Here is a 57,671-nt window from a genome sequence, read left to right on the forward strand (position 1 = left end):
AATGGAGTCATAAACTCGATAAACCTGGGTTTATTCTTGCTGTCCATAGGAGCGGAATTAGGTAGTTTAAGTTTTAGTGCATCTACTTGTACTCCATTTTTCCAAAAACGATAACAAACATGAGGTCCAGTTGCAAGTCCTGTACTTCCTACTTTTCCAATAATTTGTCCTTGGGTTACATGCTGTCCGCAACGGACTAAAATTCGAGACATATGCAAATATTGGGTAGCGTAAGTTTTGTCGTGTTTTACTTTTACATAATTTCCGTTTCCTATGGAATATCCAGCTTTTTCGACCACGCCACTTGCAGTTGTCATAATTGGCGTTCCGGTTGGTGCAGCATAATCGGTTCCGCTATGTGCTTTCCAACGTAATTGCACTGGGTGAAATCTGCTTTTTGAAAATTTTGATGTTATGTTTATAGATTTTAATGGTGCTTTCAGAAAGAAATTCTTCAATGCTTTTCCTTCATCATCATAATAATCTGTTTTTTTGTCTGACACATTTTGTTTGAAAGGGAATGCATATATTTTCTTGCCTTTGTATTCAAAAAAAGCCGCTTCTAAAGAATCGATGCCGTCATAAATAGAGTCATTTATAAACCTTTCGGTAAATGTTACGGCAAATTTGTCTCCTTTTTTAGATTTAAAAAAATCGATAGACCATTTGTAAATTCCTATTAATTGGCTTGATAAGGCGGAAGAAGCTCCTTCGTTATGCAATGTTTCAGATAACGAGCCGTTTAGTTCGCCAGCAATGGTTCTTCTTTTGAAAGTTACTGGTTTTGTCTTTTTGTTTGCCAATACTATCGAGTCGCGAAAATCGACAATATAATAGCTTAATTGATCTGGCTGGTAGATAAAATAGTTTAATTTTTTAGTTTTGTCTTTGGAAAGCAACATAGTGTAGGGCTTGCCAATTCTTACAATTCTTACATCAAAAGTGTCTTTAACTTTAGCAACAATATCATATACTTGTTTGCCATTTAAATTTTGTTTTTCGATAATACTCCCAAAAGTGTCTCCAGATTTTATGGTGTCATTTATAACTAAAAAATCATTGAGTCGAAACCCAAAGTCATAGCGAATTGGTTCTGCCTTTTTTGTTGGCAAAACGGAGTTTTCATTGTCTTTTTTACATGAAATAATTAGTAGCGCAATGACTAATAGCGTTATAATTTTTTTCAAATGGAATGGATTTTTAAAGGTTTTCGCCCCAATTAGCTAATTCTTCTTGTGACCAAAGTTCGGGAAAAAATATCCTTCTTTGGTATTTTGGGTGCATATATTTTTTCCAATCACTTCCGCCAGTTGCTTCGCCATCACCTTTTCCGTTGTCTATGTATTTTCTAGCAGCGTTTAGGTGACCCATAACCCATGTAATATTTACAGTGTAGTCATAATGGCGCATAGCAGCAATTAGTTCAGTGTTTTGCTGATCGGTTTCTGGAATTTCTTTAAATTTTCGCCAAAGATTGATGGTGTTATATTCTTCCATGCAATCTAGGAACTCTTTTTTGTATTTTTTTTCGAATTCCTTCAAAAAATATGATTTTTCGCCAGTTTTGTAATCTTTCCCGGCTGCTTGCCAATATAAATGTTCAAAAGCATGCTCAAACGGCGTGTTTCTGTCTATAGTTGCTCTAAATCGGTGGTCGATTAGGTTTATCAAATCGGTTGAACAAAATTCGATCATGCGGTATTGTGCACTCTGAAAACCACTTGCCGGCGTTAATGTATGACGAAATTTCATGTATTGTTCCACTTCCATTCCGTCTCCCATAATGTCAAAAGAAGTAGTCAGCATATCAAAATAACGACTAATTCTCATTAACCTTTCGGTAAAAAAGGCAGTTGTTGGTTTCTCAGTATGTGACAATTGATTTATTTCCCACAAAATCATTTTAAACAATAACTCATTTACCTGATGATACATAATAAATACGTTTTCATCAGGCAAAGTAGTTCTTTGTACTTGAAGGTTTAAAAGAGCATCGGTTTGAATATAATCCCAATATGTAATTGGTTTAGCCCAAAGCAAGCCTTCTAGATGTGCTTCAGTTTTCTGGTTTATTGCTTTGTATTTTTCGTCAATTTCTTGAACTACGTTTTCAAATTTATTTGTCATATTAATTAATTACCATAAATGGATTTTTTAATCCTTTAAAAGCTTCTAAATCCGCTTTTAGCGATCCTACAGCTAAGCTTGCTTTAATTCGTAAAGGTATTTTATTTTCGTCGTCCGAAATCCAAACAGTCAAACTTTCTTCTTCTTTAAAAACTCTTCCAGATTGTACAAGCGGTCTAAAAACCATTGTTTTTACTTTGCCAAAGTTTGTTTTTATTGTTTCTCGTCCCACAAATTTTAATTTAAATTTAGTGACTTCATCATCAAAAAACATATCAATCATAATAGATTCCCCAACGTTGAGTTTGTTTATATTTGGGTGGTTTCTTAAATAATAAAATGCTGAAACAATGTCTTGTACATTTTCACTTACGTTAAATGATTTTTCGGTATTATTTTTATAATCCTTAACTAAAACAGTGTTTTTGTCTTGATTAAAAAAACCTTCTTGGTTTTTTGTATAACCACCTTCGTCAATTTTTCGAAGAAACTGGTAAGGTTTACTTGTTGTTTTGTCTATAAAACTTTGGTAATGGTCTTCTACTTTAAAGAATGTTTTTGCCATTCCAGAAGTATAACCATGACCAACAGTATAAAAGACTTTTTTGCTATTTATTGTGGCTTCTTTTACTTCAAGCGTGGCGTATCCTGCGGTTATCAGGCCGTAGTGAATTCTAAAATTAAACCATTCTCCAACATCGAAAGCGCTTTGGTTTTGTGCAAAGGTGTTTAGCGAAATAATTAACGATAATAGTAGTAATTTCCTTTTCATTTTTAAGTCGATTTATATTCGTTTTAATAAAGAATACAAAATTCATTCCAAATGTACTAAAAAACAAAAAACCCAGTCAAATAAATGACTGAGTTTTTATGCTTTAACCAACCAAAAAACTATAAATTATGAAAATTTATCAATTTTCGGGGAACCACCCCCTCAATTGCGAGTGCAAAAGTAGTGTGTGAATTCATTTTTGTCTAGTAAAAAATCAACTTTAACATATTTTTATTAATTTTATTAACACTACATCGATATTCAATGATAATAATGCAATAAAAAACCATTTTTGTTATAAAGTTCCTCTTTTGGCTTGTTCTCTTTCTATAGATTCAAACAAGGCTTTGAAGTTTCCAGCTCCAAAACCTTTAGCTCCCATTCTTTGAATTACTTCGAAGAAAAGAGTGGGTCTGTCTTCGATTGGTTTCGTGAAAATTTGCAATAAATACCCTTCTTCATCCGCATCTATCATGATTCCTAATTTTTGAAGTTCATGAATGTCTTCTTTAAATTTAGACATATGATCTTTTAATCTTTCTGGAATTCCATCATAATAAGCTTGTGGTGGCGTACTTAAAAATTCAATTCCACGAGAACGCATATCGGCAACAGTTGTAAGTATATCATCTGTAGCTACAGCGATATGTTGCACGCCTTCGCCTTCATAGAAATCTAGATATTCTTCAATTTGAGAACGTTTTTTCCCATTAGCTGGTTCGTTAATTGGAAATTTAATTCTTCCATTTCCGTTACTCATTACTTTAGACATTAAAGCAGAATATTCCGTAGTAATTTGTTTGTCATCAAAAGAAAGGAAATTCACAAATCCCATCACGTCTTCAAACCATTTTACAGCTTCATCCATTCTGTTCCATCCTGTATTTCCAACCATGTGGTCAATGAATTTTAATCCAACAGGTTCCGGATTATAGTCAGATTTCCATTCGCTATAACCAGGCATAAAAATTCCGTTATAATTTTTACGTTCTACAAATACAAAAACAGTTTCACCATATGCGCCATAAATACCTGCACGAACTACTTCGCCATTTTCATCTTTCTCCACAGTTGGTTCAAAGTAAGGTTTTGCTCCACGTTTTGTAGTTTCTTCAAAAGCAGAACGAGCGTCTTCTACCCACAGGGCGATTACTTTTACACCATCTCCGTGTTTTTTTACGTGTTCTCCAATTGGTGAATTGCTGTTTAAAGCCGTTGTTAATACTAGACGAATTTTATCTTGTTTTAATACATAAGATGCTCTGTCTTTTACCCCTGTTTCTAATCCGGCATAAGCTAATGATTGAAATCCGAAAGCTGTTTTGTAAAAGTGAGCTGCTTGTTTTGCGTTTCCTACATAAAATTCTACGTAATCTGTTCCTAAAAGAGGTAAGAAATCTTGTGCTCCTTCAAATATTTTTTCTAAGCCGTATTCGACTGATTTTAAATTTTCTGACATAATATTATATTTTTTGGTAATAAATTTACCTAATTTGTGTTTAATTAATTTTTACTCCACCCAAGATTTATAGTACTGACCATCGTCTAATCCCATGGCTTCTTCCGTTACCATTAAAGGACGGAAAGTATCCACCATAACCGCTAATTCTTGTGTTTCGGTATGTCCAATACTGCGTTCCATGGCGCCAGGCGCTGGCCCGTGAGGAATTCCTTTTGGATGCAATGTAATATGACCTTGTTCGATGTTATTTCTGCTCATAAAATCGCCGTCTACATAGTATAATACTTCGTCACTGTCTATGTTGCTATGATTATATGGAGCAGGAATTGCTTTTGGATGGTAATCGTAAAGTCTCGGACAGAAAGAACACACTACAAAAGTAGCTGTTTCAAACGTTTGGTGAACTGGTGGCGGTTGATGAACTCTTCCTGTTATGGGTTCGAAATTGTGAATGGAAAACGCATACGGAAAATTGTATCCGTCCCAACCAATAACATCAAAAGGATGCGTGGCATAAACTACTTCGTGCATCATACCTTCTTTTTTGATTTTGATTAAGAAATCACCTTTTTCGTCATAGGTTTCTATTTCAGAAGGTAATTTGAAATCGCGTTCGCAAAATGGTGAATGTTCTAAATGTTGACCAGATTCGTTTTTATATCTTTTTGGTGTATAAAATGGAGAATAGGATTCTACATAAAACAATCTATTATCTTCTGTATTGAAATCAATTTGATAAATCATTCCACGAGGAATAATAAGGTAATCACCATATTCGAAATCAATATTTCCCATCATTGTTCTTAGTTTCCCAGAACCTTTATGGATAAATATCATTTCATCAGCATCAGCGTTTTTGTAAAAATAAGAACGCAATGATTTTTTTGGTGCGGCTAATCCGATAATGCAATCACGATTAACCAACATATCTTTTCGGCTGTCAAGAAAATCGTCTTCTGGTTTTAGTTCGAAACCTTTTAGTAATAATGATTTTATATTTTTTCCAATAGCAATTTTTGGTTCTACGGAATAAGATTTTGTAATTTCTTTAACTTGAGTTGGTCTGTGAACATGATACAGTAATGAAGAATGTCCGTGAAATCCTTCAGTACCAAAAAGTTGTTCGTAGTACAATCCACCGTTTGGTTTTTCGAATTGTGTGTGTCGCTTTTGAGGGAAAGCTCCTAATTTGTGATATATTGGCATGGTTTATAAATTATAAATTATGAATTAGAAATGTGCATATAGCTACAAATCATTCTGGATTTCTCTTAATGAGAAATTTCAGAAAACCTAATAAACCTATCCATGTTGTTTTCATAGTAACAAATATCGGAAATATTTAAATTTCTTCTTAATTTATTTCAAACTATTTATAGAAGAGAAAAGGCATTAAAAAATGATGAATCAAGTTTTAATGCCTTTTGTATGATTTTTGTGTTCTTTATTTTTTGTCAGGATTGTTCAAAACACTATTTTTTTTGCTGTACCCAAAATAGATAATAAGTCCTATTAACAACCAACCAGCAAGTCTTAACCAGTTTGTCCAGCCTAAGCCGAAAATCATGGCCAAACATACTATAATCCCTAAGATTGGAACAAAAGGAACAAAAGGTGTTTTGAATTCACGTTTCATCTCTGGATTTGTTTTTCTTAATACTATTACAGAAATACAAACTAAAATAAAGGCAAACAAAGTACCAATACTTGTCATGTCTCCAACAATATCTCCTGGAATGAACGCTGCAAACGCACCAACAATTACTAAAATAGCAAGATTTGCTTTGTATGGTGTTTTGTATTTAGGATGTAAATCTCCAAATACTTTTGGCAACAATCCGTCTTTACCCATTGCGTAAAAAACTCTAGATTGACCTAGTAACATTACTAGTATTACCGAAGTAAATCCAAATAGAATTGCTACTGTTACAAACTGTGCTAACCAGCCATATCCAGGCATTGCAGATGTAATTGCATTTGCAACTGATGCTTCTTTTCCTCCAGTTCTAAAAAATTCTACAGATTCTAGACCAGTTAAAACGTGTGCAAAAAGAATATATAAAACTGTACAAATGGCTAATGACCCTAAAATCCCAATTGGCATGTCTCGTTTTGGATTTTTAGTTTCTTGGGCTGCTGTACTTACGGCATCAAATCCAATAAAAGCGAAAAATACAGTTCCTGCGGCTCCTAGAATTCCCATTATTCCGCCATAATGATGGCCAATACCTGAGTCGTCAGTAAATACTGATGCTTGTGGTATGTATGGAGTGTGATTTATTGGATTTATAAAACTCCAACCAAAAGCAATAATCATTATTACAATAGAAACCTTTACAATTACAATTATTCCGTTTACAAATGCAGATTCTTGAGTTCCTTTAATTAATAACAAACTGATTATTGCTACTATAAAGAATGCTGGAAGGTTTATAATACCGTGTTCTCCTGATGTGGAAATCTGAAAAGGAGAATGTGACAAGGAATAAGGAATTGGGCTGGTGTGAAGAACATTTATCAGTAAATTATTTAGATATTCACTCCAAGCAATTCCCACTGTTGCTGCTCCTACAGCGTATTCTAATATTAAATCCCATCCTATTATCCAAGCTAATAATTCTCCCATTGTGGCATAAGTATAGGTATATGCACTTCCTGAAATAGGAATAGATGATGATAATTCAGCATAACAAAGTCCTGCCAAAGCACAACCTATTGCAGCAACAATAAAAGCAATAGTTACTGATGGGCCTGCATTTTGAGCAGCAGCAGTAGCAGTTCTTACAAAAAGACCAGCGCCAATAATGGCACCAATACCAAGTGCAATAAGCGACCAAGCTGTTAATGTTCTTTTTAACCCTTTTTCAGATTCTGTAGCTTCCGCCATTAAAAGGGCTATTGATTTTTTCTTCCAAATAGACATAAAAATAAAATTTTGTGTTTTAGTTGTTCAAAAATAGACTTTTTTGAAAACAATTCAATAAAAAATAATCATTTCTGAGGGTTATTAAAAAAATATTTTTTTTAAAACCAGAAACCAACAGTGAACCAAGTGAAACTTTTACCTGTTTCTGGCGACCAACTTTGTTTTATCTCGACAGGACCTATAAGTGTTTCCATGCCATATCCTAAGGCATAACCAGAATATTTAGGACTAGAAATCCATTCTTTACTATCAAAAATGTTATTGCCAATATTAGCAAAATTTGAAGCTAAGTTAATATGATTTTTTTTGACAAATTCATAGTCAAATGACAAACTGGCTTTTACATAACTATTTCCAGAAAGGGATAAATAATTGTAACCATAAAAAGGTTTAAAATTATTTAATTGGTTAAAACCATAACCACCTAGAACATAATCGAAAATGCTATTGTTTTTAGTACCTATTATAAATCCTCCTTCGGTTTGAATTTTTACTGAAATTTTCTTAAAAAGAGTTTGTACTATTCCAGTATCTGCTTTTAGATTTGTAAAGCGAGTAAAATTATCATTAGTATAGTTTGATGCAGAAAGAAATGATTGAACATCACCCATGAAATACCAGCCTTTTTTTGGAAAATATTTATTATTAAAGGAATCGTATTTTAGAAATCCTATTGCTGAGACATAATTGTTTTTTTCTAAATGCGTTGTTGTGTTTGCAATAAAATCGGTTGTTAGATCTACATGTTTGTACTCTAATCCTAATCCAAATAGAAATTTTTGTGCAAATATTGTTTGTAAATAGGCCTGATTGGATAAGTCTAAATAATCTATATTTATACTATTCAAACTATTTATACCATTTAATGATGTTAATGCCAATGTTTGACCTCCATTAAAATCAATTTTGCTTGTTCTTTTAAACTGATTTAGTTTTGATTTGAATCCAAAACTCCAATGAAAACCATTGTCTATATAATAATCTAAATTGTAACGAATGTTATCACCTAGAATAAAATCGAAAGAGGCTACATCATTTTTTAAAAATAAATTTTTCTGAGTGACATTTATAAGCGCACTTGATTTGAATAAATCGTCATAATGAACACCTAATTTAAAATAGGTTTTTACCGGATTTTCTTTAACATCAATAACTAAATTGTCTTGATTTTCCTCTTTTATTAATCGGTAATTTATAGAGCTAAAATTTTGCGTTGCATTCAAATTATTTATGCCATTATGCAAATCGGTATAACTAATTTTGGTTCCAGGTTTAAAACGGAGTTTCCCAATAACATAGGAACGGGTGTAATGTTCATTTCCATTTATTCCTATACCTTTAATGAGTAAGCTATCTATTTGATTTGTGTTTTCTGGTATTTTTTTATAATCAGTACCTAATTTTTTTAATTTTTCTTGTACTAAAAGGGCTGCTTCTACTCCTTTGTTTATAATTTCTTCTCCTTGATCAAAAGAAACTACCGAAAAGCCTTCAATATCCGGTTTGATATAGATGTCTGTTTGAAGCTTCTTTTCTTTCATTTTTTCAATCATTTGAAAATTTGAAATTTGAGTCAAAATACCTAAAACACTACTTAACTTATCTCTATCTTTTAAATCATCTTGGACATCTACACCTATTATAATATCGGCGCCCATTTTTCTTACTTCTTCTACAGGATAATTATTAGCGACTCCGCCATCTACATACGAATCGCCATCAATCTCTACTGGCGAGAATAAGGAAGGAAATGCACTACTGGCAGATAAAACCAATGGTAAAGAACCTTTCTTAAAAACCTTTTCTTCTCCAGTTTCTAAATTGGTGGCAATACATAAAAAAGGAATTTTAAGTTTGCTAAAATCTTGAACATGGCGAACATTATGAGTTAATTTACTCATTAAGTTATAATTGTACATTCCTTTAGACAAGCCTCTAGGAATTGAAACTTTAAAATTTTTAAACGGAAGTGAAACGGCGTATATCTCGTCATTGCTTTTTTCGTAGAAAGTTTTGTTTTTTCGAGGCACAAAATCCTGTACTAACTCATCAAAATTTGTTCCTCTAAATATCGAATCTAATTGATTTGCGGTATATCCGCTGGCATATAACCCGCCAATTACTGCACCCATACTGGTTCCGCCTATGTAGTCTATTTTTATTCCTGCTCGTTCTATTTCTTTTAGAACGCCTATATGAGCAAATCCTTTTGCACCACCACCACTAAGAACTAATCCTATTTTTGGTTTTCTAATGGAATCTTGTGCTTGTGAAGTGAAAGGAAAGAGAAAAGAAACAAGAAGCAAGAAGCAAAAAATATTAATTTTCACCTCTTTCTTCTTGTTTCTTGTTTCTATGTTGTTTCTATTATTCATTTCTGTAAAAGTCGGTAATTTTTTTGGCTTTTGAAATACCTACAACGTCAGAAATTTCTTTTTCTGTTGCTAATTTCAATCTTTTAACACTTTTGAAATGTTTTATTAATGTTAACATCGTTTTTTCGCCAATTCCTGGAATAGATTCTATCGATGAATTAAGCGCTGCTTTGCTTCGTTTATCTCTGTGGAAAGTAATCCCAAATCGGTGCGCTTCGTTTCGCAGTTGCTGAATAATTTTGAGTGTTTCCGATTTTTTATCTAGATATAAAGGAACCGAATCGCCAGGATAAAATAATTCTTCCAATCGTTTTGCAATGCCAATAATCGCAATCTTGCCTCGCAAATCTAATTCGTCCATGATTTTGAGTGCCGATGACAATTGTCCTTTTCCTCCATCAATAATTATTAAATTGGGTAAAGGTTGGTTTTCATCCAATAATCGTTTGTATCTGCGATAAACAACTTCTTCCATTGAAGCAAAATCATTTGGACCTTCAACAGTTTTTATATTAAAATGGCGGTAATCTTTTTTACTTGGTTTTCCGTCTTTAAAAACTACACAAGCCGCAACAGGATTGGTTCCTTGAATGTTCGAATTATCAAAACATTCTATATGTCTTGGCTCGACCGAAAGGCGTAAATCTTTTTGCATTTGTGCCATAATTCTATTTACATGGCGTTCTGGATCTACAATTTGTAATTGTTTAAGTTGTTCTATTCTATAAAATTTAGCGTTACGAATAGATAATTCTAAAATTTGTTTTTTGTCACCTAGTTGCGGAACAGTTACTTTTATGTTTTCGCCAACTTCAACATCAAAAGGAACTATTATTTCTCGTGAAAGTAGTTGAAAACGTTCTCTAAGTTCGATAATTGCCAATTCTAACAATTCTTGATCGGTTTCGTCTAGTTTCTTTTTTATTTCTAAAGTATGAGAGCGAATAATCGAACCATGCGAAATTTGGAGAAAATTGATAAATGCCGCAGCTTCGTCCGATACGATCGAGAAAACATCAATATTCGTAATTTTTGGATTTATAATGGTAGAACGAGACTGATAATTCTCTAGAATTTCTATTTTTTCTTTTATTTTTTGAGCTTCTTCAAAGTGCATATTTTGAGCCAAATTGGTCATCACTTTTTTGAAATCTTTCATCGATTCTTTAAAATTTCCTTTCAGGATTTCACGAATCGCATTTATTTGGGTTTGGTAATTTTCTATTGTTTCTAAACCTTCGCAAGGACCTTTGCAATTGCCAATATGGTATTCTAAACAAACTTTAAATTTATGATTTTCGATGTTTTTTTCACTCAAATCGAAATTGCAAGTTCGTAGCGGATATAGTTCTTTTATTAAATCTAAAATCACTGAAACGGTTTTAAAACTGGTATAAGGGCCAAAATATTCCGAACCGTCTTTAATCATTTTCCGGGTTGGAAATAATCTCGAGAAGGGTTCTTTTTTAATACAAATCCAAGGATACGTTTTGTCATCACGAAGCAAAATGTTGTATCGTGGTTGCAGTGTTTTTATAAGGTTGTTTTCTAATAATAACGCATCGGTTTCGGTAGGAACTACAATGTGTTTTATGGTTACAATTTTCTTAACAAGAACATTTGTTTTTGCAGTATCATGTACTTTATTAAAATAGGAAGAAACTCTTTTTTTTAGATTTTTAGCCTTACCAACATATAAAATTTTACCTTCTTTGTCGTAATACTGATAAACTCCAGGATTATCTGGAAGTGTTTGTATTTGTAACTCTAAAGATGGAATTGGCATTTTTTAGTATTGAAATTAGAAATTACAATTGATGTTTTAAAACATTCAAATTTACGATTTTCGAAATATTATTTCTACATTTAAATTTTAAATTTATAAAATGAAGAAAGCTAAAGCAATTATCATTCTTGGAGAGAGTATTAAAGCTGGCGAAAGTAAAACCATCGATATGGAAATTGCTCGTTTGCACACCACTACCAAGTTAAAAATCCCAGTAATTGTTGAGCGCTCTACTATTGATGGACCAGTTGTTTTGTTTTCCGCAGGAATTCATGGCGACGAAATAAACGGTGTTGAGGTTATTCGTCAATTGATAATTCAGAAAATAAATAAGCCAAAAACGGGAACTATTATTTGTATTCCTATTGTAAATATGTTTGGTTTTGTAAATAAATCACGTGAATTTCCTGATGGCAGGGATTTAAATCGTGTTTTTCCGGGAAGTAAAAAAGGTTCTTTAGCAAGTCGTTTTGCACATCATATTCTTGAAGAAATTATGCCCGTTGTCGATTATGCTATCGATTTTCATGCCGGTGGTGCTAGTCGGTTTAATGCGCCACAAATTCGATTGACACCAAATAATTTGGAACTAAAAAAACTAGCCGATGTTTTCGACGCACCTTTTACCTTATACTCTAAAAACATTGTTGGCTCTTTTAGAAGTTCTGCCGAGAAAATAAATGTTAAAATGTTGCTTTTTGAAGGAGGAAAATCGCTCGATATAAATAAGCCAGTTGCTGCCGAAGGTGTCAATGGAACAAAGCGTGTCTTGTTTCATTTAGGAATGTTAAACGACAATCATGTTGCAGAAAAGCAAAAAAGCAAAACCATTTATATCGAAAAATCGGGTTGGTTGCGAGCCAAATGTTCAGGGTTGTTTCATGATAATAACCTCATTGGTTGTTTTGTAGAAAAAGGAACCATTTTAGGGATTATTACCGATCCTTTCGGAAAATTTGAACAAAAAGTAAAAGCACCCGCCAATGGTTATGTAATAAATGCCAATCATTCTCCTATTGTTTATGAAGGCGATGCCATTTATCATATTTCGAATATTACGGGCGATGGTGTCGAATAAATTAAATTTTTACTTGCTACATTTTAAATCCTAACATTTATCATGTTTTTTTTGTTTTGAAGGATTTACTTTTGAAAAAAAAATTTATGATTGTGTGGAAAAAACTTTCTCAAAAAGAACGTCAAGAACGTATTGAAAAAGCATTAGATGGGAATGTAAATTTTGCACATGATTTGTCTTTGGGATATCCAGCTTCCAAACTCGACGGAAAAGTCTTTTATAGTGATGCACCATTTTTAAAAGATGCACCAACTCTTAAGGCTTATGTAGCGAATCCTAATCACATAGGATGTCATACTTTTGGTTCTTCTGAAAAAGCATTTAGTGGAACACAAGAAATAGAAAGAGAGGTTTTAGAAGTTCTTGCTGTAGCTATTTTTAAAGCCAAACCAGATTCTTACGACGGCTATATTGCGCCAGGAGGAACCGAAGCAAATATTCAAGCCATTTGGATGTATCGAAATTATTTCATGAATAAATTAGGTGCAAATCCTGATGAAATTGTGATTATCGCTTCCGAAGACACGCATTATTCTATCCCGAAAGCCTCTAATCTATTAATGATAGATTGGTTAAAAATTCCCGTAGCCTTTCAAACCAGACTTATAGATACGGATGCTTTAGAATCGATCATTGTAAATGCTAAAAATGAAGGTAAAAAATACTTTATTGTAGTTTCTAATATGGGCACAACCATGTTTGGAGCTATCGATAATCCTGAAGATTATATCCGAATTTTAGAAAAGCATGAGTTGGATTTTAAATTGCACATCGATGGTGCTTATGGTGGTTTTGTATATCCAATAAGTAATAAAGATTCGGTTATTAATTTTGAAAACCCTAAAATTAGTTCGGTTACTATCGATGCGCATAAAATGTTGCAAGCGCCTTACGGAACGGGTATTTTTATTTGCAGAAAAGGACTTATTGAAAACGTACTCACAAAAGAAGCCGAATATGTTGAAGGAATGGATCTCACATTATGCGGAAGTCGTTCAGGATCAAATGCCATAGCTGTTTGGATGATTTTGTTTACTTATGGTCCATTTGGTTGGTGCGAAAAAATAAGAATTTTGCAAATGCGAACCGAATGGTTGTGTGAACAATTAGATGCTTTGAACGTAAAATATTTCAGAGAACCTTTTATGAATATTGTGACTATTCAAGCAGAATATATTACAAAACAATTAGAAGAAAAATACGATTTAGTTCCTCAAAAACACGATGAAAATAATAAATGGTATAAAATTGTAATTATGGATCATGTAGAAGTAGATCATTTGAGTACTTTTATAACCGATTTAAAAGTTACTCTAGATGCTAAAAAAGGAATTAAGAACCAAATATAAAGCGCTTCGCAAACTACTTTCCGAACAGGAAATAGAACAAATGAGTTTGGCTATTGCAAACCAATGTTTGTTATTGCCTATTTGGGACAACACTTATTTTCATATTTTTCTTCCTATTGAAGAACAAAAAGAAGTAAATACAGAGTTTATTTTACATTTGTTACAAGGAAAAGATAAGGAAATTGTGATTTCGAAAGCTGATTTCGAAAGTCGAGAAATGGCTCATTTTTTGCTGACAGACAATACAAAAATTAAGAAAAACGAATACAATATTCCAGAACCTGTAAATGGTATCGAAGTTCCAATTAATAAGTTAGATGTGGTTTTTGTGCCGCTTTTAGCTTATGATAAAGCCGGAAATCGTGTGGGTTATGGCAAAGGATTTTATGATAAATTCTTATCACAATGCAAACCTGACAGTATTAAAATTGGACTTTCTTTTTTTGAACCCGAAGAATTTATTTCTGATGTTTTTGAAAATGATGTTAAATTAGATTTTTGTGTGACTCCAAAAAGTATTTATAATTTCTAATGTATTACTTCCCGAAAGCTTTTTTATTAAAGACTATCAAAATTCCAACACCTGTAGAAATTGCCATATCGGCCACATTGAAGATGGCATTGAAAAAAGTAAAATGTTTTCCTCCAAAAAATGGCAACCACGTTGGTAAGTCTCCATCCCAAATAGGAAAATAAAACATATCGACAACTTTTCCGTAAAACCAAGATCCGTAAGGTTTGTCACTAAATAATGTCGCTAAACTATATGAACTGTCATCGAATATTTTTCCGTAAAAAACGGAGTCTATAATATTGCCAAAAGCACCTGCTAATATTAATGCAATTGCAAAAATTAATACGTTTGAGCTTTGTTTTTTTACAGCATCCCAAAGCCAATAACCAATTCCGCATACAGCAAGAATTCTAAATAATGTTAAGGTTAGTTTTCCATAAATACCCGGAATTTCGACACCCCAAGCCATACCTTCATTTTCTATAAATAGTATCTTGAACCACGATAATACTGGCAATTCTTGGTGCAAAACAAAATGTGTTTTTACATATATCTTAGAAATTTGGTCTATTAATAAAACCAAAAAAACAATAAAATAAGCTTTCTTTAAATTCATTTTCAAATTTATTATGGGACAAAAATAAACAATATTATATAAAAAACGCCCCAAAAAAGGAGCGTTTAGTAATTTATTGCGATATATTATTTTTGTAAATTTTTTGCTTCGATGCTCATTGTAGCATGAGGAACAATTTTTAAACGTTCTTTGTTTATTAATTTTCCAGTTACTTTACAAACACCGTAAGTTTTACTTTCTATGCGAACTAGTGCGTTTCTCAAGTCACGAATAAATTTCTCTTGACGTATTGCCAGCTGTGAGTTTGCCTCTTTAGACATCGTTTCGCTTCCTTCTTCAAATGCTTTAAACGTTGGTGATGTGTCATCGGTTCCGTTGTTTAAGTCATTCATGTAAGCGCTTCGTATTAAATCTAAATCTATTTTAGCTTTGTCTAATTTCCCCAAGATTAATTCTTTGAATTCTGCTAATTCTGCATCAGAAAATCTTATTTGTTCATCTACCATAATTTCCTTATTTTGAAATTAAAATCATTGTTTTTATATCATCAAACTCAATAATCGTACCGTTTTCGATACTTTCTAAAAGAATTAGTTCTTTTGTAAGTGTTTCCGATTTTATATAATCTTGGTTATCTAAAATGGCTTGATTGATCTTGTCATTTTTTTCGACCGAAACTGTAATCTTATCCGTTACATCGTAACCCGAATCTTTTCGCAAATTCTGAATTCGGTTTACTAACTCTCTGGCAATCCCTTCTTTTCTTAATTCATCAGAAATTGTAATGTCTAATGCTACGGTAATTCCACCAGAATTGGCTACCAACCAACCTTCAATATCTTGCGATGTGATTTCTACATCTTCTATTGATAAAGTTATATCTTTTCCTGAAATAACAATATCTAATGTTCCTTCCTTGTCTAGTTGATTAATTTGTGCTGCTGTAAAACCTTGTATCTCTTTGGCAATCAATCCCATGTCTTTCCCAAAACGGGGTCCAAGAGCCTTAAAATTAGGTTTTATTTGCTTTACTAAAATTCCTGAAGCATCGTCTAAAAGTTCTATTTCTTTTACGTTTACTTCTGCCATAATCAAGTCCGAAACCGCTTCTATTTCTGCTTTAAATGCGTTGTCAAGTACTGGAATCATTACTTTTTGTAATGGTTGACGTACTTTTATCATTTCTTTTTTTCTCAGTGATAAAACCAGTGATGAAATCGTTTGTGCTTTTTGCATTCTGCTCTCTAACGATTTATCAACAAAGTTTTCAACTGATTTTGGAAACTCGGCCAAATGTACACTGTCATATTTTTCTGACTGTGTTGTTAAGGTTAAATCTCTGTAAAGTTTATCCATAAAGAATGGTGCGATAGGCGCTCCAAGCTTAGAAACAGTGATTAAACAAGTATATAATGTTTGGTAAGCGGCAATTTTATCTTGTGCATAATCGCCTTTCCAGAAGCGTCTTCTGCACAATCTTACATACCAGTTACTTAAATTTTCTTGAACAAAATCTGAAATAGCACGAGCCGCTTTCGTTGGTTCGTAGTCAGCATAAGCGTCGTCAACGACTTTTATAAGTGTATTTAGTTCCGATAAAATCCAACGATCTATCTCTGGTCTTTCGTTTAATGGGATTTCTGCTTCGGCATATTTAAACCCATCAATATTAGCATATAAAGCAAAGAAAGAGTAGGTATTGTATAAAGTTCCGAAGAATTTACGACGCACTTCTGCAATACCTTCTAAATCAAATTTCAAATTATCCCAAGGATTTGCGTTCGAAATCATGTACCAGCGTGTAGCATCTGGACCGTATTCTGACAAAGTTTCGAAAGGATCTGCGGCATTTCCTAGACGTTTAGACATTTTTTGTCCGTTTTTGTCCAAAACCAATCCGTTAGAAACTACATTTTTATAGGCTACTTTATCAAAAACTAAAGTTCCAATAGCGTGCAAAGTATAAAACCAACCACGAGTTTGGTCGACACCTTCGGCAATAAAGTCCGCTGGAAAATCTTTATTTTCGTCTATTTTGTCTTTATTTTCGAAAGGATAATGCCATTGCGCATAAGGCATAGAACCTGAATCGAACCAAACATCTATCAAATCACTTTCGCGTTTCATAGGTTTTCCTAAGGCAGAAACCAACGTGATTTTATCGACTACATTTTTATGTAAATCGATTAAATCATAGTTTGATTCTTCCATATTTCCAATTTCAAAACCTTTGAAAGGATTTGCTGATTGAAAACCTGCAGCGATAGATTTTTCTATTTCGTTGTATAGTTCTTCAACCGAACCAATTAAAATTTCTTCAGTTCCTTCTTCGTTTCTCCAAATTGGCAACGGAATTCCCCAAAAACGAGAGCGTGAAAGATTCCAATCATTGGCATTTTTTAACCAATTCCCAAAACGACCTTCGCCAGTTGCTTTTGGTTTCCAGTTGATGGTTTCGTTGAGGTCGAACATTCTATCTCTAACTTCCGTGATTTTTATAAACCAAGAATCTAACGGATAATATAAAATTGGTGTGTCAGTTCTCCAACAATGTGGGTAACTGTGCACGTATTTTTCTACTTTAAATGCTTTGTTTTCTTCTTTTAATTGAATAGCAATTTCCACATCAGCAGAACGTTCTGGCGCTGTTTCATCGGTATAATATTCGTTTTTGACATATTTTCCAGAATATGTTCCCAAACCATCGATGAATTTACCTTGTAAATTAACTAATGGTACAGGATTTCCGTTTTCGTCAAGAACTAACATCGGAGGTACTTCAGGCGTTGCTTCTTTAGCCACTTTAGCATCATCAGCACCAAAAGTGGGAGCGGTGTGTACAATTCCTGTTCCGTCTTCGGTAGTTACAAAATCACCAGCAATTACTCTAAAAGCATTTTCTGGATTTTGGTATGGCAAAGCCAAAGGCATTAGTTGCTCATAACGAATTCCTACTAAATCGGAACCCTTACATTCGGTCAAGATTTGATATGGGATTTTTTTATCGCCTTCTTTGAAGTTTTCAAAATCTGAAGCTTCATTTGACTCAAAAAATCCTTTTGCGAATTGTTTTCCAACCAAGTTTTTAGCCAAAATTATTTTTACAGGTCTGAAAGTATATTGATTGAAAGTTTCAACTAAAACGTAATCGATTTTTGGACCAACTGTTAATGCTGTGTTAGAAGGCAAAGTCCAAGGAGTTGTGGTCCAAGCAAGGATGTATAAGTTTCCAAAATTTTGTAAAAAAGAAGGTAAACTTTCGTTTAATGCTTTAAATTGTGCTACAACCGTTGTGTCTGTTACATCGCGGTAACTTCCAGGTTGGTTTACTTCGTGAGATGATAATCCTGTTCCTGCTTTTGGCGAATAAGGCTGAATAGTATAACCTTTGTACATCAAATCTTTGTTATAGATTTGTTTTAGAATCCACCAAACAGATTCCATGTATTTGGGTTTGTAGGTTACATACGGATCTTGCATATCGACCCAGTAGCCCATTTTTTCTGTCAAATCATTCCATACATCCGTATAACGCATCACTGTTTTTTTGCAGGCTTCGTTATATTCTTCGATGGAAATGGTTTTTCCTATATCTTCTTTAGTGATTCCAAGTTCTTTTTCGGTTCCTAATTCTACTGGCAAACCGTGCGTGTCCCAGCCCGCTTTGCGTTTTACTTGAAAGCCTTTTTGGGTTTTGTATCGACAAAAAATATCTTTGATAGCACGTGCCATGACGTGGTGAATTCCAGGTAATCCGTTTGCAGATGGTGGTCCTTCGAAAAATACGAATGGCGTATTGCCTTCGCGAGTGGTGACACTCTTTTCGAAGATGTTTTCTTTTTTCCAAAAATCAAGGATTTCTGATGCTACCGTTGGTAGATTAAGTCCTTTGTATTCAGTGAATTTAGTGCTCATTTTGTCCTTTTCTTAAATCGTGGTGCGAAAGTAAGAAATTAAGTCGAAAGTCGAAAGTCGAAAGTTGAAAGTTTGTGCTTTGCGTGAAGGATTGAAATGGAAAGCCCACAGCCTGACGAAGGAAGTGCGAGGACTTGTAATGGAAAGCCCGACCCTTTTCGGGTCACGCCATACTTCGACAAGCTCAGTGTGATAATAAGTTAAGAGAAAACTTCTTTTAGAACGTCTAATGATTTTGGTTTTTTGAAGCCGTCGAGATGAAAACTGTAATAATCAATGAGGATTTTTAATAAAATTTGGCGTTCGATGATGTGAAAAGATTTTTGATCGTTGTCAAACTTTAAATCGATGAGTTTTTTGAATAAATTAGTCTCGTGTTCCGTGAGCGAACTAATAGCATGAAAAGGCGAAAAAACACCTTCGGTCATTTCGAAAAATTTGTATTCGGAGTTTGAAATGTCTGGATAAAAGCCTAGATATTTTGTGGTTTCTAAGAGTAAAATGAGATGAAAATTGGCAATCTCGTCATGGTTGTCTAACCAATGTAAAGCGGTTTCTAGAAAGGTAAAAAAAGCTTCGTTTTTTTCTTCTTCGTGAATGGAATGGTGTAGAATTTCGGAAATAAACATCACGATAGTGCTTTTTACGACATCGGAATGTATGGAATGAAATGGGGTTGCAATTTTTATTTCTTTAAAATTCTCTAAAGTGCCTTTGTTTTTGTGAACGGCTTCTATTTCCAGAATTGTTAATGGCTGAAAATAAGCAATTTTTTGATTTGATTTTCTAGATGAAAAAGCATCACGAACAAAATACGATTTTAGGCCATCGGAAAGCGTGAAACATTTGACTATCAAACTTTTTTCTTGGTATTTGATAGAAGAAATTACGATGGCTTTGGTTTTAATTTGCATGTGTTTTACCTGACAATCATTACTTTTTTTACTTTGGTTTCGGCGCCATCATCGGAAGAGAGAAAAAGCATGTAAACGCCTGACGCTACTTTGTGCTTTCCAATTGCTTTAGTATCCCAAATCATAGTTCCTCCTTCGGAGGTTCCCTCGTGAACGAGGTTTCCTTCAATATCGGTGATTTTTACATTGGCTTTGTCCATGAGTCCGGTTATAAATACGCTTCCGTTGTATTCTGGCCTTACAGGATTTGGATAAACGATTACATTTTCGAAGTTCTCTGCGCCAGTTGTAGCAATTCCTTTGAAGGAAACCATTCCTTTTTCTGTTGCTATAAATACTTCTCCAGTTAAGATATTAATATCAATATCGGTTATTATATTACTTGGTAGAGGAGAATTCTCTTTGGTAAATATATTGAATGTTTTTTGCCCGTCTGAGGATAAGTAAAATACACCAGCACCTGCTGTTCCTATCCATTTGTTATTTGCTCCGTCTACTACGATGTCGGTAATGAATTGTTCATAAAGAAGCTCTTGTGCTAAATTGTCTTCGAGAATAATAATAGAATTTGTAGTTAGGCTATTTTGTGTTAAAAATGAATCTACATTTTGTAATATTCTTAGCCCAGAGGCTGTTCCAATCCAGAGTTTGTTCTTGTTGTCTACTGCAACAGCTCTCACATCATATGTTGGAAGATTTCCTTCGTCTTGTCCTTCTTTTATTGTAATGCATTTGTTGCCATATTTTTCGTTAAAACCTACTAATCCTTCATAAAAAGCACAAACCCATTTCGTTCCGTTTTTATCGATAGCAATTCTTCCATAAGCTGTTTGAAGTGGCGCAATAAGACTTGTTAATGGGAATCCTTGCCACTGCCCATCAGTTTTTAGAACATGAAGTCCTTTGCTCACTAATGAGTTTGTTACCCATAAGTTTCCTTCTTTGTCGAAAGCAGTGCCGTTTGTTCTGATGTCTTCGTATGCTGGCCCTACAATTGCTTGTAAACTACTATTTGAGGTATTAAATGTTGTAGAAGGAATATTATTTTCAAATTTTAACAAACCAGAAAAATAAGAGCTAAAATAAACTTGATTTTCATTTTTAGGATTTACTATAACACGGCTAATTGATTTTGCTCCAAATAAATTTTGGTAAGGAGTTGATGTCCACGAATTATTAGAATCATATTTGCTAATCCCATAAGAATCTAAAGGAAACGGATCGTAAAAAATACTATAATCACCATACACAGCCCATAATCCGTTTGAAAATGTTTGTATTGCGAAGAGTTTATTTTTGTCTGGACCATTTGGGGTAATATTTTCAAATATGGTGGGGTTATTTAATGATGTTACAAAAACTCCATTGTCTTTTGTTCCTATATAAATTTTATCATTTATAATTGTTGCACAAGTAAAGTCTACTGTTATGTTTGGTATATTTGTTATGTGTAAAATTTCCGACAATAAATCATTATAGATATAGATATTGTTTTGAGTTGTAATAATTAAATGGGTGTCATTATATCTTGTGTCTAAAGAAATTTGAGGATAATTTGTGATAAGTACAGGGTTGTCATTGACTAATTTATAAAGAGATCCATTTAAACTTACGGCCACTAATTGTGTATTTGTAGCTTCGATACTTGCCCAATTTCCAGATGAAATATTTGTCCATTGGCTAAAATCAATTAGGTTTGTGTTTGTAATAGACGCTTTTAGAAGTCCATAACCATTAGCAACGGCATAAATAAATCCATTGTAAACGGTGGTTTGTAGAATCTCTACATTTGAACCTCCAGATCCAATAAAATAAGTATCGCCAAATTCTGAAAGATTTAAATCATATACAGAAATACCAAAATCTGTTGAAACATAAATTTTGCCATCATGTTCCATAAAATGGTTTATTCTTTTTTTGTTGGGGGGAACCGATGGTTTGTTTAATATATCTACTATATTGAGTATACTTCCGTCAATATCATTGACAATAATTATTAATCCATCAGTATGACCTATGAGTGTTTTTTTGTAGGTTTCGCTATGGTAAATTTGAGAGATGTCTTGTCCAGATAGTCCTTCTATTGTAGATACTTTTGAAGTCTCATTATTATTAATATTTTTTTTGAAATAAGCATTTTCAGCTGCCGAAAAAACTTGAATTGTACTTTGAGAGATATCTTTTATAGCATTATAAGAGAAGTAGCCTTTCCATAATTTGCTATCTTGGGAAAATCCAGAAAATGTAGTTAATAATAAGAGTATATATAGAAAGACGTTTTTCATCTGATTGTATTTATCAATTACAAATATAGAATAAAAACGATTTTATTTTGGTTTTAATATACTTGTATATAAAAAAAGTGTCCACCTTAGTGAACACTTTCATATTTATTATAAAGTTTAAGGAATTAAACTACTCCTTGGCCTAACATTGCATCAGCTACTTTTACGAAACCAGCGATGTTTGCGCCTTTTACGTAGTCAACATAACCTGTCCCGTCAGCACCATATTCAACACAAGAAGCGTGAATCGCTAACATGATATTTTTCAATCTTTCATCAACTTCTTCGGAAGTCCAACTTAATCTCAACGAGTTTTGAGACATTTCTAATCCTGAAGTAGCAACTCCACCTGCATTAGATGCTTTTCCTGGAGCAAATAATATTTTCGCTTTTTGAAAAACAGTTACTGCTTCTGGTGTAGAAGGCATGTTTGCTCCTTCAGCCACACAAATACATCCGTTTGCAACTAATTGTTTTGCTTCGGCCTCATCTAATTCATTTTGAGTAGCGCAAGGCAAAGCAATGTCACATTTCACTTCCCATGGACGTTTTCCTGCAACAAATTTTGCGTTTGGATATTTTTTCAAATAATCGCTAATTCTTCCGTAATTTACATTTTTAATTTCCATTACATGAGCTAATTTCTCAGCATCAATTCCGTCAGCATCATAAATATATCCAGCAGAATCAGACAAAGTTACAACTTTACCGCCTAATTGTGTTGCTTTTTCAGCAGCGTATTGTGCTACATTTCCTGAACCAGATACTACTACAGTTTTACCAGTAAAACTTTGCCCTTTTGAAGCTAACATACTTTGTGCAAAGTACACATCTCCATATCCAGTTGCTTCCGGACGAATTAATGAACCTCCAAAAGAAATTCCTTTACCAGTTAAAACTCCTGTAAATTCGTTTCTAATTCTTTTGTATTGACCAAACATATAGCCAACTTCTCTTCCTCCAACACCAATATCTCCAGCAGGAACATCCGTGTTTCCTCCAATATGCTTGCACAATTCTGTCATAAAAGCTTGACAAAATTTCATGATTTCGTTATCTGATTTTCCTTTTGGGTCAAAATCAGCTCCACCTTTTCCTCCACCCATTGGTAAAGTAGTCAAACTGTTTTTGAATGTTTGTTCGAAAGCCAAAAATTTAAGAATACTTAAATTTACAGAAGGGTGAAAACGAATTCCTCCTTTGTATGGTCCAATAGCAGAACTCATCTGAATACGGTAACCACGATTTACTTGAGTTTTTCCAGCATCATCTAGCCAAACTACTCTAAACATAATAACACGTTCTGCTTCGACCATTCTTTCCAAAAGCATCTTGCCTTCGTATTTTTTATTTTTTTCTATAAAAGGAATTACTGTTTCAGCAACTTCTTTAACTGCCTGCATAAATTCAGGCTCATTTGGGTTTCTTTTACCTACTGCTTCGATGAAAGCGTCAATACTTTGTGACATGATTTATAGATTATTAACGTTTGAAAAAACGTTTTCGTTACGAATAGCAAATATACAGTTTATAAAAATATAGCCAACTAATTTTATATTAAACTCTCATTTGTATTTAATATATAAAAAAAGTATCTTTTTTTTTTGAAATGTTTGATGTTTTTATATATTTGTCATATAATGAATAAAATCTTTTAATCATGCCCAAATATTTTAGCTTAATCTTTTTATTCTTGATAGGATCAATTAGTTCGATACAAGCACAGTTTGGTTTTTCTCACGAAGTGGGAGTAATTGCAGGACCTGTAGCATTTCAATCTGATTATGGAGAGCGGCATGATTTTCAAACAAATGCTGGAAATACGGGAATTGGTATAGGTTTGGTTCATTACCTGAATTTTTCATATAGAGCTGATTGTAATTGTTATACCCCAGAAACTTATTTTAATGACCACTTTAAGCTTAGAACTGAACTGTCTTATAATAAGACAAAACTTAATATGTTTGGGGAATGGGTTACAGATGAAAAAGTTAATAAACCTGATCAAGCACCTGGTGTTCCAAATAATGCAAAACAACTAAAATCAATGGAAGGTAGTACTTCTGTTACAGATATTGGTATGCAACTAGAATACTATCCTTGGAGCATTAGAGATTTTACAGCTACCACAGGTAGTTTTGCTCCTTTTTTTAGCTTAGGGGCTCATTTTAGTTTTTTTAATCCGGAAGTTCATTCAACTTTAGGAAATTTGAATGCAATAAATGTCCATCCTAAATATTGGGCTCCATCTGATGGTCAGAAGCATGGTTTTTCTAACGAAAGTGGGAGTACTTGGTCTGTTGTTTCAAGTGTTGGAACTCGATATAAATTGACTCCGTTATCGGATTTAATATTAGATTTGCGTGTGCAATACTATTTTTCAAATTGGGTAGATGGTTTAAATCCTAACCCTGCAGTTTATAAAGAAAATAAATCTAATGATTGGAATATTTGGTTGAATTTTGGATATATTTATTATTTAAATTAATATTCTTAACAATCTGAAAAAAACCTGTTCTAAACTTTTTAGAACAGGTTTTTTTATTTTTTCTTATTATAATTTTAAAATCTAATTTTAACGATTATAAGAACTAAATTAATAAATTTTGTAACATTCTATTTGTAAATCATACTTATATGTAGAAAATTAAATGTAGATGGTAGTATATATTCGATTATTGAAAGAGAGTTTTGGGTTTGCTATTAATGCCTTGCGAAATAACAAGCTACGCACATTGCTTTCACTCTTGGGGGTTACAATTGGAATTTTTTCTATTATTGCAGTGTTAACGGCTGTCGATTCTTTGGATAGAAAGATTAAAAAAGATTTGAGTACACTTGACAAAAATACTATTTATTTAATGAAATTTTCATTTGGACCATCTGAAATCCCAAAATGGAAAAGACAACAATTCCCAGATGTTACATATGAGGAATATCAATATTTAAAATATAATGTAAAAGGAGCTGAAAATGTATGTTTTCAATTTTTCACGAAACCAGAAACTTTAAAATATGAAGGAAATACAGTTAGTAATATAAATGTAGTTCCAGTTTCAGATGAGTTTGACGATATCCAAAAATTAGATTTTAAATCTGGTAGATTTTATAATGAATCCGAGTCAAATTCAGGATCTTTACTAACTGTTTTAGGGAATGAAGTTGCTAAAAACCTTTTTGACAATATTGATCCAATAGGTAAAAAGATACGAATGTATGGACAAAATTTCACAGTTATTGGGGTTTTAAAGAAACAAGGTGCAGGACTTTTTGGTGATAGTGATGATACATCTGTTTATTTACCTTCAAATTATTTGAGAAAAAAATATGGTGATAATGCAGATTTTTTAACTCCAGTAATACTTATGAAACCAAGAGAAGGAGTTGATATTAATGAGTTTAAGGCTGAAATCACACAGAAGTTAAGAAATTTGAGAGGGGTTAAAACAGGAGAAATAGATAATTTTTTTATTAATGTGCTTTCTGGCTTTACGGATTTATTGGATGGAATAGTAGGACAGCTAAAAGGTGGTGGAATATTTATAAGTTTGTTTTCGCTCCTTGTCGGCGGATTTGGTATTGCAAATATTATGTTTGTTTCTGTAAAAGAGCGTACAAACTTAATAGGTATACAAAAATCATTAGGAGCTAAGAATAAATTTATTTTATTTCAATTTTTATTTGAGTCTGTTATTCTGTGCTTATTTGGAGGTATTATAGGAGTATTTTTTGTTTGGATAATATCTTATGTTTTAACCAATGTTTTAGATTTTGAGTTTTTTCTAGGTATTGGTAATGTCCTTTTTGGAGCTGGAGTTTCAGTTTTTATAGGAATTATTGCTGGAATTATTCCTGCATACATGGCTTCAAAATTAGATCCTGTTGAGGCAATCAGAAGTGGAATGTAATAGTAGTAGTTTAGATATCAATAAAAAAGCACTCATTTGAGTGCTTTTTTGTTTTCAGTATTTTTAAAATAAACTTATCTAACTTCTGTATTCAAAATTAAATCTAAATATAAATTTATTTTGTCTTTTAGTTCTTTTCTTGGGGTTATAAAATCTAAGAAGCCATGTTCTAAGACAAATTCTGCTGTTTGAAATCCTTCCGGTAAGTCTTTCCCTGTCGTGTCTTTTACAACGCGAGGTCCTGCGAAGCCAATTAATGCACCAGGTTCAGAAATATTTACATCTCCAAGCATTGCATATGAAGCAGTTGTTCCTCCAGTTGTAGGATCTGTACACAATGAGATGTACGGAATTTTCGCTTCGGCAAGTTGTGCTAATTTTGCTGAGGTTTTTGCTAATTGCATTAGTGAATATGCGGCTTCCATCATACGCGCTCCTCCTGATTTAGAGATCATAACAAATGGAATATTATTTTTAATAGAATAGTCTATTCCGCGAGCAATTTTTTCTCCTACAACAGCACCCATCGAACCACCAATAAAGGCAAAATCCATACAACAAACTACTAGATCACGTCCTTTAGATTTTCCTACAGCTGTACGTACGGCATCTTTTAGTTTAGTTTTACTCATAGCATCTACTAAACGGTCTGAATATTTTTTTGTATCAACAAATCCTAAAGGATCTTTGGAAGTTATATTGGGATCAAGTTCTGTAAATTCGTTGTTGTCATATAATATCTGAAAATATTCAGCACTACCTATGCGGACATGGAAATCATCTTCTGGGCTAACCCAAAGATTTCTTGCTAGCTCATCGGCATCAACAATTTTTCCTGTGGGAGATTTGTACCATAGCCCTTTAGGCACATCCATTTTGTCTTCAGTAGCTGTAGTAATCCCTTTTTCTTTTCTTTTAAACCAACTCATATTAATTTCAGATTTCAGATTTTAGAAATAATTCCTAAATCGTATTTATAGTGTGTTAATATTATTTAAATCGGCAAATGCCTGCTCTAATCTTGTATTGAACGTTATTTCGCCTTCACGAAGCCATTTTCTTGGATCGTAGTGTTTCTTGTTAGGTGAATCAAATCCGTCCGGACTGCCTATTTGGGTTTTTAGATAATCTATGTTTTTTACCATATAGTCACGAATTCCTTCGGTAAAAGCAAATTGTAAATCGGTATCAATATTCATTTTTATAACACCATAACCTATTGCTTCCCTTATTTCTTCTAATGTTGAACCTGATCCGCCGTGGAAAACAAAATCTACTGGATTATGGCTTGTTTTAAATTTATTTTGAACATAATCTTGAGAATTTTTTAGGATTTTTGGAGTAAGTTTTACATTTCCAGGTTTGTAGACTCCATGTACATTTCCAAAAGCTGCCGCAATTGTAAAACGAGGTGATATTTTCATTAGTTCCTCGTACGCGTATGCTACTTCTTCAGGTTGTGTGTATAATTTTGAACTGTCTACATCAGAATTGTCTACACCATCTTCTTCTCCGCCGGTTATTCCTAGTTCAATTTCAAGAGTCATATCCATTTTACTCATACGAGTTAAATATTGTTTGCAGATCTCGATGTTTTCTTCAATGGGTTCTTCAGATAAATCAATCATATGTGAAGAATATAATGGTTTTCCAGTTTCTGAAAAATGTTTTTCAGAAGCATCAAGTAAACCGTCAATCCAAGGTAAAAGTTTTTTAGCACAATGATCTGTGTGCAAAATTACGGTTGCGCCATAAGATTCTGCAAGAGTATGTATGTGTTTTGCTCCAGCTATAGCTCCAGCTATCGCAGATCGTTCGTTAGTGTTAGACAGCCCTTTTCCAGCATTAAATTGCGCTCCTCCATTTGAAAACTGAATAATTACAGGAGCGTTTAGTTTTGCCGCAGTTTCTATTACACAATTTATAGTGTCTGAACCTATTACGTTTACCGCTGGTAATGCAAATCCTTTTTGCTTCGCATAATTAAAAATTTCCTTAACCTGATCACCTGTAGCTACACCTGATTTTATATTATGTGTCATTTTTTTAATTTTAATGTTTACAAAATTACTAATTTAACTTTTAGAAAGGATAATTTATACCAATATTTGGAACAGCTTTGCTTAAATTTAATTCTTTAAACCATTTTTCGTTTTCATCTTTTGCAGGATTATAGGTTTTAAAACCAAAGTCTAGTCTTGCTAAAAAGAATTTAAAGTCATATCTTAGACCTAGTCCAGTACCTAATGCCAAGTTTTTTAAAGAAGATATTCCCGAAAATACTTTAGCCTCATCTTGTTCGTTGTCAAATACATTCCAAATATTACCACAATCTGCAAAAAAAGCACCGTTTAGATTTCCAAATATTTTGTATCTAAATTCAGCATTAAATGCAATTTTCATATTTGCTTCATTAAAATCATATGATTCTAGAGAGCTTCCAGGTCCTAAGCCATATGATTGCCATGCTCGATTATCATTAGAACCTCCTGCAAAATAACTTCTAGAGAAAGGAATAGATTTAGAGTTACCATATGGAATTGCAATTCCAAAAAAACTTCTCACAGCAACAGTTTTTCCGTTTGTTAAATCCCAATTTTTTACAAAATCAAATTCAGCTTTTGCATACTGAGAATATTCTAAACCAAATATACTTCTTGTTCCATCACTATTTCTGGGTTGTTTGGAAAGGTTTGCAACTAGTGATAATATATTACCAGCCGCTTCAATTTTACCTCTAAAGCTATAAAATTCTTTGTCAAAAAAATCTGTTTTTGAATCTTTTGAGTAACTAAAATTACCTGCAAATATTAAGTTATTTTCAGTTAGTCTATCTTTTCTCTCTTTAATACTTTTTATGGTTTTGTAGTCTGGATTTGAAACTGTTAGTAATGGGTATGCATTATTTAAGGTATTGTTAATAAATGCATCAGCACTTCCATCGGCAATTCCTAAATTGTTTTCGGAATTAATAACTCCATAAATACGAGCCAAATTATTTAGTTTATTATAAGAAGATCCGTAAACATTAAAATAGTTATTGATATTAATATTTTTTATATACTGAAGATTAACTAAATCAAATTTTGCAGATACATTTTTTTTTGGAATCCAATTATAATTTATGGCTGCTGTAAAACTTTCTTTGTCTAATCCTATGTTTTTCTGTTTTGCAAATCCTGCGCTAATTAAACTAGAAGGGAACATGCTTTTTGGAATAATTCTCTCGGTTTTAAACGGGAGAATCAATCTTGGAAAACTTAATCGCATGTCGGCTCCAATTTCTAAAATATCGAAAAATTTATTTTCGGGACTAGATGATCCTTTAGAAGATCCTATGTTTCCTCTTAACCCTAATTCTAATATTTCTGCCCCTCTAAAAATATTTCGAATTGACAATGATGTAACTCCTGAAATACCTATATCTTGAATATTGGAATGTGTTACATCTAAACTTGGTTTAAGATTATACTTTGGTTTTGAAGTTAAATAGATGTTTGTTTTTAGAGTTTGGGTTATGGTATCTTCTACAAACTGAATGCTAGGATAATTAAAAACTTTTAAGTTGCTTAAAGAGCGTAAAGTTAATGTTCTATTATCATCACTATACAAGCTGTCTTTTTGAATAAAAATAGCATCGGTAATAGCTTTAGAACGGTATCGTAATTTATTTGTACTATAAAGATTAAAATTTTTGTAAATTGTACTGTCGGCAATTTTTTCGTGATTTTTGTTATCTAAATCAGTTGTAAAAATATTAACAGCACCCATTTTATAAATCTTATATGGTTTGCTTTTTACTGAATCTCCAAATTTTGTTGCTTGATTAGTAATTATAAGTTTCACAGGTGCTTTTTTACTAGTAGTATCAATTACATAACTAATACTCTGTTGCTGAAAATAGTACACACCATGATTCCTAAAATTTGATGTAATTCTAGAACGTTCATTGTTAAAATCATCTAATTTGTATTGTTGTCCTTGTTTTATAAATGATTTAGATTTAGAAAACGTATATAAAGAATCTAGGGCTGGAGTTTCAATATCATATGAAATAGTGTCTAAGAATGTTGGTTTTCCTGTTGTTACAGTATAACTTATTTCACCTCGTTTTTTTTCTAAATAAGTTGCTTTAAACTTAGTCTCGGTGTCAAAATAACCATGGTTGAAATAGTATGCTTTCAATCGTTTTATAGATCTTTTCGTTTTTAATGTGTCTATTATAACAGGTGGCTCGCCAGTCCGTTTTAAAAAACTATGCCATCCAGAATACCAAAAGGACTGACCTAATCGATCAACTTGTTTTTTTGAAAGCCATTTTGCTTGTCGTTTATATTTTTCTGGATTGGCAATATATTTTGCTTTAAAAATAGAATCAGGATTATTTATGGCTAAATTATACATGTTTAGCCTAAGTTTGTACCCAAGAAGAGAAGTGTTGGGTTGTTGTACTAGTTGAGATATAATAACATCTTCAGAGTTTTTCTTTCCATTTACTAAAATTTCATTTTTAATTAGTAAGTGTTTTTTATTCGGAACTTTTTTTACTACATCGCAAGCAGTAATAAGTACCGAAATTAGAATAAATAATGATATTTTTGTATTAATATTGTTCAAACGATTCTAAAATTTAGTTCAAAAATACACTTTTTATGGTTAGTAAAAACCAAATAAAACTTATAACGAGTTTAGTTCAAAAAAAATATCGAAAACAGCACCAATTATTTATTGCAGAAGGAGCAAAAGTAGTTGAAGAATTATTACAGTCTAATTTCGAATTAGTAAATTTATATACCACTAGACCAATGTTTTTAGAGGTTTCAGAATCAAAAAAATCAATTATATCAGATTCTGATTTAAAAAAAATTACAGCATTAACTACCGCAAACGATTGTTTGGCGATTTTTAGGATTCCACAAGAAAAAGATATTGAAAAAGAGGGATTAATTGTAGCACTAGACGATATTCGTGATCCAGGAAATTTAGGAACAATAATAAGATTGTGCGATTGGTATGGGATTTCTCAAATTATATGTTCTGAGCAAACTGTGGATGTCTACAATCCTAAAGTAATACAGGCTACAATGGGCTCTGTATCCAGAGTTAATATTTCCTATATAGATTTAGAATTATATTTAGCAAAATCGGAAACAGAGATTTTCGGAACTTTTATGGATGGACAGAATATCTATAAAATGCAATTGCCTACTTCTGGAATTATAGTTTTGGGTAATGAAGCTAACGGAATTTCTAAAATAATAGAGCAACAAATAAAACAAAAAATAACTATTCCTCGTTTTGGAAACTTGCAACTAACAGAAAGTCTTAATGTTGCAACGGCAACGGCAATTGTTCTAAGTGAATTTATGAGAAGTTATTAATGAAATGCAAAATTTATAAAAATCCCTCTAGTTCTAATTTGGTCTATATTTCCCGTCCAAGGACTATTTGGGTCTTTATCTGAAATTAATTCGTTTTTCATTCCAAATATTCCTCTAATTGAAGGAGAAAATTTAAAATATTCAAAATATAAATCTATTCCGAGTCCCATTTCATAATTACTTGTACTTTTAGTCATTCTAAATCTATTACTCGAATTGTCATCTGGTGAATCTGCATTGCTAGATAAGTTCATGTCCGACGAAATACCACCAATTACATAAGGTCTAACGTTTCCAATTCTTTTTGATGAAAACTTAAGTAGTAAAGGAAAATGTATATTAGTCGTTTTTACCTCACGAAGTGCATCAACATTGTCTGTAAAATGAGGGAAACGTAAATTTCGTTGACCATAAGATAAACCTGGTTCGAAACGAAGGTTTATGTATTCAGTAAGCCTTAAGTCGGCTATCATGCCCACATTAAAACCTGTTTGGCTATCTACGATTATATCTTCGTCATCATATTTTTTGTTAATTTTGAAATCATAATTATTAAAGCCTAGATAAAAACCAAAATAAACCCTTTGTTTGTCAAAATTTTCAAGATTTAAAAGTGCATTTTTAGCAAACATACTTCTGCTAAAAACTTGCGCGTTACTAACGTTTGAAGTTATAATTATTAGTATAAATAAGAGTTTTTTACTCATTTTGAATCGTCAATTTATAATTATTTTTTAGAAGCTGAATAGATTGTTGCAACGCCAAATGTTTGTGGCAAATGTACTACATCTATAAACCCAGTTTTTTGTAAAATATTGTTCAGTTTTTCTCCATAAGGAAAAATAGAAGCAGAATCCGATAAATATTGATATGCTACTTTGTCTTTAGAAAACATTTTGCCAATAATAGGTAAAATGTTTTTAGTATAAAATCGATAACCTTGTTTGAAAGGGAATTTATCAGGAACCGATGTTTCTAAAATAACAAAAATACCATTTGGTTTTAACACTCGTAATATTTCAGTTAGTCCTTTTTCTAAGTTTTCAAAATTTCTTATTCCAAAAGCAACAGTAATCGCATCAAAAGCATTATCATCAAATGGCATTTTTTCTGAATCTCCAAGGATCATCTCTATTTTATTAGATAAATTTCTGTCCGCAATTTTTTGTTTACCCACTTCGAGCATTCCTACAGATATATCTAATCCTATGATTTTCTCAGCATTTGTATTAGACAATAATATCGCTAAGTCTCCGGTTCCAGTGGCAATATCAAGGATGTTATTTGGATTTTTAGTAGCAATCATTTTCAAGATTTTTTTGCGCCATTTTACATCAACACCAAAAGAGATAACTCTATTTAGGTTGTCGTATTTTGATGAAATGGTATCAAACATTTTTGCGACCTGCTCTTTCTTTCCAAGTTCAGAATCTTTGTAAGGTTTTGTGCTAATAGACATAAAAAATATTTCAGCAAATATAAAACTAAATTCCGAATGTTTATAAAATGGTAAATCATCGGTAAATTAAACTTTTTAGTCGCCTTTCTAACTGAAATTGGTTATATATAAAAATACCAAATATCTGGTATTGTGAGGTTTTAAGCGTTTTTTTAAATTTACAATCTAATAAAGTTCTTTTGATGATTTTTATCTAATAATCTTAGATTAATATAATGAGTCAGCACAATTTGTTATATTTCTTCATTCAAAATCGGCAATTGATTCTTTTCAATTGCAGTTTTCAAGTGCACAAACGTTCTTTGGTTAAATTTGTTTTTGGAAATTTTAGTTTCGTACTTTCTTAGTGGTATTTGGAGGTACAACTTTAGAGATTTTTCTCCGTTTTTTTATTGATTTAATATAAGTTTAGTTGAACAATAAAAAACAAAATTTATTTTGGCTGTCGAATTAGATTTTTTTTATCAAGACAATTTATTAGTATAAAAAACACTTCCTTTTGAAGTGTTTTTTTTGTCTAAATTATTCTATAAGTTTCAAAGTCAAAAGAACATGAGTGTTTTTCATCCTTGTTATGAAATTCAGAAGAAACTAACTTCCATTTTGTTAAATCTATTGTTGGGAAAAAAGCATCGGCATCAAAAGTATTATGCACACGAGTAAGTTCGATACAATGGGCTATATTTATAGACTGCTTGTAAATATCGCCACCACCAATAATAAAAATTGTTTCGTTTTTAGGGCAAATGGCTATAGCATTTTCGATAGAATCAACTACAAAACAACCATCAGGAACACTGTAATTCTTGTTTCGAGTAATAATAACATGTGTTCTGTTGGGTAAAGGTTTAGGGAAACTTTCAAAAGTTTTTCTTCCCATAATTATATGATGACCTGAAGTTATGGTTTTGAATCTTTTGAAATCATCGGGCAAGTGCCAGATTATTTTATTGTCTTTTCCTAATTCGTTGTTCTCGCCAGCAGCAGCAATAATTGTAATCATTAATTGTTATTTTGGTCCAAATCTTTTTGTAATTGCTCTATTTTTCGCTCTTGCTTGGCAACCAGTTTGTCTATTTGTGTACGTTCCCAATTTTTGTTCATAAAACTATCAGTAATAAAAACGCGAATAAAATGTAGAACAAATAGGAAACTTAAAATGGTGATTACCCACAAAAACCAATGTGTATCTGGATAAACCCCCAATAATTTATTAATAATTATAGAAAATATACTAAGTAGTACAAAAAAAACAAAATGATAATACAATCGTTTTTTTTGTACTAAACGTTGTCTAGCATATTCGTATTGTTCGTGTTGAGAATTTTCCATATAATTTTAAATTATGGCTAAAGATAAAATTTATTTTGGAATTCTCTATACAGCAACTACACCTTTTATATGTGCATGTGCTTCGTAACCTTCAAGTGTAAAATCTTGAAATTTAAAATCTAAAATATTTTTTACTTCAGGATTCAAAATCATTTTCGGTAATGGTTTTGGTTCGCGTGATAGTTGCAATTCAACTTGCTCGAAATGATTATTATAAATATGTGCATCGCCAAAAGTGTGAATGAATTCTCCCAATTGTAAATCGCAAACTTGAGCAATCATCATCGTAAACAGCGCATAAGAAGCAATGTTGAAAGGAACTCCCAAGAAAATATCGGCACTACGCTGGTACAACTGACAGGATAATTTCCCTTCTGAAACATAAAATTGAAAAAAAGCATGACAAGGTGGTAACGCTACTTTTCCGTTAGCAACATTTTCTGCAAATGATTTTGCGGTATCTGGCAAAACTGAAGGATTCCAAGCAGAAACAAGCATTCTACGGCTGTTTGGATTTGTTTTTAGAGTGTCTATTAATTCGGTAATTTGGTCAATTTCTTCGCTATTCCAGTTACGCCATTGGTGTCCGTAAACAGGCCCTAATTCGCCATTTTCGTTTGCCCAATCATCCCAGATTTTTACGCCATTTTCTTGTAAATAAGCAATATTTGTTTCCCCTTTCAAGAACCAAAGCAATTCATGAATAATAGATTTTAGATGTAGCTTTTTTGTTGTAACCATAGGAAAGCCTTCGGCAAGATCGAAACGCATTTGGTAACCAAAAACACTTTTTGTTCCTGTTCCTGTTCTGTCTCCTTTTTGTGTTCCGTTGTCTAAAACGTGTTTTACTAAATCTAGGTATTGCTTCATTACTGTGGATTTGGTTATTCGGTTATTTGTTGATTCGAATAACCAAATCCACAAATAATCGAATCAACATTATATTTCTCTTTTGGAGATTTCGTCTCTTATTTTGGCTGCTTTTTCATAATCTTCATCATTTACAGCAGCTTCTAACATTTCATGAAGTTCAGATAAACTGTGTTTTGCAAACAAATTTTTACTATCATTACTTTCTTCTAAAAATGGCTCAGTCGACGAAAGTACACTATCTAAATCATGCTCTGGATTTTCTGAATCTGGATTTATTTTTAAGAAAATACCAGCTTTGTCCAATATGTTTTTGTAAGTAAAAATGGGTGCATTAAACCTTAATGCCAAAGCAATCGCATCAGAAGTTCTGGCGTCGATAATTTCTTCAATTTTGTCGCGTTCGCAAATCATACTCGAGTAAAAAACACCATCTACTAATTTATGAATAATAACTTGTTTTATTACAATGTCAAATCTATCGGCAAAGGTTTTAAATAAATCGTGTGTGAGTGGGCGGGGTGGTTTTATTTCTTTTTCGAGCGCAATCGCGATTGACTGTGCTTCGAAAGCACCAATTACGATTGGTAATTTTCGATCACCGTCTACTTCGTTCAAAATAAGTGCATAAGCACCGTTTTGTGTCTGACTGTATGATATTCCTTTTATTGTTAGTTTTACTAAACTCATCTTTGGATTTTAGATTTTTGATTTATAAAATCAAAAGCTATTATTTTTTTAAAGGTTTATTGAAAAACCTAAATTTTGTATTGCAAAGTAACAAAAAACTTTTGCTTCTAAAAAGAAAAAACTACCTAATAAAATAATTAGATAGTTTCTTCAGATTGTAATTTTCTAATTGAAAACTAGCTATTTTGTGCTTTAAAAGCTTTTAATTTTTCGGTTAATCTTGGTAAAATATCGAAAGCATCGCCTACAATTCCGTAATCAGCAACTTTGAAGAAAGGCGCATCAGCATCAGAATTGATAACTACTTTTACTTTTGATGAATTGATTCCTGCAATATGCTGTATCGCTCCAGAAATTCCTACCGCAATATATAAATTTGTTGCTACTGGTTTTCCTGTTTGGCCAACGTGCTCACTGTGAGGCCTCCATCCTAAATCAGAAACTGGTTTAGAACAAGCAGTTGCAGCGCCAAGAACAGCTGCTAAATCTTCGATTAATCCCCAATTTTCTGGACCTTTAAGACCGCGTCCGCCTGAAACTACTACGTCAGCATCGGCAATGGTTACTTTTCCAGATCCTTTTTCTACTGATTGTACTTTAACACCAAAATCGGCATCAGAAATACTTGGTGCAAAATCTTCGGCAGTTGCTGAACCCGTATTTTCGAAAATTCCGTAAGAATTTTTACCCAAACACAATACTTTTATATCGGTATTTATTTCAGTAATATTGAAAGCTTTGTTAGAGAAAGCAGTTCTTTTTACCTGAAAAGGAGACATGCTAACTGGTAATCCTGTTACATTTGAAGCAAAACCTGCGTCAAGTGAAACTGATACTAATGGCGCAAGGTATAAACTGTCTGTCGATGAAGATAATAAGATTAATTTTACACTTTCTTTCTGAGCCGCTTGTTTTATAGCGTCTGCATAAGCTTTTGCTGTAAAATTAGCCAATTTATCGTTGGTAACTTTTAGCACTTTATCTACTCCGTATTTTGCAAGTTCTGAAACATCATTCATGTTTACAGTGATTGCTGTAACGGTTTGTCCAGTTGTTTCTGCAATTTTCTTAGCATAAGAGGCCAATTCGAAAGCTACTTTCTTGAATTTTCCTTCTGATGATTCTGCGTATATTAATATTGACATAATAATTTTAGATTTTAGATTAACGATTTTAGATTTTTGAAGTAAGATTAATTTTAGATTTTCACACTGCAATCTGCAATCTGCAATCTAAAATCTACAATCCTAAATCACCTTGGCTTCGTTGTGTAATAAGTTGATTAATTCGTCTAAGTTATCAGCACTTATTAATTTTACAGCCGATTTTGCTGCGGGCTTTTCAAATTTAATTGCTTTAGTTTCTGATGCTGCGCTAATAGGTTCAAGAATTGTTAATGCTTTAGTTCTTGCAGTCATAATTCCTCTCATGTTCGGAATACGTAAATCTTTTTCTTCTACTAATCCTTTTTGACCACCAACAATTAATGGTAAAGTAGTTGAAACGATTTCTTTTCCACCATCAATTTCGCGAGATGCTTTTGCAGTAGTTCCGTCGATAGTTAATTCAGTACAAGAATTTACAAAGTTCATACCCAATATTCCAGCAATCATACCGGGAACCATTCCGCCATTGTAATCTAATGATTCTTTGCCAGCTATTACGAGGTCATAGCCTCCAGTCTTTATTACTTCAGCTAGTTGTTTTGCTACAAAAAAACCATCGGTTGGGTTTGCATTAATACGAATCGCTTCGTTAGCGCCAATAGCTAATGCTTTTCTTAGAGTAGGCTCTGTATCTGGACCACCAACATTTACAACAGTTACGTTTGCGCCTTGTTGTTCTTGGAACCAGATGGCTCTTGTTAAACCAAATTCGTCATTTGGATTAATTACAAATTGTACACCATTGGTATCGAATTCTGAATCACCATTGGTAAAATTAATCTTTGAAGTAGTATCAGGAACGTGACTGATGCAAACTAATATTTTCATATGCTGTATCTTAAATTGAAACACAAAAATAAGATAATTATTTTAAATAATATACTATGCATGCATAATATTTTTTAAAAACTATTTCGTTTTCGAAATGTTTATTTTAATAAATTGAAGTATCAATAGATAATTATGCTTTTATGTGATTTTTAATTTTTACTTTTGCTGTTCAATTTTACAGATATACATAAAAAATATATGAGAACGATACAATTTAGAGAAGCCATTTGTGAAGCGATGAGTGAAGAAATGCGTCGCGACGAATCAGTTTACTTAATGGGTGAAGAAGTGGCCGAATATAACGGTGCTTATAAAGCTTCAAAAGGAATGTTAGACGAATTTGGAGCAAAAAGAGTTATCGATACGCCAATTGCAGAGCTTGGTTTTGCAGGTATTGCAGTAGGATCTGCGATGAATGGTTGTCGTCCTATTGTTGAGTATATGACTTTCAATTTCTCTTTAGTAGGTATTGATCAAATTATAAATAACGCAGCAAAAATGCGTCAAATGAGTGCAGGACAATTTCCAATGCCAATGGTTTTTCGTGGACCAACTGCTTCGGCAGGACAATTGGGAGCAACACACTCACAAGCATTCGAAAACTGGTTTGCAAATACACCAGGTTTGAAAGTTGTTGTTCCAAGTACGGTTTATGATGCAAAAGGATTGCTAAAAGCAGCCATTCGTGATAATGATCCAGTTATTTTTATGGAATCTGAACAAATGTATGGAGACAAGGGAGAAGTGCCAGAAGGAGATTATATTATTCCGCTTGGTGTTGCCGATATAAAACGTGCAGGAAATGATGTGACCATTGTTTCTTTTGGAAAAATCATAAAAGAAGCACATATTGCTGCCGACGAATTAGAAAAAGAAGGAATTTCATGTGAAATTATCGACTTGCGTACCGTTCGTCCAATGGATTATGAAACAATCTTAACTTCTGTTAAAAAAACAAATAGATTAGTAGTTCTTGAAGAAGCTTGGCCTTTTGCTTCTGTTGCTTCGGAAATTACTTATATCGTTCAAGAACGCGCTTTCGATTTCCTTGATGCGCCAATACAAAGAATCACTACTGCCGATACACCTGCGCCCTATTCACCAACTTTACTAAAAGAATGGTTGCCTAATGCGCAAGATGTTGTAAAAGCGGTTAAAAAAGTAATGTATAAATAACGGTCAATTATTATTTGTTATTTGTCAATTAATAAAATAACTATATTTGAAACTTCATCAGTCAATGATGAAGTTTTTTATTTCTTAGGTTTATGAAAAAAATATTTATAATCTTCTTTTTTTTACTTTCAATAAGTAATATAGCACAAACTAAAGTGAGTGGCGTTATATATGACGATATGAACGGAACAGTTCCTTATGCAAATGTTTGTTTTAAAGGAACTAGAGAATGTGTAACATCTGATGAAAATGGGAGATTTTATCTAGAATCTGAATCGGATAGGAAGATTTTAATGGTTTCTTATGTAGGTTTTGAAGCTAAAGAGGTTATTCTTACGAAAGCGGTAAATTATAATATGAAAATTTCTTTTGCAGCTGCAAATACGTTAGAAGAAGTTAAGATATTTTCTGGAAAAACATCTAAAAAGAATAATCCAGCACTTGATATTCTTAGAAAAATTTGGGCACGCAAACGGAAGAATGGTTTGTATCAGTTTAAGCAGTATCAAATGAATAAATATGAGAAAGTAGAGTTTGATATGAATACTATCGATTCCGCTTTTATGAAAAATAGGGTTTTCAAAGGATTGGAATTTATTTTTAAACAAGTAGATACATCAAGGATAACAGGAAAAACATATTTACCGATTTTTATAAATGAATCATTATCAGAAGTTTACGGAGATAATACAACAGGAAAAACAAAAGAGATTCTAAAAGCAAATAAAAATTCAGGAATTGGTGAAGGAAATGGTGTAGATACATTCATAAAAGATTTGTATTCTGAATATGATATTTATAATAATTATCTTAATTTCTTCGATAAGAACTTTGTTAGCCCATTGTCTAAAACAGGGATTAATACTTATAATTATGTGTTAAGTGACAGTACATTTATTGATAAAAAATGGTGTTATAATATTGTGTTTTATCCACGAAGAAAAAACGAACTGACTTTTAAAGGTGATTTTTGGGTAAATGACACCACATTTGCTATCAAGAAAATAAACCTTACGGCTTCAAAAAGTGCTAATATAAACTGGGTAAAAGACATTTATATCGAACAAGAATTTGATGTACTAAATGATTCTGTTTTTCTTTTAAAAAGAGATCACATGATGTCAGATTTTGCATTAAACAAAAAAGAAAAGTCGAAAGGCGTTTACGGAAAACGAACTACTTTATACAGTGATCATAAATTTAACGAAGTAAAACCAGATAAATTTTATAAAGAGGATGTAAATAATTATGACCAAACAGTTTACACGAAATCTGATGAATTTTGGAAAGAAAATAGAGGAGAATCTTTAAATAAAGACGAAGCTGGAGTTTATAAAATGCTTGACACACTAAAAACGGTCAAAAAATTTAAGCAATTGTATAATATTGTTTCCATACTTGGAAGCGGTTATATAAACAAAGGATTTATAGATTACGGCCCAATATTCTCCATATTTGGATATAATGATGTAGAAGGGCAAAGACTAAGAGTAGGCGGAAGAACTTATTTTGGAACAAATGATCCTTGGCGAATACAAGCTTATACAGCCTACGGATTTAAAGATGATAAATTCAAATACGGGATTTCAGGAAAATGGATGATCGACAAAAAAAACCGAATTATACTTTCTGGAGGAAACCGTCGTGATGTAGAGCAAATAGGAGTAAGCTTAACCACTTCAAACGATGTTTTGGGACGCAGTTTTGCCTCTTCTTCATTTTTTGCAAGTGGTGATAATAGCAAATTAACCAATGTGAATTTAAGCTCTTTCTCAGCAGAGATAGAACCTGTAAAAGATTTAATCTTTCAAGTAGGATTTTCACACAGAACCTTACGATCTGCATCGCCAACATTTAGTTTAGATTATTACACAGACTTGCCAAGTGTTGCTAACCCAACTGGAACAATAAAAGCCGATGTTAAGCAAGCCGAAACCACAATAGGAATAGATTTTACACCCAATAGAAAAACAGTAGGTTACGGTGTCGAACGATTAGAAGTAGACAATAATTATTCGCGAGTATTTGTAAATTATAGTCAAGGTTTCAAAGGTGTTTTTAATAGTGATTTCGAGTATCAAAAACTGCAATTATACTATCGTCAACCAATATATATGGGCGGAATGGGACGATTGTTTACTACATTCGAAGTAGGAAAAGTATTTGGGACAGTGCCATTAGGATTGCTTGCTGTGGTTCCAGGAAATCAATCTTATTTTGTGATAGACAATACATATAATTTAATGAATTATTACGAATTCGTAACAGATCAGTATGCTTCATTGCATTTAGAACAACATTTCAACGGGCGAATATTCTCTAGAATTCCATTTATGAAAAAACTAAATTGGAGAGAAATAGTAGGTGTAAAAGCAGTTTACGGAAATGTTTCCGACCAGAATAGAGCCATAAACGCTTCCGGATTAAACTATCAAGCGCCAACAAATGGCTACTGGGAATACCATGCGGGAATAGGAAATATTTTCAAAGTGTTTCGTATCGATTTTGCATGGAGAGCCAGTTATTTAGAGCTTCCAGAAGCCAAAAGATTTACTGTAAAAGGATCGTTCGGATTTTATTTCTAGGAGCTATTCCAGCTATTCGTTACAATCTTTTGTCTCGTTCCAAAAAACAAGACAAAAGGATTTTCACTGCTATCTGGGCTATTATCAACAGTATCATTCAAAAGAAACGTTGTTCAACATTCAAAATTTAAAAAGGTTAAAAACTTTGTGACTATTCAGTAACAATAAAATTAACGTTGGATTTAAAAAAATAAACACAAATTTCACAGATTAACACAAATTATCCGTGAATTTATTTTATTTTTTTGTAAAATCATACTCTATTGTCATTCTGAATTTGTGTTAATCTGTGAAATTTGTGTTGAAATTTTATTAGGTTTAATAGTTACAAAACTTTTAATTTTTTTTTAATTTATGTAATAAAAATTAGCGAATTAGCGGTAAAAAAAGTCAGTGTAAATCCGTTTAATCAGTGGCCAAAAAAATAAATCATGCAACAAGCCATAAATTATCTCTCAGAAAAAGATTCAATTTTCAAAACCATAATCGAACAGTACGGAATTCCGGTAATTCCATCGAGACCACAAGGATTTGAAACTTTAGCATTATTAATTCTTGAACAACAAGTTTCTATCGATTCGGCAAAAGCAGCTTATTTAAAATTAAGAGCCAAAGTTCAAGACTTTCAGCCTCAAAATTTAATATCACTTCCTGACGAAGGCTATAGAGATTGTGGCGTAAGCCGACAAAAAACAAAATACATCAAATGTCTTTCGGAAGCCATTCTAGACAAACAAATTATTTTAGAAAGTTTACCCAACAAAACAGCACAAGAAGTTAGAGAAGAACTCATCAAAATAAAAGGAATAGGCAATTGGACAATCGATGTGTATTTAATGTTTAGCCTGCAAGAAAAGGACATTATACCACTAGGAGATGTTGCGGTTGTAAATACAATCAAAGAATTGTTTGATATTCACGACAAATTAGAAATGGAAATTTATACTCAAAAATGGGCGCCACACCGTTCGATGGCAACATTTTTATTATGGCATCATTATTTACAAAAACGTGGTCGAAAAATTACTTATGAGTATTAGAAATCTTGTGGTTGTGGGGTTGGTTGGAATGAAATGTTCTAACGTTTCGTGCCAGGTCGGGAAGTTCGGAATTGTTTATTTTCTGTTAAGATAAAATTTCTTGCTAAACGCCAACGTGAGTTTATTACAAAATTCGCAATTTTGCGAAACCACTACTGCAATAAATAAAATTTCAAATTACCTGTGCTTTAAGGATGGAATAACGGAATGGTTTTGCGCATAACAATCTATATAGTTTTTAAATTGACAATTATTGCATCATTTTTAACTAGTGTATTCATTTATCCAAGCAAAATGCTCATTGATAAGCGCTATTTTATTTTCCTTTAAAAATTCAAGATAAGCGACAGCGCAGGGTGACAATTTCTTTGATTTTAACCATATAAGTTGCCATTTTGTTATTAAAGGCAATCCTTTTGCTGGAATAATATCAAGTTCCCTATTTTGCAATTCATTCCTTATTCCTATTAATGGCATAATAGAAAAACCTAAACCAGCAATTACTGCTTGTTTTACAGCCTCGTTTGATGTAAGTTCCATTTTCTTTCTCACTTGATAGTTATTTTTAGATACAAATTGTTCCATAGAGTCTCGTGTTGCAGAGCCTTCTTCACGATATATTAATGGCAATTTTTCAAAAAATATTTTTTCTACTGAAGTTTTTTTTACTTTTATTTTTTTACTACCAACCAAGAAAAGATGATTCAACATTAGTTCTATAGAAAATACATCTAGCTTTTTTGGCAGAACAGAAACCAATGCAAAGTCTACATTATTGAGCTCCATGCTCCTTATTACCTTGGTTTTGTTGGTTACATCCATTATCAAATCTACCCCATCGTATTCGGCCATAAATTTAGATAAAAGATAAGGCATAACATATTTACCTGTTGAAGCTACGGAGATTCTGAGTTTTCCTGATAATTTACCTTGGTAAGCTAGAGTTTTGTAATTAATAGTATCGACCTCATCAATTATTTTTTGTGCTGCTTCGGCTATCTCCATTCCAAAATCTGTAACAAACAGTCTTCTTCCTATTATTTCAGTTAATGGAATGGAAAATTGATCTTGAAAGTTTTTCAACTGAATAGATACTGCGGGTTGTGTCAAGAAAAGTTTCTCCGCTGTCTTTGTAACACTTTTATTTTCAGCTATTTCTAAGAATATCTTTAATTGATGTAAAGTATAGTTCATAAATATTTTTTATGTTAATCATTACAAATATAAATAAAAATTTATAATTAAGTTTTTCAACCTTTGCAATTAAAATCATAAAAATCTCAAATATGGAAATTAAAAAAAATATTCAAATTGAAAATCAGAAACAAACGATTCAGTTATTGGATGGAGAATTTACACCATCGCAGGCTTTTGATCTTATTACCGCTCTCATCAATCAAAAAATTAACTATCATAAATTAGAGGGACTTAAAAACTGGGAAAGAGATCACAAATACGACGAAGCACCGTTAAGGAATCGAATTAAAGAACTAGAGGATGCAATTAAACGAACCAAAGATTTTATGTTGGAGTTAAAGCATAGTGGTAAAAATCTAAAAATAGACGGAGTTATAAAAATGTCAGTGATTGAATAATTATTGAAAAAATCTTATTAAAAATCTTAAATATGACATTAAATATAGAAATAACTCAAAACGATTCAAATAAAAGTAAAGAATATAAAATTCCTTTGGTTTCCAAATTGGCAAACCCTCTATTATGGTTTTTATTTTTTGGCGCAGTAGGATTGCTTATTTACCATCAGGTTAAAAATACACAATGGAATTTCAATGATATTTTCCGAATAAATGGGTTTACACTTCTCATCTGGATAACAGTAACTTTTTTTAGTGCTATTGTAAGTAGCTATTCAAATAGTTATTTAAATGGCTTTAAACACCATCAAAAATTTACAGTACTTAGTTTTGGCTTTACCCTGACAGTAATGGTTTTTGTGATGTCCAACCACATTGTTCCTTTTTTAATTTCTTGGTTATTGATGGGCTTGTTTATGGCTCGTTTGATTGGGGTGAATTCCGATTGGGGTGAGGCCAGAGAAGCATCAAAATTAGCACAAAAATATTTTATTTCAGGTACAACTCTTTTGAGTATTGGAGTGGTATTACTTTCTTTTTACAACAGCCAATTTACCATTAGTGAACTAGTATTAAATTTAGAAAAAACGCCCACTTTTATTTTAATACCTGTTGCGTTTTGTATCATTACGGCTGCAATTATACAATCAGCTATATACCCATTTCATCGTTGGCTTCTTTCGGCTATGACTGCTCCAACACCAGCCTCTGCTCTTATGCACGCAGGTTTTGTAAATGGTGCAGGCATTTTACTTACTTTATTATCTGGGATTTTAATTGCATCCAATACCTTAACATTAATTTTTATCATTGGAGGGCTAACGGCTATTATTGCCCAGTTCACAAAATTACTTCAAGTAAATGTGAAGCAGAAACTCGCTTGTTCTACTATTGCTCAAATGGGCTTTATGATTATGCAATGTGGTTTGGGCTTCTTCAATGCTGCAGTAGCTCACTTAATCTTACACGGCTTTTACAAAGCCTATTTGTTTTTATCATCAGGAGAGGAAATTGCTCATACAGCTCCTCAAATACCAGAGAAAATTAAAATAAAGCCATTTCAGGCATTTGTTGTGCTATTATTTGGTAGTGCTGGGGCAATTTTATTCTCACTGCTTACTAGTAAAACAAATGTGAATGATAGCAGCATTTTTCTAACACTAATTGTTGCTATTACAGTAGGACAGGTTACTTACAATATCGTGAAGGAAAAAAGTTTATCAATAGTTCAAAAAACGATTGTACCCATTTTTCTTTTCATCATTGGGATAGCAGCGTATGCCGCACTCTATAATGGTGTTACACATTTAATGGAAGATATGCCAATGGTGGTTGTTCCTCAGCCAATTTCAATCCTACAAATTGTATTTGGTATTATCTTTCTTTTAGGTTTTTTCATAATGAAATTGGGACTTTATAAAAAAATACCATGGCTGTATGTAAAACTGTTGAATTTATCTCAACCCAATAAAAAAACAATTCTTACCTATAAAATTTCAAACAAATGATACTAGAAAACTTCCAAAAAAAAATTCAAATAGCCTCTCAAGTAATTGGGACAACTTGGCCCTTGTATTCGTTTGTGACCTCAAATCCACTATCAGGGTTTGAAAACAAACATTTTGAAAAAGCCGTACAGGAAGCAAAAATGAAATTGGGTGGAAATGTTTTTCCCGAAACTGCTACCTTCCGAAAAGCTTTGCAAGAGGGAGAAATAAACGAAAAAGAATTGATAGAGCAACTTACCGAAAATAATTTTCAGGAAACCCCAAGTTATTATCTTGACAAGTTAGATTCTCTTCCAGAAAAGCATGAACAAAATTCCAATGCTAAGTTAGACAGAATTATGGTAAAATGGCTGATGGCATTTATGGATGAAGGACTTGCAGAGTGGGAAATGCCTTTTAAAGAAGATGGGTTTTATAGTTCATGGAGAATATTGTCGATGTATGATCAAGAAATGAAGATTAATTCACTTGCAGATTTACCGAAAACGAGCTCTGAGGTGCTGGATAAAATCTTAAAAAACTATACCGAACAAGAACAGATTGAAATAATGGAATATCATTTAGCCGCTTTGCCAGGCTGGACAGGATATATTAAACACAGAGAAGAATCAAATTCAAATTGGCAACAAAAATTTAGTATCACTTTACAGGATTACCTTGCTGTTCGCTTATGGCTTGCTAACCATTTTCAAATACAAGTAATTCAAAGCTGTGACCAAAATCCAAATTCTGATTCAAACCCAAAACTTCAATACCATTTTTTGAAAGCTTGGGAAAAGAGTTGGCAAAATAAATTGATTTCAGATTTAAAAACTCAAAAAAATACCAAATCAGAAACCGAAAAAGTGCCAGACGCACAAATGGTATTTTGTATAGATACACGTTCAGAATTAATAAGAAGAAATGTAGAATCCAAAGGGAATTATGAAACTTTTGGCTATGCAGGATTTTTCGGAATTGCAATGGACTATCAAAATTTGGAGGATGGTATTTCACGAAAATCATGTCCTCCTATTGTATCTTCTGCTTATCAAGTTTCAGAAATAGCACAAGAAAATAAAGAGCATCTACTTGACCGCTTTCAAAAGAGAAATGAGAGGAAAAAATTTAATCAATATTTTTTAACACGAATGAAAAATATGCTTCCATCTGCTTTTGGTTATGTAGAAGGTTCTGGCGTTTTTTATGGCTTTTCGCTACTATCAAGAACGCTTTTTCCAAAATCACTTTACAATCCAATACGAAATAATCAACTTTCGCACGAGAACAATTCTGAACCTAAAATATGTCATAGTCATTCGAATGAGATGGATACTAATGATATTCCTTTAACAGAAAAAACAGCAATTGTAAAATCAGCTTTTGATCTTATGGGTTGGAAACAGTTTGCTCCCTTGGTAGTTTTTGTTGGTCATGGCAGCCATTCAGCTAACAACCCTTTTGCCTCTAGCTTAGATTGTGGTGCTTGTGCTGCAAGTCCAGGAAGGCATAATGCGAGAATGCTTGCCAAATTAGCCAATCATCCTGCAGTTAGAAATGCATTAAAAGAAAATCACAGCATTAACATTCCTGAGACAACTGTGTTTCTTGGTGCGGAACACAATACAACTACTGATGAAATTGTGTTGTTTGATTCTACTCTTCCGAACTCGCACACTGAACAGTTATTAAGTTTGAAAAAAGATTTACGAAATGCACAAGAAACGGCTACAAAAGAGAGACTTGGTATTACTAAAAATAGTATTTCTGAAGTGCACAAAAAAACAAATAATTGGGCGGAAACCAGACCTGAATGGGGATTGGCAAAAAATGCAGGGTTTATTATTGGACCACGTACTCTAACCAAAAATTTAAACTTGCAGGGGCATTGCTTTCTTCATTCCTACAATTGGGAACTAGATAAAAATGGAATAGCACTAGAAGGAATAATGCAAGGCCCAATGGTCGTAACCCAATGGATTAATAATCATTACTACTTTGCTACAGTTGACAACGAAAAATTTGGTGGAGGATCTAAAATTAGTCATAATATTACTGGAAAATTTGGTGTAGTGCAGGGCAATGGTGGTGATTTAAAAATAGGACTACCTTTGCAATCTGTAAACGAATCAGACGAAAAGTTGTACCATCAACCGTTAAGACTATCTGTTTTAATACAAGCTCCTAAAGAAAATATTCAGGAAATTCTTCTAAAAAACAATCATCTAAAAAACTTATTGGATAATGAATGGATTTATCTTTTGGTAATAGATCCTACGTCAGAAAATAACATAAGTAGATACCAAAAAGGAATGGAGTGGGTACACACAACAAAAACAGAGCATTTTTCAGAAAATGTTTTAGCAGAAATTTAATCGAAAACCTGCAAACTTCAAACACTATGAAGACCTTAAAACAGGGTGGCTACGATCTATTTAAAGGGCGAACTTTAATAGTTGCAACGATGCACAAAAAAGAAAATGTCATTGCACCAATATTAGAGAAGGAACTGAGTGTATACTGCAAAACAATTCCTGATTTAAACACCGATAATTTTGGCACGTTTAGTGGAGAAATTGAACGCAAAGACACTCCAATCGAAACGGTAAAAGCAAAGGCGTTAGCTGCACTTGAGAAATCTACTGAAACATTGGTATTGGCAAGTGAGGGATCTTTTGGTTCACATCCTTCAAGTCCATTTATATCTGCTAATGAAGAAATCGTTGTTTTGATAGACACTAAAAACAATCTCGAAATTAGGGGGTGGCATTTAACCACGACCACAAATTTCAACCATCAGGAGATTTCAACCATCAGTGAATTAATAGAATTTGCGGAGCGGATTGGGTTTCCAGACCACAATGTAATTATAAAAACAAATACTGTAACAGGAAAAATTAAAGTCTGGAAAAATTTCGAATCTCAAGAAGAATTAAAATCAACCGCAATAAATTTATTGAAGGGAAATAAAAGTATACACATTGAAACCGATATGCGTGCAATGAACAACCCTACTCGGCTAAAAGCGATTGAAAATGCCGTCATTGATTTGGTTAAAAATATAAAATCGCTTTGTCCATGTTGCAAGATGCCCGGATTTTCGATTGTTGAGGCTATTAGAGGATTAAAATGCAGTTTATGCAACCTTCCGACTAAATCAGTTAAAGCTTATATTTATAAATGCAAAAAATGTGATTATTTTTGTGAACGAGCGAAAGAAAATGTGTCAGAAGAAGATCCAATGTACTGCGATTTTTGTAATCCATGATTTTCTTCATAATTGAAGTTAATCTTCCAGTTACTTGACTATCTGCCATTTGTTTCATTATTTGTTATAAACCAGTAAGAACTGATTTATCAGCTTTGGCACAAGCTCCAAACTCTTTCATGTTCTCAAGAGTTCTTTCGAACTCTTGAGTTGTTAGAACATGGTCACCAGTTGGAGCACCAACCATTCTGGCAAAGTCGCCTTTTTGATCTTTAATTTTAAAATGTCGGATATCTCCAAGAGTTCCCACATACTTGATAACATCTTTCTGTCTTGCATTTTTTTACGTTTTAATAATTAGATAAAATTTATAAGACAAATTTCAAGTATTATCTTTGATTATAAATAAATTAAAATACTGAAAATAAATGAAATAAATCGAAAAATTACTATATATATAGTGGAAACTCATTGGCAAATTAGTCCTAGATGGCAATAATTGATTCTGTTATTTTTAATAGATTTTCAAAATAAAATCTAATGTTAAATATATTGGATTTTGGAGCTTCATCTTTATGGACATAATGTTGATATCTTAATTCTTTTAGTTTTTCTTTATTTAATATTATTTCATCACGCGAAAGAATTGATTGAAAACTTATTAATTCAGATTTAGAGATTAGATTTCTCCATTCTGCATCTTCGTGATTTAATAACATTTTACGACTATCATACATTAACTTTCTGCAATCATTTATAAGTTCAATGATGATATCTATTTTAGTTCTTAATTGATGCTTTGTTTTCATAGGCGAGATTCAAGTATATCAGCTAACTTGTATATCTGTCTAATTCATCTATCTAAATTAAAATTCCACCCCATTTTATTTACTAAAAAGTTTCGAGTCTAAACTGTATTTACCAACACCAGTAAAAAACAATCCCAAGTAAATTGTAAAATAAACAAAAGCTGGATTAAATTCCGTTCCGTTTTGTCCTTTATTTATAATAGACATTGGGAAAACTACTAGGAAAATATAACCCATACAAAACATCAAGAAAAACAGGCTAACGCGAGAAAATAAGCCAAGTATGAGTAATAAACTACAAACTAATTCGGCAAAAACTGTTAATCCTAAGGCTATTTTGCTGGACAATCCAAAAAAGCTTACGTTTTTCATCCAAAAGTCTGAAGCTGCCATTTCATTAAAATGACTAAATTTTTCGTAACCATATAAAGCCATTAAAACGCCAATGATTAAACGGATAATTAATAATCCAAAATCGGTATTAATTGCATTTCCTGATAAGAGTAGTTTTTTCATAATAATTTTTTTTGGTTGGTTAGTTAATTCAAAAATAGAAATATAATTCCGTTTTATCAATCAGTAAGAATTATATTTCTTACAACAAATAATAAACCCGCTTTTAGAGAATAGTTTTTTAATGTAACTTGACTATTTTCTATAAAAATTGATTACTTTTGCACCCGCTTAAAAATAATAAAAAGAGTAGAAATGACAGCAGATAAAGTACAAACTTTCGACGTTTTAGTCGAAATTCCAAGAGGAAGTAGAAATAAATATGAGTATGATTTCGATTTAAAGAGAATGCGTTTCGATCGTATGTTGTTCTCGTCTATGATGTATCCAGCAGATTACGGTTTTATTCCAGAAACATTGGCTTTAGACGGAGATCCATTAGATGTATTAGTATTAGTAACAAAACCAACTTTTCCTGGTTGTGTGATCGAAGTAAAACCTATTGGTGTTTTCCACATGGCAGACGACAAAGGACCAGATGAAAAAATAATTTGTGTGCCCGTTTCTGATCCAATTTGGAATACCTTAAACGATTTGTCTGATATAAATGGACACTTATTAAAAGAAATCGAACACTTTTTTCAAGTTTACAAAGACCTAGAAAACAAGAAAGTTGATGTAGAAGGTTGGGGAGATGTAAAAGAAGCAAGAGAAATTATTAGACAATGTGTAGAAAGATTTGAAGCAATCGAAAACAAACCAGCAGGATTGTTTAGTATTAAATAATTTTTTCTAATGATATAAAAAAAGCAACATTCTGTAAAGAGTGTTGCTTTTTTGTTTGTTTTTGTTAAATTTACCAAAACTAAATTACTAACCAATAATAATTTTATGAATACAATAATGATTTATTTGCCAATTGTAATGGCATTTGTTGGATTGGCTTATATGCAAATCAAAAAAGCTTGGGTGCTAAAACAAGATGCTGGAGATGGTAAAATGAAAGAAATTTCAGATTATATATATGAAGGTGCATTGGCTTTCCTAAATGCAGAATATCGTTTGTTAACTTTCTTCGTTATCGGAGCAAGTGCGGTTTTGTTTGGTTTAACTTTATTACCAGGAGCAACTACGCATTGGCTAATTGTAATTGCCTTTATTATAGGGGCATTCTTTTCGGCTTTGGCTGGGAATATGGGAATGAAAATTGCAACTAAAACTAACGTAAGAACTACTCAAGCTGCTCGTACTAGTTTGCCACAAGCGCTAAAAGTTTCTTTTGGTGGCGGAACAGTTATGGGACTTGGAGTTGCTGGATTAGCAGTACTTGGATTAACAGGTATTTTTATTCTTTTATATAACAAATTTATGGGTGGTGTTTGGACATCAACTGAAGATATGACCATCGTTCTTGAAACACTTGCTGGTTTCTCGTTAGGAGCAGAATCTATTGCATTATTCGCAAGAGTTGGTGGTGGGATTTATACAAAAGCTGCTGATGTTGGAGCGGATTTAGTAGGTAAAGTAGAAGCTGGAATTCCAGAAGATGATCCACGAAATCCTGCTACAATTGCAGATAATGTTGGGGATAACGTTGGTGACGTTGCAGGAATGGGTGCCGATTTATTTGGTTCTTATGTAGCTACAGTTCTAGCTGCAATGGTACTTGGTAATTATGTTATCAAAGATATGGGCGGAAAAATTGAAGACGCTTTTGGCGGAATAGGCCCAATTTTATTACCAATGGCAATCGCTGGTTTCGGAATTTTATTCTCTATCGTTGGAACAATGTTGGTGAAAATATCAGATGATAATGCTAAAGAAGCTCAAGTTCAAAAAGCATTAAATATAGGAAACTGGGCATCAATTGTTATGACAGCAATTGCTTGTTTCTTTTTGGTTCAATATATGTTGCCAGAAACAATGAAAATGAATTTCTTTGGTGAAGGTTTACAAGATATTTCTGCAATGCGTGTTTTCTATGCAACTTTAATCGGATTATTTGTTGGTGGAGCCATTTCATCAGTAACTGAATATTATACAGGATTGGGTACAAAACCAGTTTTGGCAATTGTACAAAAATCGTCAACTGGAGCTGGAACTAACGTAATTGCTGGTTTGGCTACAGGTATGATTTCTACATTTCCAACTGTTTTATTATTTGCTGCTGCCATTTGGTCAACTTATGCTTTGGCAGGATTTTATGGAGTAGCATTGGCTGCTTCTGCAATGATGGCAACTACTGCTATGCAATTAGCTATTGATGCTTTCGGGCCTATTTCTGACAACGCAGGTGGAATTGCTGAAATGAGTGAATTGCCAAAAGAAGTAAGAACAAGAACAGATATTTTAGATTCAGTAGGTAATACAACGGCTGCAACAGGAAAAGGATTTGCAATTGCTTCTGCTGCATTAACATCATTGGCTTTATTTGCTGCTTATGTAACTTTTACAGGAATTGATGGTATCAATATTTTCAAAGCTCCAGTTTTAGCGATGTTATTCGTGGGTGGAATGATTCCTGTGGTTTTCTCTGCATTAGCAATGAATTCGGTAGGAAAAGCTGCAATGGATATGGTATATGAAGTGCGTCGTCAGTTTAAAGAAATTCCAGGAATTATGGAAGGAACTGGAAAACCAGAATACGCAAAATGTGTCGATATTTCTACAAAAGCAGCATTACGTGAAATGATGTTGCCTGGAGTAATGACAATCGGTTTCCCAATTGCAATTGTACTCTTAGGATTAGTAGTTTACGGAGATAATCATCAATTAATAGCTGAAATGTTAGGTGGATATATGGCTGGAGTTACTGTTTCAGGTGTACTTTGGGCAGTTTTTCAAAACAATGCTGGTGGTGCTTGGGATAATGCAAAAAAATCTTTCGAGGCTGGAGTTGAAATTAATGGTGAAATGACTTATAAAGGTTCTGATGCTCACAAAGCAGCTGTAACTGGTGATACTGTTGGAGATCCGTTTAAAGATACTTCAGGGCCATCTATGAATATTTTAATCAAATTAACATGTTTAATAGGATTAGTAATTGCTCCAATTTTAGGAAATGGAAGTCATGCAGAAGGAGCAAAAGGGGCGTGTTGCGCTTCGGAAGTTAAAACTGAAATGAAGTCATGTTCTGCGGAAATGAAATGCGATATGGCTAAAATGGCAACTATGACTAAAGACGAATGTGCAGCAATGTGCGAAGAAAAAGGTTGTACTGCTGATGAAAAAGCAGAATGTATGTCTCACTATGATGCCAATGGAAACTTTGTAAAGAAAACATCTTGTGTAGATATGACAACAAGTTCAAAAACATCGACTAAAGATGTTAGAGTTGAAATTACAAACACTAATGGAAAAGCTAAAGCAACTGTTACTACTAATGTTAACGGGATTTCTACTACTCAAACTTTTGAAGGAACTGAAGCCGAAGTAAAAGCAAAAATTGATGCTTTAAAGAAATAATACTTTTCAATTTATATATAAAAAATGCCTCACAATTTGTGAGGCATTTTTTATATAATTTCTATTCTTTAAAATAATCCGTTTATTTCGGCATCAATTCTATTAATAATCATACCTAAGTCTTCTGGATTGTTTACAAAATCTACATTATCAACATCAATGATAAGTAATTTTCCTTTACTGTAACTTTCAGCCCAAGCCTCATAACGTTCGTTTAATCGACTAAGATAATCTATAGAAATGGAGTTTTCATATTCTCTACCACGTTTGTGAATTTGTCCAACTAAGTTAGGGATAGAACTTCTTAAATAAATAAGTAAATCTGGCGGACCAACTAAGCCTTCCATTAATTCGAAAAGTGAAGAATAATTCTGAAAATCTCGGTTTGTCATTAATCCCATTGCATGAAGATTGGGTGCGAAAATATGTGCGTCTTCATAAATAGTTCTATCTTGAATGATTTTCTTACCACTTTGTCTAATTTGCAATACTTGACGAAAGCGACTATTTAAAAAATAAATTTGAAGATTAAACGACCATCTTTCCATTTGGTGATAAAAATCATCTAAATAAGGATTGTCTACCACATCTTCAAAATGGGGTTCCCATTTAAAATGTTTTGCTAAAAGCTTTGTTAATGTCGTTTTTCCAGCGCCTATATTTCCTGCGATTGCTATATGCATTATGGTAAATTAATTTTATAATTGGTAATTCCTTCGGGTGTAAAAATAGATAAATTTTGGTCTCTATAATAAAATTTTTTATACCTTTTTTCTTCTATATTTATTAATATTTTTTTATTGCTATTTAAGGAGTAATGATACAGCAAATCATCTTTTTTAAATATAATACTTAAGTTTGAAACTATTTGAACAAAATCGAAATCAGGTAATTTCCCAAGGGCTATTATTTTTCCGAAAATATCGCAAGAATACCAATAGTTTTTTTCGTCGATCCAATAAAAAAAATTAGAATTTGTTTCATAATATTTAATTGTCGCAGAGATAGGAACGGATATGTTCTTGTATTCATTTTTTAAATAATCATACAATCCTATTTGCTGATTTGTAGCGTTAAAAACCCACAGATTATTTTGAAAAGAAATGCCAACGACACTGGTCACAATTTGTTTTTTATTTTCAGAAAAATTTATTTTCTGTATTTCATTTAGTTGATTGTCAAGGATTATTGCACTATTAAAATTTTCATAAAAAAGGATGATTTTAAAAGGATTATAAATGTTGATACTAGTAATTTTGCCTAAAGCAATATTTTTGTATTGAAAATTCTCAGAGTCTTTAATTTTAGATAAAACAGAATTTGCTATAAAATATTTATAGCGAAATGCATCTTCACCAAGATACACATCTGCTTCAATAGATTGATTACTTGTTTTTGAAATCATAAGATCTTCATTTTGGCAATATGCCAATGAGGAGAAAATAAAAATAAAAATGAGTGTAATTTTTTTCATTGATGCTAAATTACGATTAAACCTTTTATGTTTTTAAAAGTCTTACTCTTTATTTAACAAATCGTTAATAACAAAACACGATTTCATTCGTCATATTTGTCCTATCAATTATAATTTATATAAAAAATGAAAAAAATAATCACAACTTTATTATTAATACTAGGCTTCTCTTCATTTGCTCAAGATTTTCAAGGGATGGCAGTGTATGAGTCCAAAACCAGTACTGCCGAATTTAAATCTAGAATGGAAGGTAATAAAGACATTACTCCTGAAATGCAAAAAATGATAGAAGATAGAATGAAATCTATGTTCGAAAAAACATTTATTCTTAATTTCGATAAAAATGCCTCTATTTATAAAGAAGAAGAAAAATTAGATGCGCCTGGAACCCAAGCTGGCGGTATGAGAATGATGTCTTCATTTATGGGAGGTGGAGGAACACAATATAAAAATATCAAGGAAAAATCATTTGTCATAGATAAGGAAATAATGGGAAAAGAGTTTTTAATTCAAGATACTTTGCCTAAACTAGATTGGAAAATGAGTCAGGAAACCAAAGAAATAGGAGGTTATATGTGTTTTAAAGCAACTGCAATGCAAAAATCAAGCCAATCTGATTTCAGGAATTTTAGAATGAGAAAAGATGATGATAAAAACAAAAAAGACTCCAGCGTTAGCGAACAGGCGAAGCAAACAACTACTGGCGAAAAACCAAAATCGACAAATCTTATGGCTGAAGGCGAAATTCCTAAAGAAATAGAAGTTGTAGCTTGGTATACTCCAGAAATTCCAGTAAGTAATGGTCCAGAAAATTATTTTGGATTACCAGGCCTAATACTTGAAGTTAGCGCAGGGAAAACAACACTATTATGTTCTAAAATTGCTATGAATGTAAAGGATAAAAAAGAAATAAAAGCCCCAACTAAAGGCAAAGTAGTTACACAAAAAGAATATGATGATATTGTAGCTAAAAAAATGGAAGAATTTAGACAAATGAATCAAAATCAAAATCGTGGAGGTAATGGCGGTATGCAAATGAGAATTGGAGGATAATTCTAAATTCATTTTTTAAATTAAATTTTTTATATTTCTTACACGCTTTATGGTACATTCAAAAATTCAAAAAATATTTTTTCTTCTATTTCTATTAGTAACGACATTATCGTTTTCTCAAAACATTACTTTTCAAGGTATCGTCAAAGACACAACTAATGCGCCACTTGAAATGGCAAATGTCATGGCGGTAAATCAAGTTACAAAAGCAGTCGATTCCTACTCTATAACCAATGATAAAGGGAAGTTTCAATTATTGCTAAAAGCAAATGCAACTTATAGTGTGCGCTTTTCGTTTTTAGGATTAAAAACAAAAAACCTTACAATTGCTACAAAAGCTGAGGATATTTCTCAAACTATTACACTAAATGCAGATGCAACGGAATTAGCTGGGGTAGAAATTGTACGAGAAATGCCAGTTTCTATAAAAGGAGATACTATTATTTATAATGCAGATTCTTTTAAAACAGGAACTGAACGTAAGTTAGAAGATGTACTGAAAAAATTACCGGGTGTTACTGTAAATGCTGATGGTGAAGTGGAAGTGGAAGGAAAAAAAGTTTCGAAATTAATGGTTGAAGGTAAAGATTTCTTTGATGGAGATACAAAATTAGGAGTCAAAAACATTCCTGCCGATGCCATAGATAAAGTACAGGTTTTAAGGAATTATAATGAAGTTGGAGCGCTTAAAGGTCTTGAAAACAACGAGGATAATGTGGCTATGAATATCAAACTGAAATCTGGGAAAAAGAATTTTTGGTTTGGTGATATGACTGCTGGAGTAGGAGTAGGGCATACAGAAAGCAGGTGTGAAATAAATCCTAAACTGTTTTATTACAGTCCAAAATACAGCATAAACTTATTGAGTAACTTTAATAATATTGGGGAATTGCCTTTTACAATTCAAGACTATTTTAAGTTTACTGGAGGTTTTAAAAACATGATGAAAAAAGGAGGGACAAATTTTAATATTTCCTCGAATGATTTAGGTATCTCGTTGCTTAGGAACAACAGAGCAAAAGAAATTGTGACCAAGTTTGGTGCTACTAATTTTTCATACAATCCAATAAAAACATTAAGTATATCAGGATTTGCAATTCTTTCAGCTACTGAAACCGATTTAGAAACAAAGAACCAAACTAATTTCTTAGGACAAGATGCAAAAACTATAGTTTCTTCAGAAAACAGAAATGAAACAACACATCAAAAAAGCAATTTAGGATTGTATAAGCTAAGCGGAACCTATAAGCCAAATGCTAAATTACAGTTAGATTACGATGTTTTGGCAAAACAATCTAAGCAAGACGAGAATAATAATGCATTGCAAAAAACTTTTTTTCAAAACCCAATATTAAATAATAGTCAATCAATATTCACTAATAAGAATCAAAATCCATTCTCGTTAAATCAGAATTTTAATGCTTATTACACTAAGAATGATAAAAATGTTTTTGCACTTGAAGTACAACATTTGTATCAGAACGAAAATCCTTTTTATAACGCTAATTTAAAAACAAATCCTTTTCCTGATAATCCACCTCCTTTTGATCAATCAGAAAATTTAGGATTTCAAAACCAAAGCAGGTATGATATTAATCAAAACCGTTTA

At 32.5% G+C, this 57,671-nt stretch carries 48 protein-coding genes (1 of these 48 running past the window's edge); 17 read left to right on the forward strand and 31 right to left on the reverse strand.

All coding sequences use genetic code 11. From position 1 onward, the window contains the following. The 8 genes from ABI549_RS02060 to uvrC form a co-directional block, all read right to left on the reverse strand. Positions 1 to 1,187: peptidoglycan DD-metalloendopeptidase family protein (locus ABI549_RS02060; RefSeq protein ID WP_348074786.1), on the reverse strand; the 1,187-nt coding region annotated here is incomplete at its 3' end. A gap of 13 nt (positions 1,188 to 1,200) precedes the next feature. Beyond that, positions 1,201 to 2,127 carry a tryptophan 2,3-dioxygenase family protein gene (locus ABI549_RS02065; protein ID WP_348074787.1) on the reverse strand — a complete coding sequence of 309 codons (927 nt, stop codon included), beginning with the start codon at positions 2,125 to 2,127 and terminating at the stop codon, positions 1,201 to 1,203. Position 2,128: 1 nt separating this feature from the next. Then, the gene (locus ABI549_RS02070; protein ID WP_348074788.1) at positions 2,129 to 2,899 is read right to left on the reverse strand and encodes a DUF3108 domain-containing protein; all 771 of its coding nucleotides are present in this window, start codon (positions 2,897 to 2,899) and stop codon (positions 2,129 to 2,131) included. A gap of 295 nt (positions 2,900 to 3,194) precedes the next feature. Then, positions 3,195 to 4,358 (reverse strand): 4-hydroxyphenylpyruvate dioxygenase, encoded by a 1,164-nt coding sequence (gene hppD, locus ABI549_RS02075; RefSeq protein ID WP_348074789.1) that lies wholly within the window; start codon positions 4,356 to 4,358, stop codon positions 3,195 to 3,197. Positions 4,359 to 4,409: 51 nt separating this feature from the next. Continuing rightward, complete coding sequence (locus ABI549_RS02080) at positions 4,410 to 5,567, reverse strand: homogentisate 1,2-dioxygenase (RefSeq protein WP_348074790.1); 1,158 nt, start codon at positions 5,565 to 5,567, stop codon at positions 4,410 to 4,412. Positions 5,568 to 5,805: 238 nt separating this feature from the next. Further along, positions 5,806 to 7,284, reverse strand: coding sequence for an amino acid permease (locus ABI549_RS02085; RefSeq protein ID WP_348074791.1), 1,479 nt, complete (start codon positions 7,282 to 7,284; stop codon positions 5,806 to 5,808). 101 nt (positions 7,285 to 7,385) lie between these two features. Continuing rightward, on the reverse strand, positions 7,386 to 9,662 hold the full coding sequence (locus tag ABI549_RS02090) for a patatin-like phospholipase family protein (RefSeq protein WP_348074792.1): 2,277 nt from the start codon (positions 9,660 to 9,662) through the stop codon (positions 7,386 to 7,388). After that, the gene (gene uvrC, locus ABI549_RS02095) at positions 9,655 to 11,448 is read right to left on the reverse strand and encodes an excinuclease ABC subunit UvrC (RefSeq protein ID WP_348074793.1); all 1,794 of its coding nucleotides are present in this window, start codon (positions 11,446 to 11,448) and stop codon (positions 9,655 to 9,657) included. The genes ABI549_RS02090 and uvrC overlap by 8 nt, the downstream gene beginning before the upstream one ends. A 100-nt stretch (positions 11,449 to 11,548) precedes the next feature. On the opposite strand from uvrC, the gene ABI549_RS02100 reads away from it, so the two are divergent. The 3 genes from ABI549_RS02100 (at position 11,549) to ABI549_RS02110 (ending at position 14,407) form a co-directional block, all read left to right on the forward strand. Continuing rightward, positions 11,549 to 12,526 (forward strand): succinylglutamate desuccinylase/aspartoacylase family protein, encoded by a 978-nt coding sequence (locus ABI549_RS02100; RefSeq protein WP_348074794.1) that lies wholly within the window; start codon positions 11,549 to 11,551, stop codon positions 12,524 to 12,526. Positions 12,527 to 12,612: 86 nt separating this feature from the next. Further along, entirely contained in the window at positions 12,613 to 13,875 is a 1,263-nt protein-coding gene (locus ABI549_RS02105) for a pyridoxal-dependent decarboxylase (protein ID WP_348074795.1), read from the forward strand. Further along, positions 13,844 to 14,407 carry a 5-formyltetrahydrofolate cyclo-ligase gene (locus ABI549_RS02110; protein ID WP_348074796.1) on the forward strand — a complete coding sequence of 188 codons (564 nt, stop codon included), beginning with the start codon at positions 13,844 to 13,846 and terminating at the stop codon, positions 14,405 to 14,407. Before ABI549_RS02105 ends, ABI549_RS02110 begins: the two co-directional genes overlap by 32 nt. A gap of 4 nt (positions 14,408 to 14,411) precedes the next feature. Here the strand turns inward: ABI549_RS02110 and ABI549_RS02115 are convergent, their stop codons facing one another. The 6 genes from ABI549_RS02115 to gdhA form a co-directional block, all read right to left on the reverse strand. After that, positions 14,412 to 15,005 carry a lipoprotein signal peptidase gene (locus ABI549_RS02115; protein WP_348074797.1) on the reverse strand — a complete coding sequence of 198 codons (594 nt, stop codon included), beginning with the start codon at positions 15,003 to 15,005 and terminating at the stop codon, positions 14,412 to 14,414. Between the two features lie 86 nt (positions 15,006 to 15,091). Beyond that, positions 15,092 to 15,472, reverse strand: a complete 381-nt coding sequence (locus ABI549_RS02120; protein WP_091475345.1) for a TraR/DksA C4-type zinc finger protein — start codon at positions 15,470 to 15,472, stop codon at positions 15,092 to 15,094. Positions 15,473 to 15,479: 7 nt separating this feature from the next. Then, positions 15,480 to 18,881 (reverse strand): isoleucine--tRNA ligase, encoded by a 3,402-nt coding sequence (ileS, locus tag ABI549_RS02125; RefSeq protein WP_348074798.1) that lies wholly within the window; start codon positions 18,879 to 18,881, stop codon positions 15,480 to 15,482. Positions 18,882 to 19,081: 200 nt separating this feature from the next. Next, positions 19,082 to 19,795 carry a DNA repair protein RecO gene (gene recO, locus ABI549_RS02130; protein ID WP_348074799.1) on the reverse strand — a complete coding sequence of 238 codons (714 nt, stop codon included), beginning with the start codon at positions 19,793 to 19,795 and terminating at the stop codon, positions 19,082 to 19,084. A gap of 5 nt (positions 19,796 to 19,800) precedes the next feature. Next, positions 19,801 to 22,080 (reverse strand): ABC transporter substrate-binding protein, encoded by a 2,280-nt coding sequence (locus ABI549_RS02135; protein WP_348074800.1) that lies wholly within the window; start codon positions 22,078 to 22,080, stop codon positions 19,801 to 19,803. 125 nt (positions 22,081 to 22,205) lie between these two features. After that, positions 22,206 to 23,549, reverse strand: coding sequence for an NADP-specific glutamate dehydrogenase (gene gdhA / locus ABI549_RS02140; protein ID WP_348074801.1), 1,344 nt, complete (start codon positions 23,547 to 23,549; stop codon positions 22,206 to 22,208). Positions 23,550 to 23,740: 191 nt separating this feature from the next. Here gdhA and ABI549_RS02145 point away from each other — a divergent pair, with 191 nt between their 5' ends. Both ABI549_RS02145 and ABI549_RS02150 read left to right on the forward strand, forming a co-directional pair. After that, a complete protein-coding gene (locus ABI549_RS02145; RefSeq protein WP_348074802.1) occupies positions 23,741 to 24,568 on the forward strand; it encodes a glutamate dehydrogenase in 828 nt (275 codons plus the stop codon). Between the two features lie 169 nt (positions 24,569 to 24,737). After that, complete coding sequence (locus tag ABI549_RS02150) at positions 24,738 to 25,988, forward strand: ABC transporter permease (RefSeq protein ID WP_348074803.1); 1,251 nt, start codon at positions 24,738 to 24,740, stop codon at positions 25,986 to 25,988. 74 nt (positions 25,989 to 26,062) lie between these two features. Here the strand turns inward: ABI549_RS02150 and accD are convergent, their stop codons facing one another. The 3 genes from accD to ABI549_RS02165 are packed head-to-tail and all read right to left on the reverse strand — an operon-like array spanning position 26,063 to position 30,605. Further along, positions 26,063 to 26,917, reverse strand: a complete 855-nt coding sequence (gene accD, locus ABI549_RS02155) for an acetyl-CoA carboxylase, carboxyltransferase subunit beta (RefSeq protein WP_348074804.1) — start codon at positions 26,915 to 26,917, stop codon at positions 26,063 to 26,065. 45 nt (positions 26,918 to 26,962) lie between these two features. Beyond that, a complete protein-coding gene (gene fbaA, locus ABI549_RS02160) occupies positions 26,963 to 28,030 on the reverse strand; it encodes a class II fructose-bisphosphate aldolase (RefSeq protein ID WP_348074805.1) in 1,068 nt (355 codons plus the stop codon). 40 nt (positions 28,031 to 28,070) lie between these two features. Continuing rightward, positions 28,071 to 30,605: a BamA/TamA family outer membrane protein gene (locus ABI549_RS02165; protein ID WP_348074806.1), complete on the reverse strand. Its 2,535-nt coding sequence runs from the start codon at positions 30,603 to 30,605 to the stop codon at positions 28,071 to 28,073. 35 nt (positions 30,606 to 30,640) lie between these two features. Between ABI549_RS02165 and ABI549_RS02170 the strand changes: the two genes are divergently transcribed. Beyond that, the gene (locus ABI549_RS02170; RefSeq protein ID WP_348074807.1) at positions 30,641 to 31,369 is read left to right on the forward strand and encodes an RNA methyltransferase; all 729 of its coding nucleotides are present in this window, start codon (positions 30,641 to 30,643) and stop codon (positions 31,367 to 31,369) included. On the opposite strand, the gene ABI549_RS02175 is transcribed toward ABI549_RS02170, so the two are convergent. The 8 genes from ABI549_RS02175 to ABI549_RS02210 form a co-directional block, all read right to left on the reverse strand. Continuing rightward, positions 31,366 to 32,076: a porin family protein gene (locus tag ABI549_RS02175; protein WP_348074808.1), complete on the reverse strand. Its 711-nt coding sequence runs from the start codon at positions 32,074 to 32,076 to the stop codon at positions 31,366 to 31,368. The two genes, ABI549_RS02170 and ABI549_RS02175, sit on opposite strands and share 4 nt — an antisense overlap. Positions 32,077 to 32,096: 20 nt before the next feature. Further along, on the reverse strand, positions 32,097 to 32,828 hold the full coding sequence (ubiE, locus tag ABI549_RS02180; protein ID WP_348074809.1) for a bifunctional demethylmenaquinone methyltransferase/2-methoxy-6-polyprenyl-1,4-benzoquinol methylase UbiE: 732 nt from the start codon (positions 32,826 to 32,828) through the stop codon (positions 32,097 to 32,099). Between the two features lie 517 nt (positions 32,829 to 33,345). Further along, positions 33,346 to 33,831, reverse strand: a complete 486-nt coding sequence (locus tag ABI549_RS02185; protein WP_348074810.1) for a dihydrofolate reductase — start codon at positions 33,829 to 33,831, stop codon at positions 33,346 to 33,348. Then, on the reverse strand, positions 33,831 to 34,160 hold the full coding sequence (locus ABI549_RS02190) for a 2TM domain-containing protein (RefSeq protein ID WP_348074811.1): 330 nt from the start codon (positions 34,158 to 34,160) through the stop codon (positions 33,831 to 33,833). Before ABI549_RS02190 ends, ABI549_RS02185 begins: the two co-directional genes overlap by 1 nt. 45 nt (positions 34,161 to 34,205) lie before the next feature. Then, positions 34,206 to 35,030, reverse strand: coding sequence for a thymidylate synthase (locus tag ABI549_RS02195; protein ID WP_348074812.1), 825 nt, complete (start codon positions 35,028 to 35,030; stop codon positions 34,206 to 34,208). A 69-nt stretch (positions 35,031 to 35,099) separates the two neighbouring features. Then, the gene (locus tag ABI549_RS02200) at positions 35,100 to 35,720 is read right to left on the reverse strand and encodes a bifunctional nuclease family protein (RefSeq protein WP_348074813.1); all 621 of its coding nucleotides are present in this window, start codon (positions 35,718 to 35,720) and stop codon (positions 35,100 to 35,102) included. Between the two features lie 176 nt (positions 35,721 to 35,896). Continuing rightward, positions 35,897 to 36,865: an electron transfer flavoprotein subunit alpha/FixB family protein gene (locus ABI549_RS02205; RefSeq protein WP_348074814.1), complete on the reverse strand. Its 969-nt coding sequence runs from the start codon at positions 36,863 to 36,865 to the stop codon at positions 35,897 to 35,899. 102 nt (positions 36,866 to 36,967) lie between these two features. Further along, positions 36,968 to 37,714, reverse strand: a complete 747-nt coding sequence (locus ABI549_RS02210; RefSeq protein ID WP_348074815.1) for an electron transfer flavoprotein subunit beta/FixA family protein — start codon at positions 37,712 to 37,714, stop codon at positions 36,968 to 36,970. A 201-nt stretch (positions 37,715 to 37,915) separates the two neighbouring features. Here ABI549_RS02210 and ABI549_RS02215 point away from each other — a divergent pair, with 201 nt between their 5' ends. From ABI549_RS02215 to ABI549_RS02225, 3 genes are all read left to right on the forward strand, one after another. Beyond that, on the forward strand, positions 37,916 to 38,893 hold the full coding sequence (locus ABI549_RS02215) for a pyruvate dehydrogenase complex E1 component subunit beta (RefSeq protein ID WP_348074816.1): 978 nt from the start codon (positions 37,916 to 37,918) through the stop codon (positions 38,891 to 38,893). Positions 38,894 to 38,985: 92 nt separating this feature from the next. Further along, positions 38,986 to 41,478, forward strand: coding sequence for a DUF5686 family protein (locus ABI549_RS02220; protein ID WP_348074817.1), 2,493 nt, complete (start codon positions 38,986 to 38,988; stop codon positions 41,476 to 41,478). Between the two features lie 431 nt (positions 41,479 to 41,909). Beyond that, positions 41,910 to 42,518: a DNA-3-methyladenine glycosylase 2 family protein gene (locus ABI549_RS02225; RefSeq protein WP_348074818.1), complete on the forward strand. Its 609-nt coding sequence runs from the start codon at positions 41,910 to 41,912 to the stop codon at positions 42,516 to 42,518. Positions 42,519 to 42,782: 264 nt separating this feature from the next. Here ABI549_RS02225 and ABI549_RS02230 read toward each other — a convergent pair whose 3' ends face one another. Continuing rightward, positions 42,783 to 43,712, reverse strand: a complete 930-nt coding sequence (locus ABI549_RS02230) for a LysR family transcriptional regulator (protein ID WP_348074819.1) — start codon at positions 43,710 to 43,712, stop codon at positions 42,783 to 42,785. A 92-nt stretch (positions 43,713 to 43,804) separates the two neighbouring features. On the opposite strand from ABI549_RS02230, the gene ABI549_RS02235 reads away from it, so the two are divergent. The 4 genes from ABI549_RS02235 to ABI549_RS02250 are packed head-to-tail and all read left to right on the forward strand — an operon-like array spanning position 43,805 to position 48,868. After that, the gene (locus ABI549_RS02235; protein WP_348074820.1) at positions 43,805 to 44,113 is read left to right on the forward strand and encodes a hypothetical protein; all 309 of its coding nucleotides are present in this window, start codon (positions 43,805 to 43,807) and stop codon (positions 44,111 to 44,113) included. 32 nt (positions 44,114 to 44,145) lie between these two features. Continuing rightward, the gene (locus ABI549_RS02240) at positions 44,146 to 45,621 is read left to right on the forward strand and encodes a proton-conducting transporter membrane subunit (protein ID WP_348074821.1); all 1,476 of its coding nucleotides are present in this window, start codon (positions 44,146 to 44,148) and stop codon (positions 45,619 to 45,621) included. Then, the gene (locus ABI549_RS02245) at positions 45,618 to 47,975 is read left to right on the forward strand and encodes a DUF2309 domain-containing protein (RefSeq protein ID WP_348074822.1); all 2,358 of its coding nucleotides are present in this window, start codon (positions 45,618 to 45,620) and stop codon (positions 47,973 to 47,975) included. Before ABI549_RS02240 ends, ABI549_RS02245 begins: the two co-directional genes overlap by 4 nt. A gap of 26 nt (positions 47,976 to 48,001) precedes the next feature. Further along, complete coding sequence (locus tag ABI549_RS02250) at positions 48,002 to 48,868, forward strand: DUF6671 family protein (RefSeq protein WP_348074823.1); 867 nt, start codon at positions 48,002 to 48,004, stop codon at positions 48,866 to 48,868. A 64-nt stretch (positions 48,869 to 48,932) separates the two neighbouring features. Here ABI549_RS02250 and ABI549_RS02255 read toward each other — a convergent pair whose 3' ends face one another. From ABI549_RS02255 to ABI549_RS02265, 3 genes are all read right to left on the reverse strand, one after another. Further along, the gene (locus ABI549_RS02255) at positions 48,933 to 49,118 is read right to left on the reverse strand and encodes a hypothetical protein (protein WP_348074824.1); all 186 of its coding nucleotides are present in this window, start codon (positions 49,116 to 49,118) and stop codon (positions 48,933 to 48,935) included. A 175-nt stretch (positions 49,119 to 49,293) separates the two neighbouring features. Further along, the gene (locus ABI549_RS02260) at positions 49,294 to 49,617 is read right to left on the reverse strand and encodes a hypothetical protein (protein ID WP_348074825.1); all 324 of its coding nucleotides are present in this window, start codon (positions 49,615 to 49,617) and stop codon (positions 49,294 to 49,296) included. 75 nt (positions 49,618 to 49,692) lie between these two features. Then, on the reverse strand, positions 49,693 to 50,133 hold the full coding sequence (locus ABI549_RS02265) for a DoxX family protein (protein WP_348074826.1): 441 nt from the start codon (positions 50,131 to 50,133) through the stop codon (positions 49,693 to 49,695). A 192-nt stretch (positions 50,134 to 50,325) separates the two neighbouring features. Between ABI549_RS02265 and ABI549_RS02270 the strand changes: the two genes are divergently transcribed. Beyond that, complete coding sequence (locus ABI549_RS02270; protein WP_348074827.1) at positions 50,326 to 50,856, forward strand: inorganic diphosphatase; 531 nt, start codon at positions 50,326 to 50,328, stop codon at positions 50,854 to 50,856. A gap of 105 nt (positions 50,857 to 50,961) precedes the next feature. Continuing rightward, a complete protein-coding gene (locus tag ABI549_RS02275; protein ID WP_348074828.1) occupies positions 50,962 to 53,535 on the forward strand; it encodes a sodium-translocating pyrophosphatase in 2,574 nt (857 codons plus the stop codon). A gap of 68 nt (positions 53,536 to 53,603) precedes the next feature. Here the strand turns inward: ABI549_RS02275 and ABI549_RS02280 are convergent, their stop codons facing one another. After that, positions 53,604 to 54,218: a deoxynucleoside kinase gene (locus ABI549_RS02280; protein WP_348074829.1), complete on the reverse strand. Its 615-nt coding sequence runs from the start codon at positions 54,216 to 54,218 to the stop codon at positions 53,604 to 53,606. Beyond that, positions 54,218 to 54,940, reverse strand: a complete 723-nt coding sequence (locus ABI549_RS02285; RefSeq protein ID WP_348074830.1) for a hypothetical protein — start codon at positions 54,938 to 54,940, stop codon at positions 54,218 to 54,220. The genes ABI549_RS02280 and ABI549_RS02285 overlap by 1 nt, the downstream gene beginning before the upstream one ends. A gap of 195 nt (positions 54,941 to 55,135) precedes the next feature. Between ABI549_RS02285 and ABI549_RS02290 the strand changes: the two genes are divergently transcribed. Next, complete coding sequence (locus ABI549_RS02290) at positions 55,136 to 56,062, forward strand: GLPGLI family protein (RefSeq protein ID WP_348074831.1); 927 nt, start codon at positions 55,136 to 55,138, stop codon at positions 56,060 to 56,062. Positions 56,063 to 56,111: 49 nt separating this feature from the next. Further along, on the forward strand, positions 56,112 to 57,671 hold the 5' portion of the coding sequence (locus ABI549_RS02295; protein WP_348074832.1) for a carboxypeptidase regulatory-like domain-containing protein. It continues 1,188 nt past the right edge of the window; the window shows 1,560 of its 2,748 coding nt (coding positions 1-1,560); its start codon is at positions 56,112 to 56,114; the stop codon falls past the right edge of the window.

It is taken from the genome of Flavobacterium sp., from assembly GCF_039932285.1.
Lineage (GTDB): Bacteria > Bacteroidota > Bacteroidia > Flavobacteriales > Flavobacteriaceae > Flavobacterium.

Excerpts from the sequence above, each read along its gene's own strand:
- ABI549_RS02145 (WP_348074802.1), top strand. The coding sequence starts at position 23,741 with ATGCCCAAATATTTTAGCTTAATCTTTTTATTCTTGATAGGATCAATT.
- ABI549_RS02065 (WP_348074787.1), bottom strand. The coding sequence starts at position 2,127 with ATGACAAATAAATTTGAAAACGTAGTTCAAGAAATTGACGAAAAATAC.
- ABI549_RS02250 (WP_348074823.1), top strand. The coding sequence starts at position 48,002 with ATGAAGACCTTAAAACAGGGTGGCTACGATCTATTTAAAGGGCGAACT.
- accD (WP_348074804.1), bottom strand. The coding sequence starts at position 26,917 with ATGAGTTGGTTTAAAAGAAAAGAAAAAGGGATTACTACAGCTACTGAA.
- uvrC (WP_348074793.1), bottom strand. The coding sequence starts at position 11,448 with ATGCCAATTCCATCTTTAGAGTTACAAATACAAACACTTCCAGATAAT.
- ABI549_RS02235 (WP_348074820.1), top strand. The coding sequence starts at position 43,805 with ATGGAAATTAAAAAAAATATTCAAATTGAAAATCAGAAACAAACGATT.
- ABI549_RS02110 (WP_348074796.1), top strand. The coding sequence starts at position 13,844 with ATGCTAAAAAAGGAATTAAGAACCAAATATAAAGCGCTTCGCAAACTA.
- ABI549_RS02240 (WP_348074821.1), top strand. The coding sequence starts at position 44,146 with ATGACATTAAATATAGAAATAACTCAAAACGATTCAAATAAAAGTAAA.
- ABI549_RS02210 (WP_348074815.1), bottom strand. The coding sequence starts at position 37,714 with ATGAAAATATTAGTTTGCATCAGTCACGTTCCTGATACTACTTCAAAG.
- ABI549_RS02100 (WP_348074794.1), top strand. The coding sequence starts at position 11,549 with ATGAAGAAAGCTAAAGCAATTATCATTCTTGGAGAGAGTATTAAAGCT.
- ABI549_RS02245 (WP_348074822.1), top strand. The coding sequence starts at position 45,618 with ATGATACTAGAAAACTTCCAAAAAAAAATTCAAATAGCCTCTCAAGTA.
- ubiE (WP_348074809.1), bottom strand. The coding sequence starts at position 32,828 with ATGTCTATTAGCACAAAACCTTACAAAGATTCTGAACTTGGAAAGAAA.
- ABI549_RS02195 (WP_348074812.1), bottom strand. The coding sequence starts at position 35,030 with ATGAAGCAATACCTAGATTTAGTAAAACACGTTTTAGACAACGGAACA.
- ABI549_RS02105 (WP_348074795.1), top strand. The coding sequence starts at position 12,613 with ATGATTGTGTGGAAAAAACTTTCTCAAAAAGAACGTCAAGAACGTATT.
- gdhA (WP_348074801.1), bottom strand. The coding sequence starts at position 23,549 with ATGTCACAAAGTATTGACGCTTTCATCGAAGCAGTAGGTAAAAGAAAC.
- ABI549_RS02225 (WP_348074818.1), top strand. The coding sequence starts at position 41,910 with ATGCAACAAGCCATAAATTATCTCTCAGAAAAAGATTCAATTTTCAAA.
- recO (WP_348074799.1), bottom strand. The coding sequence starts at position 19,795 with ATGCAAATTAAAACCAAAGCCATCGTAATTTCTTCTATCAAATACCAA.
- ABI549_RS02175 (WP_348074808.1), bottom strand. The coding sequence starts at position 32,076 with ATGAGTAAAAAACTCTTATTTATACTAATAATTATAACTTCAAACGTT.
- ABI549_RS02285 (WP_348074830.1), bottom strand. The coding sequence starts at position 54,940 with ATGATTTCAAAAACAAGTAATCAATCTATTGAAGCAGATGTGTATCTT.
- ABI549_RS02115 (WP_348074797.1), bottom strand. The coding sequence starts at position 15,005 with ATGAATTTAAAGAAAGCTTATTTTATTGTTTTTTTGGTTTTATTAATA.
- ABI549_RS02215 (WP_348074816.1), top strand. The coding sequence starts at position 37,916 with ATGAGAACGATACAATTTAGAGAAGCCATTTGTGAAGCGATGAGTGAA.
- ABI549_RS02170 (WP_348074807.1), top strand. The coding sequence starts at position 30,641 with ATGGTTAGTAAAAACCAAATAAAACTTATAACGAGTTTAGTTCAAAAA.
- ABI549_RS02185 (WP_348074810.1), bottom strand. The coding sequence starts at position 33,831 with ATGATTACAATTATTGCTGCTGCTGGCGAGAACAACGAATTAGGAAAA.
- ABI549_RS02085 (WP_348074791.1), bottom strand. The coding sequence starts at position 7,284 with ATGTCTATTTGGAAGAAAAAATCAATAGCCCTTTTAATGGCGGAAGCT.
- ABI549_RS02070 (WP_348074788.1), bottom strand. The coding sequence starts at position 2,899 with ATGAAAAGGAAATTACTACTATTATCGTTAATTATTTCGCTAAACACC.
- ABI549_RS02270 (WP_348074827.1), top strand. The coding sequence starts at position 50,326 with ATGACAGCAGATAAAGTACAAACTTTCGACGTTTTAGTCGAAATTCCA.
- ABI549_RS02290 (WP_348074831.1), top strand. The coding sequence starts at position 55,136 with ATGAAAAAAATAATCACAACTTTATTATTAATACTAGGCTTCTCTTCA.
- ABI549_RS02260 (WP_348074825.1), bottom strand. The coding sequence starts at position 49,617 with ATGAAAACAAAGCATCAATTAAGAACTAAAATAGATATCATCATTGAA.
- ileS (WP_348074798.1), bottom strand. The coding sequence starts at position 18,881 with ATGAGCACTAAATTCACTGAATACAAAGGACTTAATCTACCAACGGTA.
- ABI549_RS02080 (WP_348074790.1), bottom strand. The coding sequence starts at position 5,567 with ATGCCAATATATCACAAATTAGGAGCTTTCCCTCAAAAGCGACACACA.
- ABI549_RS02150 (WP_348074803.1), top strand. The coding sequence starts at position 24,738 with ATGGTAGTATATATTCGATTATTGAAAGAGAGTTTTGGGTTTGCTATT.
- ABI549_RS02220 (WP_348074817.1), top strand. The coding sequence starts at position 38,986 with ATGAAAAAAATATTTATAATCTTCTTTTTTTTACTTTCAATAAGTAAT.
- ABI549_RS02265 (WP_348074826.1), bottom strand. The coding sequence starts at position 50,133 with ATGAAAAAACTACTCTTATCAGGAAATGCAATTAATACCGATTTTGGA.
- ABI549_RS02230 (WP_348074819.1), bottom strand. The coding sequence starts at position 43,712 with ATGAACTATACTTTACATCAATTAAAGATATTCTTAGAAATAGCTGAA.
- hppD (WP_348074789.1), bottom strand. The coding sequence starts at position 4,358 with ATGTCAGAAAATTTAAAATCAGTCGAATACGGCTTAGAAAAAATATTT.
- ABI549_RS02090 (WP_348074792.1), bottom strand. The coding sequence starts at position 9,662 with ATGAATAATAGAAACAACATAGAAACAAGAAACAAGAAGAAAGAGGTG.
- ABI549_RS02120 (WP_091475345.1), bottom strand. The coding sequence starts at position 15,472 with ATGGTAGATGAACAAATAAGATTTTCTGATGCAGAATTAGCAGAATTC.
- fbaA (WP_348074805.1), bottom strand. The coding sequence starts at position 28,030 with ATGACACATAATATAAAATCAGGTGTAGCTACAGGTGATCAGGTTAAG.
- ABI549_RS02205 (WP_348074814.1), bottom strand. The coding sequence starts at position 36,865 with ATGTCAATATTAATATACGCAGAATCATCAGAAGGAAAATTCAAGAAA.
- ABI549_RS02135 (WP_348074800.1), bottom strand. The coding sequence starts at position 22,080 with ATGAAAAACGTCTTTCTATATATACTCTTATTATTAACTACATTTTCT.
- ABI549_RS02200 (WP_348074813.1), bottom strand. The coding sequence starts at position 35,720 with ATGAGTTTAGTAAAACTAACAATAAAAGGAATATCATACAGTCAGACA.
- ABI549_RS02275 (WP_348074828.1), top strand. The coding sequence starts at position 50,962 with ATGAATACAATAATGATTTATTTGCCAATTGTAATGGCATTTGTTGGA.
- ABI549_RS02280 (WP_348074829.1), bottom strand. The coding sequence starts at position 54,218 with ATGCATATAGCAATCGCAGGAAATATAGGCGCTGGAAAAACGACATTA.
- ABI549_RS02190 (WP_348074811.1), bottom strand. The coding sequence starts at position 34,160 with ATGGAAAATTCTCAACACGAACAATACGAATATGCTAGACAACGTTTA.